Source organism: uncultured Dokdonia sp., from assembly GCF_947496725.1.
Taxonomy (GTDB): Bacteria; Bacteroidota; Bacteroidia; order Flavobacteriales; family Flavobacteriaceae; genus Dokdonia.
On sequence record NZ_CANMDS010000007.1, the window covers coordinates 1 to 57,671 of the forward strand.

At 37.9% G+C, this 57,671-nt stretch carries 52 protein-coding genes and 2 tRNA genes; 17 read left to right on the top strand and 37 right to left on the bottom strand.

Annotated features, from left to right (window positions below; genetic code table 11):
- Positions 1-513: 513 nt before the first annotated feature.
- Both Q0948_RS13730 and Q0948_RS13735 read right to left on the bottom strand, forming a co-directional pair.
- A complete protein-coding gene (locus tag Q0948_RS13730) occupies positions 514-942 on the bottom strand; it encodes a DUF4268 domain-containing protein (RefSeq protein ID WP_298354460.1) in 429 nt (142 codons plus the stop codon).
- 2 nt (positions 943-944) lie between these two features.
- Positions 945-1,613: a ZIP family metal transporter gene (locus Q0948_RS13735; RefSeq protein WP_298354457.1), complete on the bottom strand. Its 669-nt coding sequence runs from the start codon at positions 1,611-1,613 to the stop codon at positions 945-947.
- A gap of 82 nt (positions 1,614-1,695) precedes the next feature.
- On the opposite strand from Q0948_RS13735, the gene Q0948_RS13740 reads away from it, so the two are divergent.
- Positions 1,696-2,844: a THUMP domain-containing protein gene (locus tag Q0948_RS13740; protein ID WP_298354464.1), complete on the top strand. Its 1,149-nt coding sequence runs from the start codon at positions 1,696-1,698 to the stop codon at positions 2,842-2,844.
- Between the two features lie 32 nt (positions 2,845-2,876).
- Here Q0948_RS13740 and Q0948_RS13745 read toward each other — a convergent pair whose 3' ends face one another.
- The 4 genes from Q0948_RS13745 to Q0948_RS13760 form a co-directional block, all read right to left on the bottom strand.
- The gene (locus tag Q0948_RS13745; protein WP_298354452.1) at positions 2,877-3,602 is read right to left on the bottom strand and encodes a DUF6048 family protein; all 726 of its coding nucleotides are present in this window, start codon (positions 3,600-3,602) and stop codon (positions 2,877-2,879) included.
- Complete coding sequence (locus tag Q0948_RS13750) at positions 3,565-4,071, bottom strand: DUF6452 family protein (RefSeq protein ID WP_038600334.1); 507 nt, start codon at positions 4,069-4,071, stop codon at positions 3,565-3,567. Before Q0948_RS13750 ends, Q0948_RS13745 begins: the two co-directional genes overlap by 38 nt.
- Positions 4,071-5,486: a 23S rRNA (uracil(1939)-C(5))-methyltransferase RlmD gene (rlmD, locus tag Q0948_RS13755; protein ID WP_298354447.1), complete on the bottom strand. Its 1,416-nt coding sequence runs from the start codon at positions 5,484-5,486 to the stop codon at positions 4,071-4,073. Before rlmD ends, Q0948_RS13750 begins: the two co-directional genes overlap by 1 nt.
- Before the next feature lie 167 nt (positions 5,487-5,653).
- Entirely contained in the window at positions 5,654-6,820 is a 1,167-nt protein-coding gene (locus tag Q0948_RS13760; protein WP_298354444.1) for a mechanosensitive ion channel, read from the bottom strand.
- 211 nt (positions 6,821-7,031) lie between these two features.
- On the opposite strand from Q0948_RS13760, the gene rocD reads away from it, so the two are divergent.
- Positions 7,032-8,312 (top strand): ornithine--oxo-acid transaminase, encoded by a 1,281-nt coding sequence (gene rocD, locus Q0948_RS13765; RefSeq protein WP_298354442.1) that lies wholly within the window; start codon positions 7,032-7,034, stop codon positions 8,310-8,312.
- A gap of 87 nt (positions 8,313-8,399) precedes the next feature.
- Here rocD and Q0948_RS13770 read toward each other — a convergent pair whose 3' ends face one another.
- Together Q0948_RS13770 and Q0948_RS13775 are read right to left on the bottom strand one after the other, a co-directional pair.
- A complete protein-coding gene (locus Q0948_RS13770; RefSeq protein ID WP_298354439.1) occupies positions 8,400-8,738 on the bottom strand; it encodes a CCC motif membrane protein in 339 nt (112 codons plus the stop codon).
- Positions 8,739-8,753: 15 nt separating this feature from the next.
- Complete coding sequence (locus Q0948_RS13775) at positions 8,754-9,032, bottom strand: DUF2752 domain-containing protein (protein WP_298354436.1); 279 nt, start codon at positions 9,030-9,032, stop codon at positions 8,754-8,756.
- A gap of 201 nt (positions 9,033-9,233) precedes the next feature.
- On the opposite strand from Q0948_RS13775, the gene Q0948_RS13780 reads away from it, so the two are divergent.
- Positions 9,234-9,782 carry a Smr/MutS family protein gene (locus Q0948_RS13780; protein WP_298354433.1) on the top strand — a complete coding sequence of 183 codons (549 nt, stop codon included), beginning with the start codon at positions 9,234-9,236 and terminating at the stop codon, positions 9,780-9,782.
- Here the strand turns inward: Q0948_RS13780 and Q0948_RS13785 are convergent.
- Complete coding sequence (locus Q0948_RS13785) at positions 9,772-10,704, bottom strand: hypothetical protein (RefSeq protein ID WP_298354430.1); 933 nt, start codon at positions 10,702-10,704, stop codon at positions 9,772-9,774. The two genes, Q0948_RS13780 and Q0948_RS13785, sit on opposite strands and share 11 nt — an antisense overlap.
- A 210-nt stretch (positions 10,705-10,914) precedes the next feature.
- On the opposite strand from Q0948_RS13785, the gene Q0948_RS13790 reads away from it, so the two are divergent.
- A complete protein-coding gene (locus Q0948_RS13790; RefSeq protein WP_298354427.1) occupies positions 10,915-12,072 on the top strand; it encodes a cysteine desulfurase family protein in 1,158 nt (385 codons plus the stop codon).
- 1 nt (position 12,073) lies between these two features.
- Here Q0948_RS13790 and Q0948_RS13795 read toward each other — a convergent pair whose 3' ends face one another.
- The 11 genes from Q0948_RS13795 to proS form a co-directional block, all read right to left on the bottom strand.
- Positions 12,074-14,593 (bottom strand): carboxypeptidase-like regulatory domain-containing protein, encoded by a 2,520-nt coding sequence (locus tag Q0948_RS13795; protein ID WP_298354424.1) that lies wholly within the window; start codon positions 14,591-14,593, stop codon positions 12,074-12,076.
- A complete protein-coding gene (locus tag Q0948_RS13800) occupies positions 14,532-16,241 on the bottom strand; it encodes a M23 family metallopeptidase (RefSeq protein ID WP_298354421.1) in 1,710 nt (569 codons plus the stop codon). The genes Q0948_RS13795 and Q0948_RS13800 overlap by 62 nt, the downstream gene beginning before the upstream one ends.
- A 77-nt stretch (positions 16,242-16,318) precedes the next feature.
- Positions 16,319-17,212, bottom strand: coding sequence for a DUF4249 family protein (locus Q0948_RS13805; protein WP_298354418.1), 894 nt, complete (start codon positions 17,210-17,212; stop codon positions 16,319-16,321).
- Between the two features lie 6 nt (positions 17,213-17,218).
- Positions 17,219-19,597 (bottom strand): TonB-dependent receptor, encoded by a 2,379-nt coding sequence (locus Q0948_RS13810; RefSeq protein ID WP_298354416.1) that lies wholly within the window; start codon positions 19,595-19,597, stop codon positions 17,219-17,221.
- 123 nt (positions 19,598-19,720) lie between these two features.
- The gene (locus Q0948_RS13815; RefSeq protein ID WP_298354413.1) at positions 19,721-21,943 is read right to left on the bottom strand and encodes an NADP-dependent isocitrate dehydrogenase; all 2,223 of its coding nucleotides are present in this window, start codon (positions 21,941-21,943) and stop codon (positions 19,721-19,723) included.
- 210 nt (positions 21,944-22,153) lie between these two features.
- Positions 22,154-23,134, bottom strand: coding sequence for a hypothetical protein (locus Q0948_RS13820; protein ID WP_298354410.1), 981 nt, complete (start codon positions 23,132-23,134; stop codon positions 22,154-22,156).
- Positions 23,135-23,717: 583 nt separating this feature from the next.
- Entirely contained in the window at positions 23,718-24,068 is a 351-nt protein-coding gene (gene rplS / locus Q0948_RS13825; RefSeq protein ID WP_035328245.1) for a 50S ribosomal protein L19, read from the bottom strand.
- Between the two features lie 223 nt (positions 24,069-24,291).
- Entirely contained in the window at positions 24,292-24,543 is a 252-nt protein-coding gene (rpsT, locus tag Q0948_RS13830; RefSeq protein ID WP_013751623.1) for a 30S ribosomal protein S20, read from the bottom strand.
- Positions 24,544-24,574: 31 nt separating this feature from the next.
- Positions 24,575-24,646: transfer RNA gene (locus Q0948_RS13835), tRNA-Glu, on the bottom strand.
- A 57-nt stretch (positions 24,647-24,703) separates the two neighbouring features.
- Positions 24,704-24,775 (bottom strand) — tRNA-Glu (locus Q0948_RS13840).
- Between the two features lie 84 nt (positions 24,776-24,859).
- A complete protein-coding gene (proS, locus tag Q0948_RS13845; RefSeq protein WP_298354260.1) occupies positions 24,860-26,338 on the bottom strand; it encodes a proline--tRNA ligase in 1,479 nt (492 codons plus the stop codon).
- Positions 26,339-26,439: 101 nt separating this feature from the next.
- On the opposite strand from proS, the gene Q0948_RS13850 reads away from it, so the two are divergent.
- From Q0948_RS13850 to Q0948_RS13860, 3 genes are all read left to right on the top strand, one after another.
- Positions 26,440-27,561, top strand: coding sequence for a hypothetical protein (locus Q0948_RS13850; protein ID WP_298354257.1), 1,122 nt, complete (start codon positions 26,440-26,442; stop codon positions 27,559-27,561).
- Between the two features lie 35 nt (positions 27,562-27,596).
- Positions 27,597-29,120, top strand: a complete 1,524-nt coding sequence (locus Q0948_RS13855) for an outer membrane protein transport protein (protein WP_298354254.1) — start codon at positions 27,597-27,599, stop codon at positions 29,118-29,120.
- 66 nt (positions 29,121-29,186) lie between these two features.
- On the top strand, positions 29,187-29,726 hold the full coding sequence (locus Q0948_RS13860) for an NADPH-dependent FMN reductase (protein WP_298354250.1): 540 nt from the start codon (positions 29,187-29,189) through the stop codon (positions 29,724-29,726).
- Here the strand turns inward: Q0948_RS13860 and Q0948_RS13865 are convergent.
- Entirely contained in the window at positions 29,723-31,396 is a 1,674-nt protein-coding gene (locus Q0948_RS13865) for an alpha-amylase family glycosyl hydrolase (protein ID WP_298354247.1), read from the bottom strand. The two genes, Q0948_RS13860 and Q0948_RS13865, sit on opposite strands and share 4 nt — an antisense overlap.
- A gap of 103 nt (positions 31,397-31,499) precedes the next feature.
- Here Q0948_RS13865 and menA point away from each other — a divergent pair, with 103 nt between their 5' ends.
- Positions 31,500-32,402, top strand: coding sequence for a 1,4-dihydroxy-2-naphthoate octaprenyltransferase (menA, locus tag Q0948_RS13870; protein ID WP_298354244.1), 903 nt, complete (start codon positions 31,500-31,502; stop codon positions 32,400-32,402).
- Positions 32,403-32,524: 122 nt separating this feature from the next.
- Here menA and Q0948_RS13875 read toward each other — a convergent pair whose 3' ends face one another.
- From Q0948_RS13875 to Q0948_RS13890, 4 genes are all read right to left on the bottom strand, one after another.
- Entirely contained in the window at positions 32,525-32,797 is a 273-nt protein-coding gene (locus tag Q0948_RS13875) for an HU family DNA-binding protein (RefSeq protein WP_038600373.1), read from the bottom strand.
- 186 nt (positions 32,798-32,983) lie between these two features.
- Complete coding sequence (gene fmt / locus Q0948_RS13880; RefSeq protein ID WP_035328265.1) at positions 32,984-33,934, bottom strand: methionyl-tRNA formyltransferase; 951 nt, start codon at positions 33,932-33,934, stop codon at positions 32,984-32,986.
- Positions 33,931-35,820, bottom strand: a complete 1,890-nt coding sequence (locus Q0948_RS13885) for an ATP-dependent DNA helicase RecQ (RefSeq protein ID WP_298354239.1) — start codon at positions 35,818-35,820, stop codon at positions 33,931-33,933. Before Q0948_RS13885 ends, fmt begins: the two co-directional genes overlap by 4 nt.
- Positions 35,817-36,353 (bottom strand): ATP-binding protein, encoded by a 537-nt coding sequence (locus tag Q0948_RS13890; protein WP_035329110.1) that lies wholly within the window; start codon positions 36,351-36,353, stop codon positions 35,817-35,819. The genes Q0948_RS13885 and Q0948_RS13890 overlap by 4 nt, the downstream gene beginning before the upstream one ends.
- 80 nt (positions 36,354-36,433) lie before the next feature.
- On the opposite strand from Q0948_RS13890, the gene Q0948_RS13895 reads away from it, so the two are divergent.
- From Q0948_RS13895 to Q0948_RS13910, 4 genes are all read left to right on the top strand, one after another.
- Positions 36,434-36,724, top strand: a complete 291-nt coding sequence (locus Q0948_RS13895) for a DUF493 family protein (RefSeq protein ID WP_038600378.1) — start codon at positions 36,434-36,436, stop codon at positions 36,722-36,724.
- Between the two features lie 138 nt (positions 36,725-36,862).
- On the top strand, positions 36,863-37,513 hold the full coding sequence (locus tag Q0948_RS13900) for a DUF4290 domain-containing protein (RefSeq protein WP_035328269.1): 651 nt from the start codon (positions 36,863-36,865) through the stop codon (positions 37,511-37,513).
- Positions 37,514-37,534: 21 nt separating this feature from the next.
- Positions 37,535-38,848 carry a UDP-N-acetylglucosamine 1-carboxyvinyltransferase gene (gene murA, locus Q0948_RS13905; RefSeq protein WP_298354231.1) on the top strand — a complete coding sequence of 438 codons (1,314 nt, stop codon included), beginning with the start codon at positions 37,535-37,537 and terminating at the stop codon, positions 38,846-38,848.
- 105 nt (positions 38,849-38,953) lie between these two features.
- Positions 38,954-39,991, top strand: coding sequence for a glycerophosphodiester phosphodiesterase (locus Q0948_RS13910; RefSeq protein WP_298354228.1), 1,038 nt, complete (start codon positions 38,954-38,956; stop codon positions 39,989-39,991).
- Position 39,992: 1 nt separating this feature from the next.
- Here the strand turns inward: Q0948_RS13910 and gndA are convergent, their stop codons facing one another.
- Positions 39,993-41,402 (bottom strand): NADP-dependent phosphogluconate dehydrogenase, encoded by a 1,410-nt coding sequence (gndA, locus tag Q0948_RS13915; RefSeq protein WP_298354224.1) that lies wholly within the window; start codon positions 41,400-41,402, stop codon positions 39,993-39,995.
- Positions 41,403-41,590: 188 nt separating this feature from the next.
- Here gndA and zwf point away from each other — a divergent pair, with 188 nt between their 5' ends.
- The 3 genes from zwf to Q0948_RS13930 all read left to right on the top strand — a co-directional run bounded on the left by zwf (position 41,591) and on the right by Q0948_RS13930 (position 45,595).
- On the top strand, positions 41,591-43,105 hold the full coding sequence (gene zwf, locus Q0948_RS13920; protein ID WP_038600387.1) for a glucose-6-phosphate dehydrogenase: 1,515 nt from the start codon (positions 41,591-41,593) through the stop codon (positions 43,103-43,105).
- A gap of 13 nt (positions 43,106-43,118) precedes the next feature.
- Complete coding sequence (pgl, locus tag Q0948_RS13925; protein WP_298354219.1) at positions 43,119-43,826, top strand: 6-phosphogluconolactonase; 708 nt, start codon at positions 43,119-43,121, stop codon at positions 43,824-43,826.
- Between the two features lie 128 nt (positions 43,827-43,954).
- Positions 43,955-45,595: an ABC-F family ATP-binding cassette domain-containing protein gene (locus tag Q0948_RS13930; RefSeq protein WP_298354216.1), complete on the top strand. Its 1,641-nt coding sequence runs from the start codon at positions 43,955-43,957 to the stop codon at positions 45,593-45,595.
- Here the strand turns inward: Q0948_RS13930 and Q0948_RS13935 are convergent.
- The 10 genes from Q0948_RS13935 to Q0948_RS13980 form a co-directional block, all read right to left on the bottom strand.
- On the bottom strand, positions 45,592-45,972 hold the full coding sequence (locus Q0948_RS13935) for an ester cyclase (protein WP_298354213.1): 381 nt from the start codon (positions 45,970-45,972) through the stop codon (positions 45,592-45,594). The two genes, Q0948_RS13930 and Q0948_RS13935, sit on opposite strands and share 4 nt — an antisense overlap.
- 14 nt (positions 45,973-45,986) lie before the next feature.
- Positions 45,987-46,481, bottom strand: a complete 495-nt coding sequence (locus Q0948_RS13940) for a VOC family protein (protein WP_298354210.1) — start codon at positions 46,479-46,481, stop codon at positions 45,987-45,989.
- A 1-nt stretch (position 46,482) separates the two neighbouring features.
- Positions 46,483-47,916 carry an amidohydrolase gene (locus Q0948_RS13945; protein ID WP_298354207.1) on the bottom strand — a complete coding sequence of 478 codons (1,434 nt, stop codon included), beginning with the start codon at positions 47,914-47,916 and terminating at the stop codon, positions 46,483-46,485.
- A 96-nt stretch (positions 47,917-48,012) separates the two neighbouring features.
- Complete coding sequence (locus Q0948_RS13950; protein ID WP_298354204.1) at positions 48,013-48,489, bottom strand: hypothetical protein; 477 nt, start codon at positions 48,487-48,489, stop codon at positions 48,013-48,015.
- Positions 48,444-49,181, bottom strand: coding sequence for an SDR family oxidoreductase (locus tag Q0948_RS13955; RefSeq protein ID WP_298354201.1), 738 nt, complete (start codon positions 49,179-49,181; stop codon positions 48,444-48,446). Before Q0948_RS13955 ends, Q0948_RS13950 begins: the two co-directional genes overlap by 46 nt.
- Positions 49,174-49,581 (bottom strand): DoxX family protein, encoded by a 408-nt coding sequence (locus tag Q0948_RS13960; protein WP_298354198.1) that lies wholly within the window; start codon positions 49,579-49,581, stop codon positions 49,174-49,176. Before Q0948_RS13960 ends, Q0948_RS13955 begins: the two co-directional genes overlap by 8 nt.
- A gap of 148 nt (positions 49,582-49,729) precedes the next feature.
- Positions 49,730-51,040, bottom strand: a complete 1,311-nt coding sequence (locus tag Q0948_RS13965) for a deoxyribodipyrimidine photo-lyase (RefSeq protein ID WP_298354195.1) — start codon at positions 51,038-51,040, stop codon at positions 49,730-49,732.
- A 101-nt stretch (positions 51,041-51,141) separates the two neighbouring features.
- Positions 51,142-51,840, bottom strand: coding sequence for an SDR family oxidoreductase (locus Q0948_RS13970; RefSeq protein ID WP_035328292.1), 699 nt, complete (start codon positions 51,838-51,840; stop codon positions 51,142-51,144).
- Between the two features lie 19 nt (positions 51,841-51,859).
- Complete coding sequence (locus tag Q0948_RS13975) at positions 51,860-52,369, bottom strand: SRPBCC family protein (protein ID WP_298354189.1); 510 nt, start codon at positions 52,367-52,369, stop codon at positions 51,860-51,862.
- A 127-nt stretch (positions 52,370-52,496) separates the two neighbouring features.
- On the bottom strand, positions 52,497-53,180 hold the full coding sequence (locus Q0948_RS13980; RefSeq protein WP_363317848.1) for an MIP family channel protein: 684 nt from the start codon (positions 53,178-53,180) through the stop codon (positions 52,497-52,499).
- 111 nt (positions 53,181-53,291) lie between these two features.
- Between Q0948_RS13980 and Q0948_RS13985 the strand changes: the two genes are divergently transcribed.
- On the top strand, positions 53,292-54,137 hold the full coding sequence (locus tag Q0948_RS13985; protein WP_298354183.1) for a DUF2911 domain-containing protein: 846 nt from the start codon (positions 53,292-53,294) through the stop codon (positions 54,135-54,137).
- Between the two features lie 166 nt (positions 54,138-54,303).
- Positions 54,304-55,704 (top strand): dihydrolipoyl dehydrogenase, encoded by a 1,401-nt coding sequence (gene lpdA, locus Q0948_RS13990; protein ID WP_298354180.1) that lies wholly within the window; start codon positions 54,304-54,306, stop codon positions 55,702-55,704.
- 130 nt (positions 55,705-55,834) lie between these two features.
- Here lpdA and Q0948_RS13995 read toward each other — a convergent pair whose 3' ends face one another.
- Entirely contained in the window at positions 55,835-57,583 is a 1,749-nt protein-coding gene (locus Q0948_RS13995) for a DUF6119 family protein (protein ID WP_298354177.1), read from the bottom strand.
- Between the last annotated feature and the right edge of the window lie 88 nt (positions 57,584-57,671).

The window sequence follows — 57,671 nt, forward strand, 5'->3', positions numbered from 1 at the left end:
CGTGGGAGAGTAGGTCGCCGCCTTTTTAAGCTCCAATACAGAAATGTGTTGGAGCTTTTTTTATACAAGAAAGTCAAAGATAATCTCTTGTTTACATATATGTAGTTCTAGAATTACATAATAGAGGCACTATGATTAGCTCTCATCTGAGTAATGTAGGGCGGCCTTATTATCTATTCCTTCTTTACGGTTATAAAATACAGATATCTTTGTGCGGGTGTGATGGGCGTATATATTGGAGAGATCTAAATTTAATGCTGTATTAAATCGAGCATTATCTTTTATAGTTTATAAATCTCAAATTACTTGTTTACCATTCTTAAGTATCCTTTACTACATAGAGTTACAGGTCGCTTATAGAGCTATCCAAACGGTAAGAAATATTAGAATGTTTGTAACCAGGTGCTATGAAGGATAGGCGCTACTAAAGAATTACTTATTAAGAGATATAAATACACTCACTCTGAATTCTAATCTTAAAAGTATAGGGTATATATGCGACTGAAATTACAACTAGTCTTTTATAAAGTCTTGATATTCTAGATAGAATAGCTCCAGTTTTGACATATACTCATATAAAAAGTCAAAAACTTTTGGCCAGTCATTTTTATTATTGATTTTCACTCCTTCGAGTCTTATGTAAACTCTAGAGATGACCTTTCCACTATCAAGAAGATATTCATCATCAAAAATAAGATTAGGAGACACTTCTTCCAGTAGTAAAGATTTTAGACTTAGAAGTTTTTCGTAATAGTATGCCTTATCAATTTCGTCATTAGATTCAGAATCTATAGCCACCAAGGCATAGCCATTAGTAAAATCAAATTTTAAGGTTACGTCTTTTATTCCTGTGTTATAAAGTATCCATTTACGGGGATATCTTTTTGCAAAGAAAATCCAAAACTGCTTCCGTACTTTTTTAGCTTCTTCTTTAGAGTACATAACTATAAGAAATATGCGATAATTATACCTATTAAAATTACACCAAGCTTTGTTGCGTTAAACTGATGATTTTTTGAAGATTCAAAAAGTATGGTTGTTGACACGTGTAATAATACTCCTACTACTAATGCATTTACTTCGCTACTGTAAGTCTCCAGAAGTGATGACTGTGTCTTTAAGAAAGCTCCTAGCGGTGTCATACAAGCAAATATGATTAGAAAAATGCTTGTTTGTATGGTAGACATTTTTGAGTTTAATAAAAAAGCAGATAAAATAACTGCAATGGGAATTTTATGAACTATAACTCCATATAGTAAATCTTGATTTTCGGCAAGTGGGAAACCCTCTATAAGAGAGTGTAAGCAAAGACTTATAAATAATAATATAGGAAACGTTCCTTCATCTTTATGGTGAACGTGACCGTGCTCTGCCCCTTTAGATCCAAATTCTAAGATGATCTGAATAAGTAAGCCTAGCATTATAAAAATCCCAATGTTAGAATTATTACTACTGTATACTTCAGGCAAAAATTCAAATATGACTACTGAAAGTAAAAAAGCTCCACTAAAAGAAAGTAAAAGCTTAATCCCATTATTTACAGCTGGCTTAAAAATAAGTGCAAATGTGAGTCCTATTAAGACGGCTATGATGGGAAGAATAATTGCAAGCAAATGGAATGAAGTTTTGGGTCGTTAAGGCGGTAAAATTAACGTATTTTTGCGGCATATGAGTAAGAGTAGTGAAAACTTTAAGATGGTGGCCAAAACGTTTTTTGGCTTTGAAAAAATTCTAGCAGAAGAGCTTAGAAACTTAGGCGCTGGTAATGTAGAAATAGGGACGCGTAATGTCTCTTTTGAAGGTGATAAGGGGTTTATGTACAAAGCAAATTTGTGCTGTCGTACCGCTATTAAAATTTTAAAGCCCATTGCCGAGTTTAGGGTGATGAATGAGGATGATCTCTATAGACGTATGCAACGCATAAACTGGAGGAAATATCTAGATGTAAAGAAGACCTTTGCGATTAATGCAACTGTAAGCGGTAATACATTTACACACTCGCAGTATGTTGCCTTTAAAACTAAAGATGCTATTGTAGACAAATTTAGAAAAGAAGAAAACGTACGTCCTAGTGTTGATACTAAGCATCCAGACCTTAGGCTCAATGTTCATATACAAGACAACTGGTGTACATTGTCACTAGATAGTAGTGGTGCATCTTTACACCACCGTGGTTACAGAACTGCAACAAACATAGCACCTATTAACGAAGCACTCGCGGCTGGTTTAATTATAATGAGTGGCTGGCACGGTCAGTCAGATTTTCTTGATCCTATGTGCGGGTCTGGTACAATGTGTATAGAGGCTGCAATGATAGCCTGTAATGTGCCTGCAAACTTAAATAGAAAAGAATTTGCTTTCGAAAAATGGGGAGATTGGGATGTAGATCTGTATGAACTCATAGAGGCATCTGCTCTTAAACGTGTTAAAGATTTTAGATACACGATTACGGGTTATGATAAAGCACCATCTGCCGTAGAGAAGGCTCGTGAAAATGTAAAAAATGCGCAGCTTTCAGATTTTATCACTATAAGTGAGAAGAACTTTTTTGAAACTAAAAAACAAGGTAGTGACTTCTTACAAATGGTTTTTAACCCACCTTATGGTGAGCGTTTACCTATAGAGATGGAAGCGTTTTACAAAGAGATAGGTGATACACTTAAAGGTGGTTATCCTGGATCTCACGCCTGGATGATTACTTCTAATATGGAGTCGCTTAAGCACGTGGGGCTTAGACCTAGTAGAAAAATTAAGTGTTTTAACGGTAGTTTAGAAAGTCGTCTGGTTAAATATGAGATGTACGAGGGAAGCAAGAAGGCTAAGTACCTAGATGATAATGAATAGTTGTACGCTTTCGCGAAAGCGTAATTAATCCCCTACTTTTTAAAAATAGGGATAAGATATGATAGCGTATATCCATAACCCACACCTACCGTAGAGTCTTCGGTAACTTTACCGAAGCCCGGAATATAAAGATTTGCATATCCATCTGGATCTTTTGTTGTGATAGATCTCTTAATCTGAACATTAACACCTAGGTAGATATTACTAAAAAGTTCTACTTCTAGACCTAATTTAAGCTCTAGCCAAGTAGCATTGAGTCCAGAAAAATCTTGGGAGTCTAGTCTTGTGTCATCACCAAAAAGGGGATTTGTAGTGTATATGGTATAGCTGTCTAGCTCTTGACTAAAACTAGAAAAACCAGCACGTACACCTGCATAGATTAGGTTATTCATCCCAAACCAGTTCTCATAAGCATTGTAATTAAAACCGGCTTTTATGTAACTACCTTTTGTAGTATTCTCAATATTAGGTAGATCTGTTACTTTGGTTTCGTTACCTAACTCTGCGGCTAGATAGTAGTTTTTCTTTATTCTAAAATCGCCTACTACTTCAAAGCCTGTGTAGTTGTCATCAAGAAAAGATCGTACAGGTTTTGATAAATCTATACCTACTCTGAGGCCGTAGTAATCTGTAGGGACTTTTGTTACTGTGTCAATTGCTATAGCTTCTTCTCCTATATCTTGAGCACTAACACCAGCAGATATAACGGTAAAAAGTAGGCTAGTGAAAAATACTAATGTGTGCTTCAACTTGATCATTTACCGTTGGGTTTTCTATTATAATATTCTGTATCCAAGAGCCATCATCTTGAGGAACTAGTTCTGCTAGTAACTCGTCATATATCACTCTAAAGCCGCAAGCCTTGCTTACATACTCTTCATCGCGTATGTAGGTAAACACTAGGTCATCTACATTTATAGGCTCGTCATCTTCTTCTTGAGAGTTTATTATAAATGAGTAGGTTGTAACATCTTCTATAGTACGTAGAGGGATGGCAATACTGTCTATGCCTGCACTCACTGTAAAGCCTGTATCTTCTGGTATAGATCCTTCTGCTACGATAGCAAGATTATTAGGAGCTTTTGGATCTGAAGGGCTGTCTGCATCATAAAACTTTATAATAAGCAGTGGGGTAGTGGGTGTAGTCTCTGCACAAATGTCATCACGCTCGCAGGCGCTTTGCCCAAAGCATATAATGAGTAACAGTATATAAAAGAGTTTTTTCATTATGATCTTTTCTCTAAAAGTACAACATTCTCTACGTGATGAGTTTGAGGAAACATATCTACAGGTTGTACCTTAGTTACCTTATACACGTCATCTAGTAACGCAAGATCTCTTGCTTGTGTTGCACTATTACAGCTTACATATACAATTTTTTGAGGTGAGATATTTAAAATCTGGTCTACAACGTCTTTGTGCATACCATCCCTAGGTGGGTCTGTTATTATAATATCTGGCTCACCGTGTGTGGCAATAAACTCTGAGTTAAAAACCTTCTTCATATCTCCTACAAAGAACTCAGCATTTTCTATAAAATTGAGTTTTGCATTTTCCTTTGCAGCAGTGATAGCATCTGGTACAGCCTCTACACCTATCACTTTTTTAGCTTTTTTTGCAACAAACTGTGCGATAGTTCCTGTACCTGTATATAAGTCATATACAAGCTCATTACCTGTAAGGCCAGCAAAGTCTCTTGTGATTTTATATAACTCGTATGCTTGTTCTGAGTTAGTCTGATAAAAGGACTTAGCATTGATCTTAAACTTAAGGCCTTCCATCTCTTCAAAGATGTGATCACGCCCTGCATAACAAATTACCTCCTGATCATAAATGGTGTCATTGCCCTTACCATTAATTACATATAGTAAAGATGTAACCTCTGTAAAGGTGTCTTTTATGTAGTTGAGAAGTAGTTCTCTTTTCTGTACATCTTCCTTATAAAACTGTACGAGTACCATAAGCTCTCCAGTAGTAGAGGTGCGTATCATAAGCGTGCGTAAAAGACCTTCTTGATTTCTGGCATTGTAAAAAGCCATATCATTTGCGGTAGCAAATTCTTTTATACCATTACGTATAGCATTACTAGGGTCGCGCTGTAGGTGACATTTTTCAATATCAAGTATCTTATCCCACATACCCGCAATATGAAAACCAAGGGCGTTGCGATCTTCTATCACCTCGCCACTTTTTATTTGCTCTAGTGTGAGCCATTTTGAGTCAGAAAATCCAAACTCCATTTTATTTCTATAGAAGTACTGCTCTTTGCTTCCGGCAATAGGAGTCACTTCTGGTAATTCAATTTTTCCTAGTCGGGTTAGATTATTTACTACCTCTTGCTGTTTGTACTCAAGCTGGTATTTGTAATCCATATGCTGCCACTTGCAACCACCACAAAACTCAAAGTGCTGGCATTGTGGTTCTGTACGCTTTCGCGAAAGCGTAACCACCTCTGTTGCAGTACCCTCATAGTAGGCTTTACGTTTTTTTGTAGTCTGTACGTGTACCACATCTCCTGGTACAGCGTTGTTTATAAATAACACCTTACCATCTGGTGCGTGACCTATGGCTTTACCTTTTGCGCCGGCATCTGTTACGGCTATATTTTCAAAAATCTTACGATTAGTTTTACGTCTACCCATAGTGGCAAAAGTAGGATTTATATTAAAGCTATTTTCCGAAAATTATAAGAGATTATCAATAGTTTGTAAAGTATGACGCTTCTTGTGTTTTGTAATCACTAGAGCATAAAAAAAGGCTACTATGAAAATATAGTAGCCTAATTATTGAGGGAATTATTTATGAGGTGTTAGTCAACTTTATTGTTGAACTTATGTAAGATTTTTTTCATTTGCTCTCCTGCAGCTTCTCTACCTCCTAGACCAAAGCTCAGAACCACTGTAAGTGCTATAGTACCAAGTGTAAGACCAAAGGCAAGGTTAATAATCTCATCTGCAATGCCCATAGTGCTTAACCCTATTGCAAGGAAGATAGCGATGATAGCCATACGTACGATAGATGCTAAGAAAGCATTTTCTTTGGCTGCCATATTTTTATAAACGATGCTTGCAATCCAGTTACCTATTACTAGAATAACAAGTCCAAATAATATTTTACCACCATATACATTTATAGTTGCAAAGATTTCTGAAAGTTGTTTAAACTCTAACTTTTCTATAGCGGTAGTGATACCAAAAAGGAGGATAAAAAAGTAAACGATGTTACCTATAAGGTTTACCACATTTGTGTTACCCGTCATTTTATCAAGTTGCATTTTTTGAAGCGTAGCATTCATATTCATCCCGTTAAGAAGATCTTTTACAAGACCACTTAAGAAACGAGCACCTATTGTAAAGGCAAGAAGTATGATTGCTGCAACAGCTATTTTTGGTATAGCTGCCATAAAGCTAGATAGCATTGTAGTTGCCGGTATAGAGATAGAGTCCATCTCTAATATATTAAGTGCTACTATAAGTAATGGTATAAACACAAAAATGAAAACTACTTTTTTAAGTATGTTTACAACATCAATTTTAGTAGAGATTTTTAATTTAGGAAGTGCTTTACGTATGGTATCTCCAGACATTCCTACAAACTCTGCAACGATTGTTGCCAGCATATACCCAATGTATGTTACAAGACCAGCACCTACTATGCGAGGTATGAAGCCTAGAAAATCATCCAGCATATTTTTAAGTGGGTCTAGGGCAGAGGTAAGACCTAAACGACCTAGCACAAGTGTAAAAACAAATATCATTACTAGTAAGTAAACTAGTTTTGATATAAATTTTGATAAAGTGATGGTGTCACTTTTTAATTTCTCATCAAGACCACTCTTTTTAATGATCTTTGCAGTTAATTTTTTGAGTAGCTTTGCTATAAATATACCTACTATAAGAAGTAGTATAGCGACAAGTGCGTTGATTAAGTAATCACCACTACTTAAGTTTTTAAGTAAATCGTTGAGATAGTCCATTTTGATTAATTATTTTAGTTTAGTCAAATGTACTTCGATTACTTAGGGTGCTATTTTATTTCTAGAAGCATCAAGACATTAAAGATGAAATGCATATAAAACACGACATAATACACAGTTGTACTATGTTTTATGAGGTTGATTTCTCTCCTCTGACATAATTGTTAAGAATTAGGAATTGTAAATTATAGAATAAAAAAACTTACACATTATGGCCACTGTTGATCAACTTACATCACAACAGGCAATCGCTCTCGAAGACAAGTACGGAGCACACAACTACCACCCGCTTCCAGTTGTACTTTCAAAGGGAGAAGGCGTTTACGTCTGGGACGTAGAAGGAAAAAAATACTTTGATTTTTTATCTGCATACTCGGCAGTAAATCAAGGTCATTGTCATCCTAAAATTGTAGGAGCAATGACAAGTCAAGCACAAACACTTACACTTACGTCAAGAGCATTCTATAACGATATGCTAGGTAAGTTTGAGAAGTATGCTACAGAGACTTTTAACTATGACAAGCTCTTACCTATGAATACAGGTGCAGAGGCAGTAGAGACAGCTCTTAAACTTTGTAGAAAGTGGGCTTATGAGGTAAAAGGAATAGACGAGAACGAGGCAGAGATTATAGTATGTGAGAACAACTTTCACGGGAGAACCACAACCATCATCTCATTTTCTAACGACCCTGTGGCTCGTAAAAACTTTGGTCCTTACACAAAAGGATTTATTAAAATAGAGTATGATAATCTTAAAGCTCTAGAAGAAGCACTTAACAGCAGTTCTAATATAGCAGGTTTTCTAGTAGAGCCTATACAAGGAGAAGCAGGTGTATATGTACCTAGTGAGGGTTACCTAGCAGCGGCAAAAGAACTGTGTAAAAAACATAATGTACTCTTCATAGCAGACGAGGTGCAGACAGGTATAGCAAGAACAGGACGTTTACTTGCTACCTGTGGTAACTGCGATTGTGTAGATAAGCACTGTTCTGGTACACCAGAGGTAAAAGCAGATATCTTAATACTAGGTAAAGCCTTATCTGGAGGCGCATATCCAGTATCTGCAGTACTAGCAAATGATGATATTATGGGTGTAATAAAGCCTGGTAATCACGGTAGTACCTTTGGAGGAAATCCGGTTGCAGCGGCTATTGGTATTGCAGCACTTGAGGTTATTAAAGATGAAGAGCTTGCAGATAATGCACAAGAGCTAGGTGAACTCTTTAGAGCAGAGCTTGCAAAATTTATTGAGACAAGCTCTATTGTAAATGGTGTACGTGGTAAAGGATTACTTAACGCTATCCTTATTAACGATACAGAAGATAGCTCTACCGCTTGGGATATTTGTATCGCTTTACGTGATAATGGATTACTAGCAAAACCTACCCACGGTAATATCATACGTTTTGCACCACCGCTTGTAATGACTAAAGAGCAATTACTAGAATGTGTTGCGATTATTACAAAAACACTAAAGCAATTTGAGAAGTAATAACTCTTAATGATATAAAGTAAAAAAGCCGCCTCAGTTATGAAGCGGCTTTTTTCTTTACTTTAATTCATCTTTTACATAAATGAATTATTCTGTAGGAAGTCCCATTTGTTCCATCATCTCACGTTGACTCTCCATATAGGCATCCCATCCTCCCATAGAAACGATAGAATAAACAGACCATAAAAGCGAAATTACACCTAGTATAAGACCTACAATAGCAATAATTTTTGCCGTTTTAAATTGTCCTGCATTATCATAAATTTCAGGGTTCTCCATTAGTAACTTTTCGTCTTTCTTAAGTAAAAAGAAAGCAATACCAGAAAGTACTATTCCTCCTAATCCAGCAGAACAGCAGCAAGCAACAAATGATATAATCCCTAGTACAAGAGATATCGTTACATTAGGTAATTTTTGTTTTTCCATTTTTTGAGTGGTTAATTAGTTAGTTGTCATTTTAATAATGTAGCTCACAATAATTGTAGCGACTGTCAATATAGCTAAAATTATGATACCCTTATTAGCATATTTAAAACTTATAAAGTGATTGAGTACTAATAAAAGTAAGAGTGTAATTAAAGGATAGATAGCAGGGTACATATAAAATGCATCTACAAACTCACCTCTTAGTATTAAAGCAATAGAACGCTGTATGCCACACCCCATACACTCATATCCGAGGTATTTCTTATTAATACAGGGTAGCATATATTCTTCCATTCAGGTCACTCTAAGTGTGTAAACGCTTCAGTTATTATACAAGCGCTCTCAAATTTAATAACTATCAGAGGAGATAGCCCTTCTTATGCGATAAAAAATGTAATATTTTATGCATTATAAGAAAGCAGTATAAAGCCAGTATCTAGATTCATTTTATACACAATGCTTATTTTTACTTATTGAGATTAATACTTCTATGTTATGGTAAAAGGAACACGGGTACAAGCACTAGATGACGATTTTGAAGGTCTGGTAGTAGAGACGGTAGATGGAGAGATACTTGTAGAAGATAGTGATGGGTTTATTTTACGCTTTCGCGAAAGCGAACTCATACCCATTATAGATGATAGACTTAACCGTGATCTTGCTTATGTACCAGATAGTGTAATCTCTGAAAAAGAGCAGCCTAAAAGACGACAAACCCCAAAAGTCTCTTCAAAAGAGCGCAATGCTCCTATGTTTGAGGTAGATCTACATATTAATAAACTTGTAAAATCTAAGCGTGGTATGAGCAATTATGAGATACTCACCCTACAGCTTGATACAGCAAGAGGTCAACTAGATTTTGCCATACGAAAGCGCATTCCAAAAATGGTTTTCATACACGGAGTAGGAGAGGGCGTACTGCGAGAGGAGCTCTATACTTTACTACGTAGGTATGACGGCATTAAATTTTATGATGCAGATTTTCAAAAATATGGTGCAGGAGCAACCGAGGTCTACCTCTACCAAAACGCCACTACTCGTTAAAATCTGGCTTTTCTGTTATAACAACGTCTGGTGATGTATATACACCAAAATTTTGAGTAGACTCATCACGTTGCTCATCTTGGTTTGCAGGATTTATATATACAAGTAACCTTGTAAATATAGATATCTGGAAGTCTGTAATAACATACTCATTATCACGATACTCATCTACAGTAGTTTCTACCGCAATGGCGGGATTTAAGTAATCATCTTCAGTAGGACTATCTGGGTTTGAGTTATCATTTGCTGGGTTGAGATCCATATTTGCATCTTCGTTGCGTGTGAGCACTCCATCACCATCATCATCTGGGTCAAGGTAATCTGGTATCTCATCACCATCTGTATCTCTAGAGAGCATTGTATCTATAGCAGTCCCATCTTCATTGAGAACCACACCTTCTAGCTCGGTAGGTACGTTATCACCATCATCATCAGAGTCTAATATGTCTGGAATGCCATCCTCATCAGTATCCTTAAGATCTGCAGTACCCGCGACACCTTCTGGGTCTTCTATCTCAGAAGGTATGCCATCCTCATCAGTTTCGGTTCCTGATCTTGTAATGAGCACTTCTCCCTCTGTACTTATAAACTCTTCTGCCACAACCGGTGTTGCAGGTGGTATAAGGCTACAGAAGTAATCACTAGATACCGCTTCATTAAAACGTCTGTATGAAACTTGGTCATCACCAGAGAGTGTAATGTCATCAAGTTCATCTACTCCCCCAAAAATATCTTGAGAGGTTGTAAACTGTAGCGCTAGCGTCTCGTTAGTACTCGTGTTAATTTTATAAAACACATACTCGCTATCTGTACAAAGTTCTAGCTCAAGATCATCAAAATCTATCTCTGTGACTATAAGATCACCATCGTCACACGAGGTAGCGATAAAAGAAAGGATAACTAAGGCTAGAAGCTTTTTCATATAAATTATGTTTATGACAAAAATAGGGTAAAGAGATGTAATTACGCTTTCGCGAAAAAAGTTATTTAAACAGCATTAACACCCTGCACTTACTAGTTACAATATGCCCATTCGGTACAACTTTGCTCATCATATAGAAACGCTAAAGTGTAAGAGCTGTCGGGATATTTTAGTTATTTTTGTAGACTAATCCCCTAAGGAATAACGTTTATGTCTCAGGTTTATTTTGATAATGCTGCAACCACTCAAATACGTCAAGAAGTATTAGAACGTATGATGGAAGTTATGAGAGAGGTGCCTGGTAATCCATCTTCTACACACGCCGTAGGTCGCACAGCAAAAAGTCACGTAGAAAGTGCACGTAAAACTATTGCAAAGATTCTTAATGTTACTGCGGGAGAGATTATTTTTACATCTGGAGGTACAGAGGCAGATAATCTTGTCATAAATAGCGCCGCTCGAGACTTAGGAGTACAACGCATTATTACCTCACGTATAGAGCATCACGCAGTGCTACACGCAGCAGAAGAAGCAGCAAAAACCTATAACATTTTACTAGAGTACGTTCCCTTAAAAGAATGTGGTACTCCAGACGAAAAAAAGCTAGAAGAAATGCTCGCATCAAATGATGCAAAAACCCTCGTGAGCCTTATGCACGTTAATAATGAGGTGGGTAATATGATAGACATAAAAGCAATCGCGACTATGTGTAAATCATATGGAGCACTGGTACACTCAGATATGGTGCAAAGCATTGGCCATTATGCTATAGACCTTCAGGAGGTACCTGTAGATTTTGTAGCGGCTGCTGGTCATAAATTTCACGGGCCAAAAGGTGTAGGATTTGCATTTATAAGAAAAAATAGTGGTCTTAAGCCACTTATCTTTGGTGGTTCACAAGAGCGTGGTTTACGAGCTGGTACAGAGGGTGTACATAATATTGCAGGACTTGAGACAGCAATGCAATGTGCATATACTCATCTTGAAGAAGAGAGCAATTATGTGAAAGGGATAAAAACCTATTTCGCCGAAAGGCTTAAAAAAGAAATCCCTAGTGTAAAACTTAATGGGAATTGTAGCAATCCAGAGAAGAGTACATATACATTACTTAATGTATGCTTACCTATTGCTTCAGAAAAGGCATTATTGCTGCTTTTTCAATTAGATATGAAGGGTATTGCTTGCTCTAAAGGAAGCGCTTGCCAGAGTGGGAGTGATAAAGGATCACACGTACTTCAAGAAATCTTATCTGAAGATGATCTTAAAAAGCCTAGCGTGCGTTTTTCTTTCTCAAAGTATAATACAAAAGAGGAGGTAGACTACGTGATAAGTGTACTTAAAGAGTTTCTAGACGGTGTACCTGCGTAGTCTAGAACTTAGCAGATACTCGTACATTAAAAACTCTAGGAGATAAAAAGTTAGGAATTGCAAACTGCTGTTGTGTACTTGCGTCTCTTACAAAGGTGTTTGTAATAGAGTTCTGTCTATCAAATATGTTATAGATTTCAAAACCAGCTGTAAGATCCTTGAAGACGTGCAGCCAGTGACCCTTTGGGAACGGTTTTGATGCATCTGTAAATACATAATTTATACCTGCATCTGCTCTAAAATAATCTCTCAACCTAGGTAATTCTGAAAACACATAAGGATCTGCATAACTAGGTGATCCTCCTGGTAGACCTGTCTGGTATACCATATTAATGTAAAGTTTCAAACTAGGAATATTAGGCGCGTAGTCTTGAAATAGAAAAGCAACCTTTAATCGTTGATCTGTAGGTCTTGGTATATATCCTTGATTGTCTATATTTTCTTCTGTGCGCAGTACACCTAGACTTATCCAGCTTTGTGTACCTGGTACAAACTCACCATTAAGTCTGGTATCTATACCATAAGCTCTTGCCGTAGCATTATTTGTAGCTCTGTAACGTATGCGTACATTTTCTAAGGTATATGGATTTACATCTGTAAGACCTTTATAATATGCTTCTGTCACTAGTTTAAAAGGGCGTTCCCAAAGATTAAAACTCCAGTCGTGGCCAGCTACAAGATGAAAAGATTTTTGAGCTTTTACATCTGGTCGTACCTGTCCCAGTGAGTCTCTCAACTCTCTATATAAAGGAGGTTGGGCATAGAGACCTCCAGATAATCTAAAAATCATATCTGAGTTGCCACCAGGTTTTAAACTAAGTTGAGCTCTCGGGCTTATCACGGTTTGTGTTGTATTCTCAATGTTATCTCCGCTTACCGTCCACTGTTGTGCTCGTACTCCAGCATTTATCCAGAGCTCATTATTTCCTACCTCGGTACGTTTACTGTATTGTCCATAAGCAGAGAGTCTATTAATCTGCACATTATTACGGGCACGTATGTTTGTAAATGGCTCAAGAGGCGCATCAAATGCCGCATAGGGTTGCTCATTTGTAAAATCTCCTATAGGTGGTCTTATAGAAAACCCAGCAGAGTCTATAACCTCATATTCTTCTAGTCTATCACGTATATCTTCACGAGTATATTTTATACCCCAATCTATCTGGTCTGTATCTTTTAGATACGTTCCTTTATGCTCTACATTTATAAAAAGAGCATCTAGATCATTACGAGCGTGTGTAAGTTGTGAGCCTATACCTTGTGTAAACTCTACATCACCTAGGTCTTCATCACCTATGTTAGTATTAGGTCTTCCTAAACGATAGTCTGCAAAAATATCAAAATACTCTTGCTCTTGTGTGTGATATGCAGATCCTAAAACTTTGAGTGTGGTATGCTCATTAAGTTGATAAGTACCTTTTAAGGCTCCAAAGTAAGTCTCATACTTATCTTCTTCTTGACCTTCATAAAAGACAATAAGGGCTAGAGGATCTGCAAGACTACCAAAATTGGTTTGTCGTGTAAGTGGCTCATAGTCATATTTATTTATCGCAATGTTCCCTAAAAAGTCTAGTTGAAATTTATTTGTAAACTTATACGTAAGCAATGACTGAGCGTCAAAAAAACGTGGTTTAAAGTTAGTTTCTGTTTGTTTTGCATTTACAAGAAGGCTATTATCGCGATAACGTACACCTGCAAGTGCTGTAAATCTCCCGTCTTTAGAAATTCCTTCACCAGAGATACTACCGCCTAGAAGGCTTGCATCCACACTGGCCGCAAAATCTACAGGCCTTCTGTAGGTAATGTCAAGTACAGAAGAAAGTTTGTCTCCATATTTTGCCTGAAATCCTCCAGCACTAAAAGCTACATTTTGAACTAGATCACTGTTTACAAAACTCAATCCTTCTTGCTGTCCAGAGCGTACTAAAAATGGACGGTAAACTTCTATTTCATTAATGTATACAAGGTTCTCGTCAAAGTTACCACCGCGCACAGCATATTGTGTACTTAGCTCATTGTTATTACTCACTCCTGGTAATGACTTGAGAAGATTTTCTACTCCCGCATTTGCACCTGGTGTCTTGCGTATAGTCTCTGGAGCTATGGTAGTCACGCCTTCTACACGCTGCCTGGTAGTAGTGGTAATAATAACTGTACCTAATTGTTCAATGTCGGTTTTTAATACTGGGTTAAACTCAATATCGGCATTTGCTTTAAGGTTGAAGGTTTGTGTTATCTTTTTAAAACCTACATAAGTATAAGATATTGCGATGTCCTCATTTGCAGGAATCACTATTACATAAAAACCATTGTCATTTGTAACAGTACCATCTCCCATAAATGCAACAGAAGCTCCTGGTACAGGTGTGTTTTTATCATCTAGTATGATGCCTCTTATAGTTGCCGTTTGGGCAAGACCTAGAGTTGTAAAACATAAAAGTAGGATGAGTAGGAGGTAGTTATTTTTCAATGGATGGTTTTCTAAAGAATGTAGTTTCAAATGTAGTACTATTTCCCACATTATCAGTCACGATAAGTTTGAGTTCGTTCTTAGTATCTGTAACGGCATTATCGTTAAAATCGTGTGTAAGTGTTTTGGTTTTTGGCTCATACTCAAGTAAGATAAACTTACCGTTTACTGTAGCACGGTATCCCTTTATACCACTTGCCAGGTCTTTTATCTCAAATTTAAGGTAGCGATATTTGGACATCCATTTACCTTTTGTAAAATTGCTCGCCTTTACCACCGGCGGGTCTGTGTCTTTTGCAATTGTATATTCTCCTAGGGTACGTGTGTTAATTTGAAGTTTATTATCCTTAATACGGGTATTACTGTAATACACATCACCTTTGTAGTTTATTCTACCTAGATATAACTTATCGCGATCTGCCTCATTATAACCAGATAGGTCATATGAGATGCTTATATTTTTATGTACAGGCAGTACATCTTTGTGTAAAGTGAGTTTGTCACCCTCTACTTTGAGATTTAAAAAGTAGTCATCATAAAATGCTCCTTTAGGAATATATACCTCAAATTTTCCTTCATTAAAATTGTATCCTTGGTCACTATATACAAAGTCTTTACCCTCTGTATTTGTTCTTGGTGAGCTTAGGCTATCTTTTTTACCACTTATAGGTATGTTTATGATTACTTCGTTATGTGCAAAATCTTTTACTTTTATTTGATACTGGTAAGCAAGACTATCTTCTATAGTAAGTATACCGTTATCGACCTGCTGCGTGTATATACTAAGCGGATTGTTTCTTTCTATAAACAACTTCTGTACGCGCTTTCTTTTGTCTTTATACAACCCATAATCTATCATTCGGTTGAGGTATCTGGTTTCTGCAAAGGAGAACTTATCCATTTTTACCTCAAAATTAGTCTCACCATTTATAGAGGTCGTGATGGTATAGATACCATTCTTATTATTTGCTAGGTCTTGCTGGTCTATGGTACCTATCGCAAAACCTATAGCTCCTATGGCCTTTATATTTTCTGCTTGGTAACTCCCGTCTGCCTTTTGAGTGAGGCGCACATCTATAGCTTCGGTTCCTTTATTGATGGTTGATTGATCACCTATAGGGTATGCACGTAAGTGATTTATAGTAGGCTTTCTAGTGTCTTTTGCCGTAAGTCCAAATAAGAAAGGATTCATAGGTCTTGCATTACCATCTCTTATTTCAAAGTGAAGGTGAGGACCGCCACTACTACCTGTGTTTCCACTATATGCAAGTATTTCTCCCTTGCCTATGGTAAGCTCTCCTTTTTTAGGAAATAGCTCAATCTCATAAGACTGTTTTTTGTATTGTGCTCGTTTTATATAAGCTTCTACCTCTGGACAAAGTTTTTGTAAGTGTCCGTACACAGTTGTATATCCATTAGGGTGAGCCACATAAATAGCTTTCCCATAACCATAGTGAGATATTTTTATGCGTGTGATACTACCTTCGGCAGCTGCGTAAACGGGTAAGCCAGTTCTGCGCTGTGTTTTTAAATCAAGCCCACTATGAAAGTGGTTACTGCGTAACTCCCCAAAACTTCCAGCAAGTACAAGCTCGCCATCTAGCGGATTTACAAAGTAGTTTTCAGGAATTTCATTTTGAGAATATATTAATCCGGTTATCAGGACTAGTGCAAATGATAATAGCAATCGTTTAGACATAGGTACTAAAGTAAGTAATAGCTTTGTATAATTAAAAGTGATGGTGGTAATAAGTCCGCTTTCGCGAAAGCGTAATTCTATTCTTCTATAATCAAGCTCGCCGAAAACTGTTGCGACAATGAGAAATACCCCAGTATAAACGCATCTGGTCTATTTAAATTATCAAACTGATCTATATTATCTATGCCTGTAATATTAAGAATATTCCCTCTCACCGTTGCAGTAGGTGTCTGGAAGGGGCCGTTATCGCCCTGTTCACTTTGTTCTAAAAGTCCGTTCATATAATCATAAAACTGCTCATTTGCTCCCAGAATACTTATATCTACAGTATCACCGGGGTTAAGTGGTGTGTCTTCTGCATCATAAAAATATGAGAACTCAAATTGTTGTCCTGGGTAAAAACGATCTTCTGTAGGGAGGTATTCATTAAAATCTAAATCAATGAGATAGTAATTTTCTTGTTCTGGAATATCTGTAAATGCAATAATTACTTCCTTGTCGTCTTCATCAAAAAGTCCTCCATCACCTTGCTCGACCGTATCTATAGGAACAGACGGTGCAAATGTAGTTCTGGCAAAATAATCTTGCCCCTGGTGCGTGACAAAGAATAAATACTCAGACTCGCTAGTAAGCCAGCTGGTAACGATCTTATTATCTGTAACAGGAGAAACTGTTGTGGCAAATGGTCTGTATACACCCGGTTCACCCGGTACAGCCTCATAAGGTACAAAACCGGACTCATCACTTTTTTGAATAAACATATTCTCTACCTCTGCCGGTTGTATCTCACCAAAGAACGAAGAAGAAAGTGACACCTTTATATTTGCCTCTGTTAATTGTTGCGTAGTGTCAATACGTATAAGGGCATCTACTATAAGGCGAGGATCTTCATCATTAAGGTCTACATCTATTACATCTTCACACGATGTAAATACTAGTAGTAATGCTATAAGGAGTGTTATATATCTCATCTCTTACTAAAATTTAAAATTATAGGTAACCGCAGGAATGATTCCAAAAATGGCAGTTCTTACTGCCTCGTTATTACCAGTGTCTGCGTTTTGTCGAAAGTTTATAGAGGCGGCATTACGGCGGTTATAGGCATTATAAATACTAAAAACCCATTCTGATTGCCACGATCTGTTCTTGTTTTTTTCTGGCGTAAGTGTCGCGCTTAAGTCTAGTCTATGGTAACTAGGTAATCTTTGCTCATTACGGGGTCCATATGTAGGGATGACAATACCTTGAAATTCAAATTGCCCCACTGGGAAGTTAGTAGGCTGCCCTGTTTGAAATAAGAAATTACTTCCAAATTTCCATTTATCACTAAGCTCATAATTAAGATTCATAGAGATATCGTGAGTTTTATCATAAGGTGTGTTATACCATTGCCCGCGATTAATACCTAACTCATTTGCAGTTCGACCCGGGGTGCGCTGTTCAGACTTAGATAAAGTATATGCTAGAAAGCCTTTAAATTTTCCGTCATTTTTACGCAATAAAAATTCAAGTCCATAAGCTCTTGCTTCGCCTTGTAAGATAACTTGCTCTATGGCTTCGTTTGCAATGAGTTGAGCACCGTCTATATAGTCTATGCGACCATCTATGTCTTTATAAAAAGCCTCGGTCTCTATGGTATACTCACTGCTACCTATCTCAAGGTTTTTAAAATAACCTATAGCATATTGATCCAGTTGTTGTGGTGCAGTAAACTCACCACTAGGTGTCCAGATATCAAGCGGAGTAGGGGAGCTTGTGTTAGATAATAAATGCAAGTATTGTACTAGTCTAGTATAACTCGCCTTGATAGACGTATCGTCATTAAAAGCATAAGAAGCCGCAATGCGAGGTTCAAGCGCATTAAATGTTGCTAGCTTATCTCCTCTAGAAAAAGATGTATCTACACCTATAGGGTCTTCACTTTGGTATATAAGTAAGAAAGGATCAAAAGATACTGGCTGGTCATCTCTGTAAATGTTAACCTCGTCTTGTCCTAATCTCGTAAAATTACTAAAGCGTAAACCATACTCAACTGTAAGGTTTTGGGATAATTTATGCTCTACGTCTACATATGCAGCAAACTCATTTGCATATTTTTTTACAAGCTGCTCTTCTACAATACCAGAGTCTGGACCATTAGGTTGAATTTTACCAGGATTAAAAGTATAGTATAAGTTATTAATACCTGAGTAGATCTTCATCTTGTCGTTAAGGTAGTGGGTAAGATCATATTTGATATTTATATTATTAATACCAGAGTTCCACTCAAAGCCTACAAAATCTAGATCAAGCCCATAGTAGTAATCACTATAAATAAGAGAGGCGTTTGAAAATAGCTTGTCACTAAAAATGTGATTCCATCTTAAATTACCTACCGCATTACCATATACATTTTTAAAACTATCGCTTACGCTAAAAAGGTCTCGACCAAAATAACCAGATAGATACAAGCTATTATTATCGTTGATCTTATAATTAATTTTTGTATTAAGATCGTAGAAATAGGCTTTATTGTCTATATCAAATAATGGTAAAAATAAATGTGCATAAGATGCTCTACCGCCAAAAAGGAAAGCTGCTTTATCCTCTACAATAGGTCCTTCTACCAGCAGTCTACTTGCCACAGCGCCTATACCTCCAGTAACCTTTGTTTTCTTGCTATTACCTTCCTTTTGATAAATATCCAGAACAGAAGACACACGTCCACCATATCTAGCTGGTATGCCTCCTTTATATAGTTTCAAATCCTTAATAGCATCTGGGTTAAACACGGAAAAGAAACCAAAGAGGTGTGAGGAGTTAAAAATAGTAGCCTCGTCTAGAAGTATTAAGTTTTGATCTGCAGCGCCACCTCGTACATTAAATCCAGAGGCTCCCTCACCAGCACTCGTTACACCAGGCAGCAGGAGTATCGCTTTTATAACATCTGCTTCTCCTAGTACAACTGGGATGCTTTTTATAGACTCAGAAGTGAGTGCGTTTACACTCATTTGTGGTTTGCGTATTCTCACACGTTCTACCTTCTCTTCTATGACAATCTCATCTAGTTGTTCTAGTGATGTAGAGAGAGCTATATTGTTACGTATATCTTTATTGAGCTCTATAGTTTCTATAACATCTTTATAGCCTAAGTAGCTTACCTGTACCTTATAAATGCCTTCGGGTAGGGTGATAGAGTAAAAGCCATATGAGTTAGTCACAACACCATCATTAAGCTCAGGAAACAAGATGCTTACTCCTATCAAGGTTTCATTACTTGATACATCTGTAATGGTACCGCTCAGCGTGTATTTTTCTTGAGAGAGTAGGGGGTGTAACGACCCTAAAAATATCAGTACGTATAAAATATTTTTCATTGTAAAGATTTGAAGTAAAGCTAGTGACAAAATACCGATAAACTTGTTAAAAATAAAAAGCCTCTTCATAAATGAAGAGGCTTTTGTGGGTGATGATTACGCTTTCGCGAAAGCGTAAAAACCTTAATCTATAATCGCGTTAAATGTTGCGCTTGGTCGCATTGCTGCAAATGTTTTATCGCTACTCACACTGTAGTAACCCTCTATATCTTGAGGACTTCCTTGTGCTGCGTTAAGCTCATTTATAATAGTATGCTCATTTTCTTCCATTTTCTTTGCAATAGGAGCAAACTCTGCGGCTAGATCTGCATTTTTAGTTTGGCTAGCTAGTCCTTGTGCCCAGTATAATGCAAGGTAGAAGTGACTACCACGGTTATCTAACTCGTTTACTTTACGAGAAGGTGATTTTCTGTTTTCTAAAAACTTGATAGTCGCCTCGTCTAGTGTGTCTGCAAGTATTTGTGCTCTCTCATTACCCTTAGTAGTAGCCACGTGCTCTAGTGATACCGCTAGTGCAAGAAATTCTCCAAGAGAATCCCAACGTAGGTGACCTTCTTCTAGAAACTGCTGTATGTGCTTAGGCGCAGATCCTCCAGCACCTGTTTCAAAAAGTCCACCACCATTCATAAGTGGTACAATAGATAACATTTTTGCACTTGTCCCTACTTCAAGTATTGGGAAAAGATCTGTGTTGTAATCACGCAATACGTTACCAGTTACAGAGATAGTGTCTTGACCATTTTTAATACGCTCAAGTGAGAAACGTGTTGCTAGTACGGGAGACATAATCTGTATATCTAGTCCCTCTGTATCGTGATCTTTAAGATAAAGATTTACCTTTTTAATAAGCTCTGCATCGTGTGCACGCTCACTGTCTAGCCAGAATACAGCTGGAGATCCAGTTGCTCTAGCACGACTTACAGCAAGTTTTACCCAGTCACGTATAGGTGCGTCCTTTACTTGACACATTCTCCAGATATCACCTTCACTTACCGTGTGTTCTGTAAGAACGTTACCGGCATTGTCTACCGTACGTACTGTTCCTGCAGCAGGTATTTCAAAAGTCTTATCGTGAGATCCGTATTCTTCGGCTTTTTGAGCCATAAGACCTACGTTAGGTACTGTACCCATAGTAGTAGGGTCAAAGGCACCGTGCTTTTTACAAAACTCTATAGTTTCTTGAAAAACCCCTGCATAGCTACTATCTGGTATAACTGCCTTAGTATCTTGTTGCTTTCCTTGTGCATTCCACATTTGTCCAGAAGCGCGTATCATAGCTGGCATAGACGCATCTATAATCACATCACTAGGTACGTGTAGGTTTGTTATTCCTTTATCTGAGTTTACCATTGCTAGGTCTGGACGAGCATCATAACAAGCTTGTATAGCCGCCTTGATTTCTTCTCTCTCAGATGCTGGTAATTCCTCTATTTTGGCAAGTAAATCTCCAAAACCATTATTTACATCTACCCCTATTTTATCAAGAGTAGCACCATACTTTTCAAATACTGGGGCAAAAAAGACTTTTACTGCGTGACCAAATATTTTTGGATCAGAAACCTTCATCATTGTCGCCTTCATATGGAGAGAGAATAAAAGATCTTTCTCCTTTGCATCTGCAACTTGAGTTTCTAAAAAGTTTATAAGCGCTTGTTTCTCCATAAGAGAAGCATCTATAATCTCTTCTGCAAGAACCGGAGTCTCGGCTTTAAGTACTGTTACTTTACCAGCAGCATCTACGTGTTCTATACGTATGTTACCTGCCTCTTTTATTGTAACAGACTTTTCGTTGTTTCTAAAGTCTCCGTGAGACATAGTCGCTACGTGAGACTGTGAGTCTGCACTCCAAGCACCCATACTGTGCGGGTTATTGCGAGCATATTGCTTAACTGGCTTAGGTGCACGTCTGTCTGAGTTACCCTCACGTAGTACTGGGTTTACGGCACTACCTAGTACTTTTGCAAATCTTGCACGTATAGATTTTTCTTCATCTGTTGTAGGCTCTTCCGGAAAATCTGGAATTGCATATCCATCACTCTGTAATTCTTTTATAGCCGCTGTAAGCTGTGGTATAGAAGCAGAGATATTAGGAAGCTTTATAATGTTTGCTTCTGGTTTTTTTGCAAGTTCTCCTAGTGCTGCAAGCGCATCTTCTTGTCTTTGATCTTCTGTAAGATATTCAGAAAAGTTTGCTATGATACGACCAGCCAGAGAGATATCCACTAGCTCCATCTCAATATCAGAAGATTTTGTAAAGCGCTTTACAATAGGGAGGAATGAATGTGTTGCAAGCATAGGAGCTTCATCCGTAAGTGTATATTTAATGGTGGTTTTATCTGTCGCCATTCAGGAGTTTTTTTATTTAATAAATCAGTTGAAATTTACTTGCTGAGCAAGCCTAGCAAATATAGTAATTTGTAGGGCATTTTTCCACCTAAAATCACGTCTAACTTAAGTCACCTTTTCTGTTAATTTCAGCCTAATTATTTATGTTTATCTATCACAAAACTCGCTATGCTTCTTATTTGATATTTTGACAATATGTCTGTATTACAATTATTGTTTTGTAAGTCTAAAAGTGGAAGGAGTTACAGGCCAACCACAAAATCCGTCATTACCTTCAAATCCTTCAATAAAACGTAAATCAAATACCGTGTCGTCTATTTCGTCTATTGTGCCGTTTAAATCGTTAGATGGACCTAATAGCACTTGATGGTCAGCTTCTACACGTGATGAACAGACTATAGCTGAGCGTATGTATCGAGTCATTATAGCTTGGTCACAGGCTATAGTAAACTCAACTTCAGATAATATAAATGTACCATCAAACATTTGTTGCGTGTCTCTAAATATTTCAAAATGACGAACATTAGGTCGTGATCTTTCAAGTGTAAATTGATTTGGAGTTATAAAAGTAGGACCATCAAATCCATTTACTACACTGTTGTAGTCATAAACTCCTGTAAACTTATCATTATCGATGCCTTCTACAACGTATATATCATAGCTGAATGGAGAGTTTATTGAGCCTGGGTAACTTATAATAGGGCCTATGCTGTTCTCGTGATTAAAGGCCAGTCCATTGGTAAGATGCAGCGTCAAGTCTATAACAAATTTATCAGTACAAGATATTTCATTGATAGTAAGATTAGTGTTTTCAAGAAGCTCTTGGGTTGTTATTGTTAGTTCTGTGACTGGGTAACCTCGCTCACCTTGTGTAAAATCTGATGCGCTAAGTGTTTTAAAGAGCACTGAAGATGTGCTATTGTCTCCATTTTCAGATGTTCGATCTACAAATGATAGAAAGACGTCTACACGGTCAAGTAATTCTCCCTCGTTTCCATCTTGCATCTCAAGGACGTAAGAAATAGGTGTAGCAGGTGATTGTACATCATATACTGAGTTGTTAATTGCGCGGGTACGTAGCACAGCTCCGTTTCTTACGTTATCTAAGACATAATTAATTGCGTTGTCTGGTTCTTCACAAGATGTAAAAACCAATAGTGATACTATCACTGATAGGTATATTATTTTCATATTTGATTGATGTTTAGTTAGTTTTAAATATCGTGGGAAATGTTAAAATAATAGTACTATCCGATAAAAGTTTCCACAAGTTTTGAGCATTATAACGTTCATTTATATAAAAAACAAAAGCCATATCCCTGTACAAAGTACGTTGATATGGCTTTTTAGAAATTGCTTTACCGGTAAACCCTTGAAGTTTTATAACAGTGTTTTAATGACTGTAACCGTTCAATTTCTGCTGAAATAGTGTTGTTTGTCAATATAAAACAAACTATCTCAGGGGTGTCGCGTTACTTAAGATTATTTAATAAGTAGATGATTTACAATATCTACTCATCTAGCTTGTGCAGCGGGTCTTATTAGTAACCACAACTTAACTAAAATAATATGGTAATACTATTGTAGTTTTCTGGATGGTTAAAATCGTCTAGTGGATTAGAACTATATAAATGTAGTAATAGTTTTGATTCGTTAGTTTAAAATGTATTTATTTAATTTTCAACCTATTATTAACTTGAGTTCTTAACTTTTGTTCATAAAAAAAAGCCTCACTATAAAAGTGAAGCTTTTTGAATAAAATTGTCCAGTAAGACTATCCGCGTCTTTCTTTGATACGGGCTTTCTTACCTGTAAGACCTCTGAAGTAGAAGATACGTGCACGACGTACAATACCTCTTTTGTTTACTTCAATCTTCTGGATAGCTGGAAGGTTAAGCGGGAATACACGCTCTACACCTACAGTACCAGACATCTTACGAATTGTAAAAGTCTGAGTTCTTCCAGTACCTCTTAATTGTAATACAACTCCTCTAAAGAACTGTGTTCTACTTTTTTCACCTTCCTTAATTTCATAGTACACAGTGATAGTATCACCTGCAGCAAAGGTTGGGAAATCATTTTTTGGGATGAATTCGTCTTGTACGAATTTTACTAAATCTTCCATTTTATGGATATTAAAGTGATTTTACGTTAGGGCAACATTCACGAACATCGTCAGAGGTTAGCCTAAGCGGGTGCAATATTACTTGCGGTTTTAAATTTTTTAAAATGCCTTTTAATGTAATTTTTAACGCTTTCGCGAAAGCAATACTAAGCAGCATTTTAAATAACAAAAAGAACCCCTATATAAATATAGAAGTTCTCTGTATGTCTATAACGTATAACCCTTAAAGAGCTGCTACGTGCTTTGCAAGCTTAGATTTTAAGTTAGCAGCTTTATTATCGTGGATAATATTGCGTTTAGCTAACTTATCAATCATAGAAGCTACTGCTGGATATAAAGCCTGAGCATCTTTTTGCTCAGTCATATCGCGTAATCTCTTAATCGCGTTACGAGTCGTTCTGTGCTGGTAACGATTTCTAAGACGCTTTGCTTCGTTGCTTCTAATTCTCTTTAAAGCTGACTTGTGATTTGCCATTATTGTTTTTTCTAAATAATTATAAAAATTGTAGCCCGTAGGGGAATCGAACCCCTCTTACATGGATGAAAACCATGCGTCCTAGCCGATAGACGAACGGGCCAGAAATTCTAGATTCATATTTCTCAATATTACCTCTAGAATTGTAAATCAAAAATTGTAGCCCGTAGGGGAATCGAACCCCTCTTACATGGATGAAAACCATGCGTCCTAGCCGATAGACGAACGGGCCTAGAACAATCGCTTAAATTGCGGATGCAAAAATAAACATATTTCTAGATGATGCAAACCATTTTTAAACTTTTTTTAAACTTTTTTAGTAAGCCTTGGCAAACAGCACTCTACGAGACGAACTTTTTCCAGAAAATACACAAGTTCCTTCTTCAATAATTGCATCCATAGGAATACATCTGATAGTTGCTTTAGTAATTTCTTTGATTTTGTCTTCAGTTTCGGTGGTGCCATCCCAGTGTGCGCTTATAAATCCACCTTTAGTGTTTAACACATCCTTGAATTCTTCAAAGGTGTCTACAGGTGTTATATGGTCGTTTCTGTAATTCTTAGCCTTAGTGTAGAGATTTTCTTGTATCTCCTTTAAAAGTGTGATAACAGTTTCTACTACTGTTTCTTTTGCAATAAATTCCTTTGTTAATGTATCTCTTCTAGCTAGTTCTACTGTGCGCTTCTCAAGATCTTTTGGTCCTATGCCTATTCTTAAAGGCACTCCTTTTAGTTCATACTCATTAAATTTCCATCCTGGTTTATGAGTATCTCTATTGTCAAATTTTACAGATACACCGTGTAGTTTCAGATCTTGCACCAGTTCATTTGCTACTTGAGATATAGCGTCAAGTTGCTCTTGGTTCTTGTAAATAGGAACAATTACTACCTGAAAAGGTGCTAAGTTAGGAGGTAGTACTAAGCCTTGATCATCACTATGTGTCATAATTAGTGCTCCCATAAGTCGTGTTGACACCCCCCAAGAGGTTGCCCAAACGTGCTCTTGTTTTCCTTGGTTTGAGGTAAATTTAACATCGAATGCTTTTGCAAAATTCTGACCTAAGAAGTGAGAGGTTCCTGCTTGTAGTGCTTTACCGTCTTGCATAAGCGCCTCTATGCAATAGGTCTCATCTGCACCTGCAAAGCGTTCACTTTCTGTTTTAACTCCTTTTATAACGGGTACAGCAAGAAAGTTTTCTGCAAACTCTGCATACACATTATTCATAAGCTCAGCTTCTTGTAGTGCTTCTTCTTTTGTTGCGTGTGCCGTATGTCCCTCTTGCCATAAAAATTCTGCCGTTCTTAAGAAAAGGCGTGTGCGCATTTCCCATCTTACAACATTTGCCCATTGATTAATAAGTAATGGAAGGTCTCTATACGACTGTATCCAGCCTTTGTAAGTATTCCATATAATAGCTTCACTTGTAGGTCTTACTATTAATTCTTCTTCTAGTTTTGCATTAGGATCTACTATAAGCTTGCTTGAATCTTCTGGATCTGTCTTTAATCTGTAGTGAGTAACTACAGCACATTCCTTAGCAAAACCTTCGGCGTTTTTTTCTTCAGCCTCAAATAAGCTTTTTGGGACAAATAATGGAAAATATGCATTCTCGTGTCCTGTCTCCTTAAACATACGGTCAAGCTCTGCTTGCATTTTTTCCCAGATTGCATATCCGTAGGGTTTAATTACCATACAACCGCGTACTGCAGAATTTTCTGCAAGATCTGCTTGAACTACTAGCTCGTTATACCATTTTGAATAATCTTCACTCCTTTTTGTGAGTTTCTTGCCCATAAAAACCTATTTTGGCACAAATATTGTGACTTTGCTTATCGTAAAATTACCAAGCGAAATTAGGTATTTTTACACCAAGCAACAATTAAAACAGCACCGATATGAATTTTTCTACATCACTCAGAACCTCAATTAAGAGTTTATCATTATCTGCACTGGCAGCTACATTACTAGTTGCTTGTAGTGCATCACAAACAGTTTATGACGATGATGGTATTTATAGTAGTAACGAAAGTGCTAATTCAACTACCCAAGAAGCGACTACTTCAAATGGGTCTAACACACAAGTCTATAAAAACTATTTTGAAAAGGGTGCCCAAGAACTTGGAGAGATTCAAGAAGAAGGAGCCATATTTACAGATATAGAAGAATATTCTTCTGAAGATAGTAATGCTATCTATGTTGACGGAACAGATTTTGAATCTGCTACCGGTTATGGTGCTTGGGGTGACGAAGTTCAAGATGTGCAAGTAACGATTTATAACAATAGTCCTTTATGGGGATGGAATCGCTGGGGCGGCTTTGGCTGGAACGGTGGCTTTGGCTGGGGTAGAGGCTTTGGCTGGGGAGGAAACTTCTGGTCACCTTGGTATGGTGGTGGTTATTATAACCCTTTCTGGGGTGGAGGCTTTGCTTACAATAGCCCATTTTACTATGGTAATTTTAACCATTTTAATAATAACTTTTATTACGGAAACCGTAGATATAACGGTAATAGAGTAGCTTACAATACAGGTAGAAGATCGATAAACGGTTCTGGAAGAAGAATGGGAGCAACAGATGCTATCGCTGCATCAAGATCAAGATTAAGAACATCATCTAGAAGTAGAGCAACTTATAGTCGTAACAAAGGTACTGCAAGACCTACATCTAACCGTAACGGTACTTATAGAAATGGAGTGTCTAGAGGAACGCCAAATTCAGCTCAAAGACCATCTACAGGTTCTAGACCTAATACGTACTCAAGACCTTCTTCAAGAACAAGACCTACAACAAGACCTAGCAGTCGTCCTACTCGACCAAGCGGAACTCAGTCAAGACCTTCTTCAAGACCTAGTGGAAGTAAAGCAAGACCTTCTTCAAGGCCTTCTTCGAGACCTACGTCTAGACCTAGCTCTTCATCTAGAAGAAGTTCTTATAGTAGACCATCTTCTTCTTCATCTAGAAGCAGCGGATCAAGATCTAGCTCAAGTTCAAGCAGAAGCGGTGGACGCAGAGGATAATAACTGCTAACTACATTTTTAAAAAAAAACTACATATGAAAAAGTTATTATTAATGGTGGCCATTGCGGCCTCTGGAACAACTTTTGCCCAAAGTATAACAGAAGCACTTAATTATAGTACATCAAATACTACTGGTACGGCAAGATATAGAGCAATGGGAGGCGCCTTTGGAGCATTAGGAGGTGATCTAAGTGCTATAGGTGATAACCCAGCCTCGAGCGCGGTTTTTACTAAAGGAACTGTAGCGTTTTCGCTATCAAGCGATAATATAGATAATAGTACTACATTTTTGGGAAATGGAACTACATCATCAGATTCTGATCTTTCTGTCAATCAAGCTGGAGGTGTTTTTGTTATAGATGGAGCTGGAAACTCAAAATGGAATAAATTTACTCTTGGCTTTAATTACGATCGCATAGGTAATCTAGACAATCAATACAGAGCCATAGGTACCAACACAAACTCAATATCTTCATATTTTTCAGATTTTGCACAAGGAGTACCGCTTGATTTACTGGAGACACTAGATGGTGAGTCTGTGACTGATTTATATCAATTTCTCGGAGAGACTGAAGGTTTTGGAGCGCAACAGGCTTTATTAGGATTTCAATCATTTATTCTCGACCCTGTAACAAATGATGCAGGTAATACGGAGTACTTTGTAAATACAGTAGGAGAGTCTTATGAGCAAGAATATTTATTTGCTTCTGAGGGTTATAGTGGTAAAGCTTCTTTTAATATGGGGGCACAGTATAATGATAAATTATACTTAGGTCTTAACTTAAATTCTCACTTTTTAGATTATAATCAATCTACGGTGCTTTTTGAGTCTAATGATGCTGGGCCAGATCAAGGTTTTACAAATGTTACAGATGTAAGATTTGAAAACAATTTAAGAACAATAGGTAGTGGTTTTTCTTTCCAGCTAGGAGCAATCTCTAAAGTTACAGAAAACCTTCGTTTAGGTCTTACTTATGATTCACCTACCTGGACTACAATAGATGAAGAAACCACTCAGAGAATTACAACCACAGCTGTAGATGATGCAGGTGTATTTACCACAGTAGTTAACCCTAGAGTAACTAATGTGTATGAGAGCTATGAGATCAAGTCACCAGGTAAATATACGGGTAGTGCGGCATATCTATTTGGCAAGAAAGGCCTCATAAGTTTTGACTATTCTTATAAAGATTACACAACACTAAGTTTTAGACCAGATAATGATGCATTTTTTAATGCTCAAAATGCGGCTATAGATAATCTACTTCAGCCGGTTAATGCTTATAAACTAGGAGGAGAGATAAGAGCTCAGGAGTGGAGTTTTAGAGCGGGTTACAGATATGAAGACAGCCCTTTTAAAGATGAAACAACTATAAGTGAGTTAACAGGCTACTCGGCGGGAATAGGTTATAATTTTGGAAATATTAAAGTAGACGTTGCATATGATAACTTTACTCAAGACCGCACAAGTCCACTATATTCAACAGGTTTAGTTAATGATGTAACCGTAGAGCGTGATAATACCTCTATTATCGCTACGCTTTCATTGAGCTTGTAATAATAATTTTATTTATTCATCAATCAATAAAAGACTATCTTCGGGTGGTCTTTTTTTTATTTTAATATGAGCTCAATTATTGCATTATCAGGAAGTAACAGTACAAAATCTATAAACACGATGTTGCTAGATTATATAGTTACTACTATTCATTCTCACAAGGCGTCTAGACTATCATTATTATCCTATGACATACCTATGTATAATCTAGATTTAGAGCAGGAGAGGGGTATACCTGTGGATGTGCAGATTATAAAGAATAAAATAGCCGAAGCAGATGGTGTTATAATAGCCGTAAATGAACACAACGGAATGGTATCTGCCTTTTTAAAAAACATATTTGACTGGCTTTCACGTGCAGACCGTAATTTTCTAGCCGGTAAAAAACTTCTTGTGGTAAGTACCTCTCCAGGAGCTCGCGGTGCAGCATCTGCTTTAAATTATATAAAAGAGACGGCACCACGTTTTGGAGGTGAGGTCGTAGAGAGTTTTAGCTTCCCATCATTTCAAGATAACTTTGACGTAACCCAGTCTAGTATTACAAACTCAGATCTTGAGATGGGTATTAGCCAAGTTGTGGCTTCTTTTTTACAAGCACTAGATTAGTAATCTCTAGCAACTTCAAGTAGTACTATACTATAAGGCGTGTCTAGTGATACCTTTCCATTTATTGCGGTAACCTCTTTTCCTGAGTATGCGTCTCTAAGTTTTTCCGCTTTCGCGAAAGCGTTACCCACTTCAATTTCCTTTTTACCCACAGCTAGGTCTAAACCTACGACTACTGTATCTGTAAAGTCATCTTTTGTAAATGCTCTTTTAAAGACATAAGGAGCCTCGCTAAGCATCTCGTGAGTACCTGCACCCACAGATGGGTGATTCTTTCTAAAAACACCTAGTTTTTGCCAGTGAGAGAGTACATCGCCTGTAGTCTCTGTGTCTATTGTGTCCCAGTTCATAAAGCTTCTTAGGGTTGCATCACCTTGAGTACCTTCTATAGTGAGATCACGTGCCGTCTCATCACCATAATATACTTGTGAGATACCTGTCGTGAGGAGGAGTTTTGTGCCAGTTTCTATAGCTTTAGTGCGGTCTTTGTCAAATGGTTGCCCATCATCGTGAGAGGTTGCATAGTTTACAAAACTCTTGTCTTTAAATAGTGAGTCTTTTATGGTAGCATATTTATTAAATAAGGACTCATAGTTACCCTGCGCATCATACTTAAATTGAAAGTTGATGAGGTTATCAAATCCATTTTCGAAATAGTTTACCTTTTTATCGCCAAAATCATAAGCCAGTCCACCGTCTACAGAGTAGTTATACACTTCGCCAAACATAAAAAAGTCCGTGTCATCTAGTACTAGATCTGGGTTGTTGGTCTTAAAATCTGCAAATGCTTTATCTGCTTGAGCACGCAATACCACCCAAGACTCTTCATCTACGTGTTTTGTCGTGTCTACTCTAAAAGCATCTACACCATATTCTCGTATATAATCTGTAAGCCATTTTATGATATAGTTACGTGGTGTCTTTTTAAGATTATTTGAAACAAAGTAGGCATCTAGCTCTGCAATTTCTTCTTCATAGCGTCCTTCTTTTTTCCACTTTTCGATAAGCGAGGGAGGTAGTGTTACTTCTTTTGAGCTTTCTGTAAGGATATCTGGTAGATTTTCTACAAGGCTGCAAGCTGTTGTGTTCTCATAGGTGCTAAAAGCGCAGTTAGGATTTTCTCTAGCCCAGTCTGTACCCCAGAAAGGATCTTGCTCTGTTACCGGTCCTGTATGATTAAGAACCACATCCATAACGATACGTATATCATTAGTATGTGCCGTCTCTATGAGCTCTTTGAGGTCTTCTTTTGTCCCAAAGTTAGGGTCGAGAGCTGTCCAGTCTTTTGTCCAGTACCCGTGATAGCCATAAGTAACACCTGTACCTTCATCTACCGGGCCGTGTACTTGCTCAACCACAGGAGTAAACCAGATGGCATTAATTCCTAAATCTGTAAAGTAACCCTCTTTAATTTTTGTTGTGATTCCTTTTATGTCTCCTCCTTCAAAACCTCTTAAAGTGGCAGTTTCTTCTGTTCTATTAAAATTTACATCATTTGATGTGTCTCCGTTATAGAAACGATCTGTAAGTAGGAAGTACATATTTGAAGCTTCCCAAAAGAAAGGTGCTTTCTCCATTACTGGGGCTGTAGCAACAGTAGTTTTTTCCTTTTTACAAGATATAAGTAAAAGAATTACAGAGGCGCTTAGTAGTGCATATTTTAGTTTCATAACGATGGGTGTTTTAATAGTAGCTAATCTAGTAAATCCTTTTGAAAGTTGAGACGAGTAGATGCCTAAAGAAAATAGTACATTTACGCACTTAAAATATTTTATGCCTTCATTTAAAGTCTGGCTTAGTGCCGCTCGCCCTCGTACCTTACCACTCTCTATAGCTGGTATACTAGTAGGTGGTGGCCTAGCGTTACAAGAAAATGCTTATAATGGTCTCATCTTTGGCCTTGCTATACTAGCTACACTGGGGTTTCAAATCTTATCTAACTATGCAAATGATTATGGTGACGGTGTAAAAGGTACAGATAATGATGAGCGTGTGGGGCCTGCAAGGGCAATGCAAAGTGGCTTGCTCACCGCAACGCACCTCAAAAAAGCTATTATTATCACCTCGATTATCACTATTGTAATAGTACTAAGTCTTATCTATACAGCTTTTGGGAAGGATCAATTTATACTGTCTCTCGTATTCTTTTTATTAGGTATAGCCGCCATTATAGCTGCAATAAAGTACACCGTAGGTAGAAGTGCTTATGGTTATAAAGGATTAGGAGATGTATTTGTCTTTTTGTTTTTTGGGTTAGTAGGTGTGCTGGGCTCTTTCTTTTTATTTACACAATACATACAGTTCATACATATATTACCCGCTATAACAATAGGTGTACTTTCTGTAATGGTATTGCATCTCAATAATATGCGTGATCGTGTGTCTGATACTCGAGTGGGTAAAAATACCCTAGCCGTTATTTTGGGGCAGAAGGGAGCTGTGCGTTACCATAACATCTTGTTTCTAGCAGCGATTTGTTGCTGGGTTAGTTTTATAGTCTTGAGGGCAACAGATCTTTTAGACTATGTATCTATCATAGCTTTCTTACCGCTGGTTAAGCATATGCTTACGGTGAGAAATACAAAGGAGCACGCCTTGCTTGATCCAGAGTTAAAGAAAGTGGCGTTATCTACATTTTTACTTGCCGTGCTATTCTTTGTGGGGAGTTACTTTTGAATGTAGTTTTTACGCTTTCGCGAAAGCGTAACATAAACCATAATAGTTATAGTATTTATAAATAGGGCATAAAAAAAAGGAAGCATTACTGCTTCCTTTCTTTATATAACACTTAAAATCGACTAGTTTACAGAAGATGCAAGCTCAGATCCAGCTTTAAACTTTACTACATTTTTTGCAGCGATCTTGATAGTTTTTCCAGTTTGAGGATTTCTTCCTTCACGAGCATTACGCTTAGATACAGACCAAGATCCAAAACCTACTAGAGAAACACGTCCTCCTTTTTTAAGAGTACCTTCAACGTCTCCTAAGAAAGATTCTAATGCTTTTTTTGCTGCAGCTTTAGTGATGCCAGCGTGCTCTGCCATTCCGTCGATTAATTCTGATTTGTTCATAATATAATTTGTTAATTAATTAATTGTGGTTAAACTGTATGTTTAATTCCCTAACAAATTTATACGGATTATTCGCTTACGCAAGCTATAGCAAGGGAAATCGAGGTTTTTGTTAATAAGTATGCCCATTTGTTGATAAAGAGGGGTGTATTTTGTAATTCTCTTAACGTCAATGGTTATGGGGGTTTAGCGCATTTTGGCATTTTTATCAAACTTGTAACCATTAAGTAGGTCCTTTACCGCCATCTTTTTCTTTCCAGAAAGCTGGATTTCTGTGATACAAATGTATCCTTCTGGAGTTGCAATGGCGAGATGATCATCTACCTGCGTTACGGCTCCTGAGGGAATGAGCATCTCTTTATCCGCTTTCGCGAAAGCGCCATAAATTTTTACGCGTTGCTCCTTGCCACCATTTTCTAGTATGGTATAAGCAGCAGGGTAAGGGCTTAGTCCTCTTATGTGATTGTAGATTTCTTGAAGTGGGGCGTCCCAGTTTATTCTCGTATTCTCACTATGTAACTTGTAAGCAGTCTTTAATTCTTTTGATGAGTCTTGTATATGTGTCTTTACATCATCTCGCTCAATTGCCTTAACCGTTTTAATTACAAGTTCTTTACCAGCTATCATAAGACGGTCGTGCAGGTGACCTGCATTTTCCTTATCATCTATAGCTAGTGATTCTTGTAAGATAATTTCTCCAGTGTCTATTTTTTCATCTATAAAAAATGTAGTTACACCTGTTTCTGTCTCACCGTTTATAATTGCCCAGTTTATAGGCGCTGCACCACGATATTGAGGAAGTAATGATGCGTGTAGGTTAAATGTGCCATAAGCAGGCATCTTCCATACCGCTTCTGGTAACATTCTAAAGGCAACCACAATTTGAAGGTTTGCCTTAAGTGCTTCAAGTTCTTCTAGAAAAGATTCGCTCTTGAGATTAGTAGGTTGTAAGATGTTGAGGTTTCTCGCTTTTGCAAATGCCTTGACATCGCTCTCTCGTATTTTTTGTCCTCTACCTGCTGGTCTATCTGGTGCCGTAATTACACCTACTACGTTATATCCTTCGTCTAGTAAACCGTGTAAGATGGTCACTGCAAATTCTGGCGTGCCCATAAAAACTATGCGTAAATCTCTCATAATAGGGTGTATGTGTTATTAGGTAAAATGGCTATTTTTTTCTGTTCCAAAAGTAGTCGAATAGAATTGATTATTGTCTGTTGCGGGTATGCTAGTTGTGCAATTTCTCGCGAACTTTTTGCACCTCCTTTAAGTAAATCTATAATGGCATTATCTATAGATGTTCTGGTTTTTATAACTGTACGGTTTCTGCATACATCACAATTACCACAAGGCTCATCAAGCACTTCGTCAAAGTAATGCATAAGCTGTATAGCTCTACACGTAGTATCATTTGCTATATAGTCTTTAACGGCTTGTACTTGGTTTTTCTTGTAGTTTTCTTGGGTTTTTATAAACGGAGCAATCACATTAATAGTACGGTCATCTTCTCTAGGGACTAAAAAGGTGATTGCCGTGTCAAAGTTTTGATGCTCGTAATCTATTATATCATCTTGGTCTAGCGTGAGGAGCACTTGATGTACTTGCTCTAGAGTTTTACCAGCTTTATTTGCAATGATATTATAGTTGATATTAGTCACCTGTTCAAAAACTGCTCCATACGTACGTAATACAGCCTTTACAACATCGTCTAGTTGATTGTTTCGTAGTAAGTAATAGGTGAGTGCAAAGTCATTTACTTTAAAGTTAATAGTTGCTCTCTTTGTAAACTCTTGAGATAAACTTATGACGCTATTGCGATCTAATACCTGTAACGCATTATAGGTGAGAATGGTGTGTAATTTATAAGCGCCACAAAACTCACTAAAGTTAAAGCGGTGTAAGCTATCTTGTCCTTCTCCGTATGAGATTTGAAAATAGTTTACTAGATGTTTATAGGTTTTTTTTACCGTATGAGTGTCTGGTATTACTTTAAGAAACTGGTTTTCTAGACGTACCTCGTCGTTCTCATTATATAATAATACGGCTTGAGATTCTTGACCTGCCCTTCCTGCTCTTCCTGCTTCTTGAAAGTAGTTTTCTATACTGTCAGGAATTTCTAAGTGCACTACGGTATCTACATCTGCTTTGTCTATTCCCATACCAAAGGCACTTGTACCCACCATTACCTGTACTTTATTTGTACGCCAGGCTAAGTATTGTTTATGACGCTCCTCCCGAGACATACCTCCGTGATATGAGGTGGCTGTGATGCCTCGTCCCTTTAAAAAATGAGCTGTATTAAGTGTTGCCTTTCTATTACGTACATATACGATAGCGCTTTGCTGTGTGTTTGCTAGTATGGTTTCTAGCTCATAAAACTTATCTGTAGCAAGTCGTATTTTATATGTGAGGTTTTTTCTATGATATGAAGTTTTAAATAATTGTGGTTGTTTGAGATCTAGTAAAGTAGTTATATCCTCAAGTACCTTAGTTGTAGCAGTGGCGGTGAGAGCAATAATGGGGCAGTTAGGTTTTAAAGCTCTAAGTTTTGAAATATCTCTATATGCCGGCCTAAAATCGTGACCCCATTGCGAGATACAGTGAGCCTCATCTACCGCGATAAGGCTCACATTCATAAGCTTTATGCGTTCTTGTACTAGTTCTTGCTGTAATCGTTCTGGTGATAGATAAAGAAGCTTGTAATTGCCATAAATACAATTATCAAGTAAGGTGTCTAGTTCTCCATAGCTTATGCCGCTTGTAATAGACAGTGCTTTTATCCCTTTTTCTTGAAGCCCCATCACTTGATCTTTCATCAAGGCTATGAGTGGCGATACTACAATAGTAATTCCATCTAATAGAAGTGAGGGCAGCTGGTAACATAATGATTTACCACCGCCAGTAGGTAATAAAGCAATGCTATCCTCACCAGCAAGAACGTTTTTTATAATCTCTGCTTGTTGCGGTCTAAAATTACTATGACCCCAGTATGTGGTGAGTATATCTTTTGCTTTATCTATCAAGAAGTAAGTGTGTTAAGTATAAATTGCGCTCTCTCTTCTACAGGACCAGTAGGTACAGGTATAGGTGAGTAGCCATACTGTTTATATGTCTGTACAAGATGTTCTTCTATTTCCTTTGCTTGGTCAAAGGTTTCATAACGTTCTTGATCAATCACGTGTATTTTTTCCCAAGTAGGTAATATAAAAACAAGGTCATAAGTGTGTGCCTTACAAGCCTCAATAAAATCTTCTGGATATTCTTGATTTACAAAGTCCATATATGCCACCGTGTCAGGTATGCCGCGATCTATAAAAACAAAATCATTTTTAAAACCATCTACATCCTTAAATTGCTTGATACGTGCATCTCTTAATAGGGTAGAAAAGAGTAATGGCTTCTCTAAAAAAAGCTGGTCAATGCCCTCCTTTTGGGCATTGCTTATCACTTGTCGTGATATTTCTTCTAGGCAGGCATAGCCTAGATTTTCTAAGTGATTAAGTAATGTTGTTTTTCCTGTAGAAGGGCCACCTATGAGGAGTATTCTTTTTGGCATAAAAATGGTAATCTTTAAAGCAAAATTAAGCAAACTACAGGGAATGTGATTTCAGTATCTTTGCAATAGAAAATAAGAAGATGGATTCAGGAAAGAAAACAGAAGAATTTTACACAAAATTAAAAGCACAGCTAGCAGACACTTCAATGTGGCCAGCACCATATTTGTATAAATTTATAGTACCAGCAAGCGCCGAAAAGGAAGCACAAATCGTTAAGATTTTTGATCATCTAGGTGCCGTCATAAAGAAAAATGCATCACGCACAGGTAAGTACACTAGCGTTTCTATAAACGTGCGTATGAAAAACCCAGACGCGGTTATAGCAAAGTATAAAGAAGTGGCAGAGGTAGAGGGTGTCATCTCTTTATAGGGTGTGATTACGCTTTCGCGAAAGCGTACTTATAACAAATAACTGTTATCAATTTATTAAACCTGTAAGCATTTATACAAATTTTAGTATTTTGCAGGTGTCTTTACATAAAAGATAACTTCACTTAATTTTTTACAATTGATAGATCAATTAGAGTACAACACGGAGAGAGTCCATCTCATCATACCCGAGTACGGGCGCCATATTCAAAAAATGGTAAATGATGCGACGGCAATGGAAGACGCCGAAGAGCGTAACAAAACTGCAAAAGCAATTATTGCGGTGATGGGTAATTTACAACCGCACTTGCGTGATGTACCAGATTTTCAACATAAATTATGGGATCAGTTATTTATAATGTCTGATTTTAAACTAGATGTAGAGTCTCCATATGGAAAACCATCTAGAGAAGAGCTTGCAGAGCGTCCAGAACCTCTAGAGTACCCACAAAATCATCCCAAATATCGTTTTTATGGTAATAACATAAAGCGTATGATAGATGTAGCGGTCTCTTGGGAAAAAGGAGAGATGCGTGAAGGGCTTGCAATGACTATTGCAAATCATATGAAAAAGTGTTTCTTAAACTGGAACAAAGACACCGTAGAGGATGATGTAATCTTTGATCACCTTTTTGAACTTAGTAACGGTGAGATTAATCTTAAAGAGCGTGACGAGCAGTTACGTGATTCTGATAGATTAATACGTGCTAATAAAAAGGCTAAAGCTGCAGACAACCCAGTAAAGAAAAGAAATTATTCAAAAAACAATAACCGTAAGAAGCGTTATTAAAAAATATACCTCAATCTACCTATGGCAACATTTCAGATAGAAGGCGGTCACCAGCTTAAAGGTGATATTCAACCACAAGGAGCAAAAAACGAAGCATTACAAATACTATGTGGCGTACTGCTTACTCCTGAAAAAGTAACCATCAGTAACGTACCAGACATTATAGATGTAAACAAGCTCATTATGATCTTGCAAAATCTAGGTGTAAAGGTTGAGAAGTTAGAAAAAGGTGTTTTTACCTTTCAGGCAGATGAGCTAGATCTTGATTATCTAGAAAGCGAGAAATTTAAGAAAGAAGGAAGCGGTCTACGTGGTTCTATAATGATTGTAGGGCCATTACTAGCACGTTTTGGCAAAGGATATATTCCTCGTCCAGGTGGTGATAAAATAGGTCGCCGTCGTCTAGATACGCACTTTGAAGGGTTTATAAAATTAGGAGCAAAATTTCGCTACAACCGTGAGGAACGTTTTTATGGAGTAGAAGCTCCAGAAGGACTCACAGGTGCCTATATGTTACTAGATGAAGCTTCGGTTACTGGTACTGCAAACATTGTAATGGCAGCTGTACTTGCAAAAGGAACAACTACAATTTATAATGCCGCTTGTGAACCGTACTTACAGCAACTCTGTAAGATGATGGTGCGTATGGGAGCAGATATAAAAGGTATAGGTTCTAATATGTTAATCATAGAAGGAGTAGAAAAACTAGGTGGTTGCAATCACCGTGTTTTACCAGATATGATTGAGATAGGCTCGTGGATAGGTCTTGCTGCGATGACTAAAAGTGAGATAACAATCAAAAACGTGAGCTGGGATGATCTAGGTGTGATTCCTAACACCTTTAGAAAACTAGGTATCACGTTAGAGCGCAAAGGAGATGATATTTATATCCCTGCTCATACAGATGGGTATGAGGTTGAGTCATATATAGATGGATCATTTATGACCATTGCAGATGCGCCTTGGCCAGGGTTTACACCAGACTTACTAAGTATCATACTTGTTGTGGCTACACAGGCAAAAGGTGAACTTATGGTGCACCAAAAGATGTTTGAAAGCCGTCTTTTCTTTACAGATAAGCTTATAGATATGGGAGCAAAAGTGATACTTTGTGATCCACACCGTGCAACCGTAATAGGACACAATTTCCAGTCTACACTTAAAGCAACAACAATGACATCGCCAGATATACGCGCTGGTATCTCATTACTTATAGCAGCCTTAAGTGCAAAAGGAACATCTACCATTCATAATATTGAGCAAATAGATCGTGGGTATGAAAATATAGATGAGCGTCTTAGAGCCATAGGAGCTAAGATTACAAGAATAGATTAATCTGATTATTATAGATATAACAAAGGCGCAAATTAAATTTGCGCCTTTTTTTGTTAATGTCATTTCTAAAACGATCTGTATATTACAGTAAAAGTTGAAAATCCCGTGACAAAAAACAAACCCATAATCATAGCGCATAGAGGAGCACAGTCTATCTATCCAGAGCATACAATGCAAGGATATAAAAAGGCAGTACAACTAGGTGCAGATTATATTGAGCCAGACCTTGTGATGACTAAAGATGGTGTGCTCATAGCCCGTCACGAGCCATTTATATCTACTACAACAAATGTCTCAACACTACCACAGTATGCAAATCGTAAGACCACAAAGCTCCTTGATGGCGTTGCTGTTACAGACTGGTTTGTGTCTGATTTCACCCTTAGAGAGTTAAAAACATTACGAGCTAGACAGTCGTGGGCAAACAGAACGCACGAGTACGATGACCTTTTTGAGATACCTACCTTTGAGGAGATTCTCGCTTTCGCGAAAGCGCACAAAACCACAGCAGGAAACCCCGTAGGAGTTTACCCAGAACTGAAACATCCTACCTATCATAAGGAGCTTGGCTTACCTATGGAAGATCATTTTTTAAAAATGATTAATGAGGCAGATTATAACAGCAAAGAGTCCTCTATCTATGTACAATGTTTTGAGGTTGCAACCTTGCAATACTTGCGTTCAAAAAGTGATATAAAACTCATACAACTACTAGGCGCAGCTGGTATTACAAATGATGGTAATCTACTATTTACAAAAGAAGATGGAAGCTACGACCCAGAAGGTCAACCATATGATTTTATAAAAAATAAAGATAAGCGCTCATACCAGTTTTTTACAACAAAAGAAGGTATGGAGTTTATGGCAAGCTATGCAGATGCTGTAGGCCCTTGGAAACCTTTTATTATCTCTGTAACCTCAGAGGGTGTATTAACCCCAGTAACAAACTTTGTTGCGCTTGCTCATAGCTACAATCTTGAAGTGCATCCTTACACCTTTAGAAATGAAGATACCAAGTGGGTTACAAATACTAATCATATAGACGAGTATCTACGCTTTTTTGAAGCAGGTGTAGATGGTGTCTTTAGCGACTACACAAATGAGGCAGTCGCTGCTAGAAGTAAATTTTTAAAAAGTCACTAGTTTATTTCTCCCACTCTGTGTGAAAAATACCCTCACGATCTAGTCGCTCATACGTGTGTGATCCAAAATAATCTCGCTGCGCCTGTATCACATTAAGTGGTAGTCGTGTTGAGGTGTATGCGTCAAAATACGTGAGTGAGTTAGATAAACCTGGTAGGGGTATCCCATTTACAGCACCAAAGGCTACAAGCTCTCTTGCCGCATCTACCGTATCTTGAATTTTTGGAATAAATGAAGGCGACAGTAATAGGTTAGGTAGCTCACTATCTTCTGTAAAGGCGTCAGTAATATCTGCCAGTAGCTTTGCTCTTATGATACATCCTGCACGCCATATCTTTGCAATAACCGCGATGTCTAAGTCATAACCATACTCCTTAGATGCATCTGCGAGTTGGTGTAATCCTTGTGCGTAAGTGATGATATAAGAGAAGTAAAGTGCTTTTTCTGTAAGGTCAGTAAGTTTTTCTTTTGCCATCGTAGCAACCTCTGGGCGGTCATAAAGCGAGTCTGCCACGGTGCGTTCATCCTTAAGTGCAGAGATCTCACGCATACTTACGGCAATATCTATAGAGGGTACTGGTATACCTAGATCCATTGCGTTTTGCGATGTCCATTTTCCAGTTCCTTTTTGCTTTGCTTTATCTAGTATTTGGTCTACTAGGTCACCATCTGTGAGGGTGTCTTTTTCGGCAAAAATTTCTGAGGTTATTTCAACCAGAAAAGATTGTAGTCTTCCCTCATTCCAAGACTTATATGTCTCGTGTAGTTCTTGATTACTTAGTTTTCCAGCTTTTTTAAGCACGTCATACATTTCAGACGTGAGTTGCATAAGTCCGTACTCAATACCGTTATGTACCATTTTCACATAGTTTCCGGCAGATTTTGGTCCTAGGTATGCCACACAAGGTTCACCATTATATTTGGCAGATACTGCTTCAAAAATAGGTTGTACGGCAGCATAGCCAGGTTTTGATCCTCCAGGCATTATGCTTGGGCCTTTGCGAGCTCCTTTTGCACCACCAGAAACACCAGCGCCAAAAAAGTGTATTCCCTTTTCGGCAAGGTAGGCTTCTCTTCGGTCTGTGTCTGTAAAGAAGGAGTTTCCTCCATCTATAATGATATCACCTTTATCTAAGTGCGGTAAGAGGCTTTCTATCACGATGTCTACTACTTTTCCGGCAGGGACGAGTAACATAATTTTACGTGGTGATGAGAGCGCTTTCGCGAAAGCGGAAACCTCTACAGTCGCATTTACTTTATCTACATTGCCGCCTTCATCTATGAGTGCTTGTACCTTTTCTGTATCAAGATCATTACCCATTGCTGTAAAACCATTATCTGCAACGTTAAGTATAAAGTTACGTCCCATAACGCCTAGTCCTACTAAGCCAAAATCATAAGTATTTTCCATAATTGATCTTTCTTTTACTACAAAACAACACCGCCTTGTAGCCGAAATTTTGTCTGTTACAATACACCACGCATCGCACATCAAAAATAGTGGAAAAATATTGGTTTTTTGTGGGTAAGTGGTGTCAAAGTCCGTTGGGAATGGTGTAAAGTTTCAATACTTTTGACCTTAAATAAAACTAGCTCATTATGCGCAAGACAGAGAATCAATTATTAGTCATTTTTGGCGCATCGGGAGACCTCACTGCCCGTAAATTAGTTCCTGCATTATATAAGCTTTATAAAGACAAGCATTTACCAGAGCACTTTGCTGTGCTAGGGGTGGCACGCAGCTTTATGACAGATGAGGAGTTTAGAAAACGTGTAGCATTAGAGAGTAAGTATCTTGATGATAGTGAGGAGTTTATAGCTGCATTTTCAGAAAAGCTGTTTTATGAGGACCTACATAAAAAGTACGATGTAGATTATAGGGAGCTTAACGAGCGTATTCAAGATCTTAATACGACGTATCAATGTGATAATAACATCATATTTTATCTATCTACACCGCCTAGTTTATTTGAGGCTATTGCAAAAAATCTAACAGCAAAGGGTCTTAATGATGAGCGTCTAGGGTGGAAACGCCTTATTGTAGAGAAGCCATTTGGTTACAGTCTTGAGACTGCAAAGTCACTTAATGAGGGATTACACAGATATTTTAAAGAATCACAGATTTATAGAATAGATCATTACCTAGGTAAAGAGACCGTTCAAAATATACTCGTCACACGATTTGCAAACAGTATTTTTGAACCTTTATGGAATCGTGATTACATACACCACGTAGAGATTACAAATGCAGAGAGTGGAGGCGTAGAGTCTAGAGGTGGTTATTATGACAAGTCTGGAGCACTTAGAGATATGTTTCAGAGTCACTTACTGCAGCTTGTTGCACTTATAGTTATGGAGCCACCACTAAGTGCAAATCCTGAGGAGATACGTAATGAAAAGATGAAAGCCCTTAAGTCTCTACGATTAATGACTGACCCAAAGGTGCTGGAAGAAAATACCATACGCGGTCAATATCTAGCCTCAGAGATAGAAGGAGAGAAAGTAAAAGGATACAGAGAAGAGGTAGATGTAGATCCAGATAGTACTACAGAGACCTATGCCGCTGTCAAGTTTTATGTAGATAACTGGAGATGGGCAGATGTGCCATTTTATGTGCGTACGGCAAAGCGTATGCCTACTAAGGTTACAGAAGTGGTGATACACTTTAAGTCTCCACACCATCAGATTTTTAAAAATTCTGATATGAATAAGGATAATAAACTCATTATACGCATACAGCCAGATGAGGGAATCTTAGTAAAATTTGGTGTAAAAGTACCAGGTCAAGGATTTGCAGTAGAGCGTGGTAATCTAGACTTTTATTATGAAAGCCTAGGTGACGAGTCACATATTATGGAAGCTTATGAGCGCCTATTATTAGACGCAATGCAAGGTGATGCTACCTTGTATGCCCGTGCAGATGAGGTAGAGGCAGCCTGGAGATTTACAGACCCTATCTTAGATCACTGGAAAAAAGGTGATGCAAAGATTTATGGATACTCTGCTGGTGTGTGGGGACCACAACACGCAGATGAGCTTATAGAAGGAAAGAGTATGTGGCGTAACCCTTGTGAGAACCTCGCAGACGATGCTGGATATTGCGTTATAGAATAACTAAAGAAACAAGATGAAACTACATATATCAAAAACTAAAAACGACGTTGCTCAAGATTTTGCAAAATTTCTAATAGACCTTGCAAGTGATAAAAAATTTATTACAGTAGCGCTTTCTGGAGGAAGTACCCCCAAAATAGTTTTTGATTACCTCGCGGCTAATTATAAGGAAACAGACTGGTCAAAATTCCACTTTTACTGGGGTGATGAGCGCTGCGTGCTTCCTACAGATGAGCAGAGTAATTATAAAATGACGGTAGATCACTTGTTTTCTAAAATCCAACTACCAGAGGCAAACATACACCGCATACTAGGTGAAAATATTCCAGAGGCAGAGGCGGTGCGTTACTCAAAAGAGCTAGAACAAACTCTAGCTTCTGAAAATGAGGTGCCACAATTTGACCTCGTGATTTTAGGAATGGGAGACGATGGGCATACGGCATCTATATTTCCGCACGAGATAGGTCTTTGGGATTCAGAAAACTGGTGTGAGGTAGCCACACACCCAGAATCTGGGCAGCAGCGTGTAAGTATTACAGGAGATATTATAAACAATGCAAAGACTGTAGCATTTCTTGTCACGGGAGCTTCAAAACAAGAAAAGGTTAAGGTCATTATTAATAAAGAAGATAACTTTCTTGATTACCCTGCAAGCCTAGTCTCACCTCAATCTGGGGAGCTGCACTGGTTTATGGATGAAGAGGCGACCTTGCAGTTGTAAATTGTCGGCCTTATTTATCTTATTTCTTTTAGAAGTCTTCTTGGGATAAGTATGCTTTCGCGAAAGCGTAATAAAAATCTACATCATACCTCTTGATTTAATTACTTTTGCACACTTAAATTTATACAATGATAGCAGTAGATAATCTTGCAGTAGAGTTTAGCGGAGATACGCTTTTTAGTAACGTTTCTTTCACCATAAATGAAAATGACAAAATTGCCCTTATGGGTAAAAATGGTGCGGGTAAGTCTACTATGATGAAGATTATTGCTGGTGTACAGAAAGCGACACGTGGTAACGTGCGTACGCCTAAGGATGCTGTCATTGCATACCTACCGCAACACCTCCTTACAGATGATGATTGTACAGTTATGGAGGAGGCTTCAAAGGCGTTTTCTACCGTGCTAGATATGAAGGCAGAGATGGATCGTCTCAATAAAGAGCTAGAGACACGCACAGATTATGAGTCTCAAGAGTATATGGATATCATTACTAAGGTGACAGATATCGGTGAGAAATTTTATGCCATTGAGGAGGTAAATATAGAAGAAGAGGTAGAGAAGGCGCTAAGAGGTTTAGGCTTTAAAAGGTCAGATTTTAATAGGCCTACCAGTGAGTTTTCTGGAGGGTGGCGTATGCGTATTGAGCTCGCCAAAATTTTACTTAAAAAGCCCGATCTTATACTACTAGATGAGCCTACTAACCACGTAGATATTGAGTCGGTAATTTGGCTAGAAGATTTCTTACTTAACAAGGCAAAAGCCGTTATTGTGATCTCTCACGATAAGGCGTTTATAGATAATATTACAAACCGTACCATAGAGGTTACGATGGGACGCATTTATGATTATAAAGCAAACTATTCTCACTATCTTGAGTTGCGTGCAGACCGTCGCTCGCATCAAATAAAAGCGTACCAAGAGCAACAAAAATTTATTGCAGATAACCAGGCCTTTATAGACAGGTTTAAAGGAACTTACAGTAAGACAAATCAAGTCTCATCTAGAGAACGTATGCTCGAGAAGCTTGAGATTATAGAGATAGATGAGGTAGACAACTCTGCGCTAGCACTTAAATTTCCGCCGGCACCACGCTCTGGAGACTTTCCTGTAAAGGTAAAAGAGCTCACAAAAAAATATGATGATCATACCGTTTTTAGCAACGCAAGTATGGATATCGCTCGAGGTGAAAAGGTGAGTTTTGTAGGTAGAAATGGCGAGGGAAAATCTACAATGATTAAAGCCATTCTGGGCGAGATAGAAGTAGAAGGAGACTGCGAACTAGGTCATAACGTAAAAGTGGGGTATTTTGCTCAAAATCAAGCAGCGCTACTAGATCCAGAGCTCACTATCTTCCAAACGGTAGATGAGGTTGCAAAAGGAGATATGCGCACACAGATAAAAAATATCCTTGGGCGTTTTATGTTTTCAGGTGATGCGATAGATAAAAAGGTAAGTGTACTCTCAGGAGGAGAAAAGACCCGTCTTGCGATGGTAAAACTATTACTAGAGCCTGTAAATCTCTTAATACTAGATGAGCCTACAAATCACTTAGATATAAAATCAAAAGATGTGCTTAAGGAGGCGTTACAAACTTATGATGGTACCCTCATACTTGTCTCTCACGATAGAGATTTCTTGCAAGGCTTATCAAAAAAAGTATTTGAGTTTAAAGAAAAGCGCGTGATAGAGCATTTTGAAACAATAGATGCTTTCTTAAAGCGTAATCGCATAGAAAACCTAAAAGAGATAGATCTTATGAAGTCTTAATACATCGTATTAGGATTTGCACTTTTTTCTGGCACCTGTTGTATAGAGTCCCAGTGTTCTACAATTTTTAGATTGTTGTCAAATCTAAAAAAGTCCATCGTGATGTATTGATCATTACCCGGCCATACTTGATGTGTGTGTAAGGCAACGAGGTCATCTTCGGTAATGGCACGTACAAAGTTAATTGACTTTTCGGGATACTCAGACTGCATTCTTTCAAAGTAATCTATAAACCCTTGTGTGCCATTTGCCACATCTGGATTGTGCTGTATATACTCATCTCCTACATAGAGCTCAACAGCCTTTTTAGGATTGCCCTCATAAGCCATTTTGTAAAAGTTAATAGCATTTTCTTTCATCTGTGCGCGTGTGTCCATAGCTTTTGCTTTAGTTAAAATTGGTTACCATCATTTACTTCTACCCAGTAACCGTCTGGGTCTTGTATATATAATTGTCTCACCTTATCCGGGCGTGTTGATATTGCGTTTTTAGTACCTGGCCAGTCATAATAATCTAGATTGTAGTTTATAATGCTTTCGCGAAAGCGGTCAAAATCCCGCACAGCTAGCGCCAGGTGTACTCCTTTTGGAATACGTTTATCTAGGCTATCTACCTCGATAATGTGTAACTCTTGTGTGCTGCCTAGTCTAAACCAGCGTATGTGGGGTTGCTCTGTGCCATCTTCTATTTCTTGTAAGCCAAATATCTTTTGGTAGAAATCAACACTTCTCTCTAGATCATTTACATTTATTGCATAGTGATCTATAGCCACTTCTATTTGTTGTGTTGTAGCCTCACTTGTGTCTATTGGTGCTTGCTCCTTACAACTCTGGATGAAAAAAGCAGTAGCAACAAGTGCTACTGCTTTGATATGTATATTTTTCATATTATTTACCTTGATCTACTGGTGGTGGTCCTGGAGGTACAATAGCTTCATAAACGGCATCGCCTTTGCGCTCTTTATACTCTGCTTTTACCTCTTCTACAAGTTTTGGGTTTTCAAAAAGATCTAGCATTGTCATACCCATTGCCTTACTGGCATAAGTCATCCCTTTATGCCCAATAGACATACCACCACAGGCTACAACTGCCCACGAGTGCCACGGTGTATCCTTAGGAGCTGTAGTTACACCTAGATTTATGTTTGCCACATTCCAGCTTACATCTCCTACATCTGTGCTTCCGCCACCTGGGTTTTCTCTAGTTTCTTCAAGTGGCTTGATAGCACTATCCATACCTACTTGTGGTTTTCCTGTTACTTCTTGTATCTTTTTACCAAAGGCGATTTCTTCTGGAGTGTATGTGATAGGGCCTAGCAGCTCTAAGTTTTTTTGCATTGCTGCACCACCGGTTCTGTTTACGAGCACTTCATAAATACCAGAAATGAGAGATACTTTGTAATCTACATTTGCGAGTATTGCTGCGCCTTCTGCCATTTCTTGTACGCGCTTGTATACTGGCATCATTCCTTTGCGTTCTGTGTCACGCACGCGCATCCATAATCTCGAGTAATCTGGGACCACGTTTACTACTTGTCCACCATCTTGTATATGGTAATGCATACGTACCGTAGGTTTTACGTGCTCACGGTAGTAGTTTATACCTGTTGTATAAAGTTCTAATGCATCAGAGGCAGAGCGACCATTCCAAGGGTCTGCGCTGGCGTGTGCTGCTTGACCAAAAAATTCTATTTTAAAATCTACAAGGGCAAGTGAGCTTTGTACATCTGCCTTAATTTCGGCAGCTGGGTGCCACGATACATTTACATCTACACCGTCCCAAACGCCGTCACGTACCATCCATATTTTTCCAAAGAATTTTTCTTCAGATGGGGTACCCATAAATTTTACAGTTCCTTTTATTTTTCCTGCTTCTATTTGCTCTTTAATAGCAATTGCTGCCCCTAGGCTTGCCGCACCAAACATATTGTGACCACAACCGTGACCAGCCTGCCCTTCATTAAGCGGATTCTTAGTAGGCTCTGTTCTTTGAGAGAGTCCTGGTAATGCGTCAAACTCGCCTAGTACACTTATCACTGGGCTACCAGATCCATAGGTAGCAACAAAGGCAGTAGGCATCCCAGCCACGCCGCGCTCTACGGTAAATCCTTGTTTTTCCGCATAGTCTGCTAGAATTTTAGCCGATTGTGTTTCTTCAAAGGCAGTTTCTGCCAGTGCCCAGATCTCGTCTGAGATGCGTATGAGTTCTTTTTCGTGTTTTTCGACAGAGGCAATTACGGCCTTCTTGTTTACAGACATCTTTTGAGCAGAGAGGCTCAACGTCATAAGTCCTAATGCGTAGAGGAGTACTTTTTTCTTCATAAAATGGTTGATTTATAGTAGCTTCTAAGATAGTAAAAAAGGATAAGACAAATTTCTTACCCATTATAGCTACTATATACATCTATTATACCTCCTCTAAAAGTGTACAGAGAGTATAATGTACCAGACAGTCACTGCCCACAACCAGCACATTATGATGTATAGAATGGTACGTAAGAGGGGAGAAGCGATGATTTTTTTTATAAAGTGAGCTGCCAGTCCTGCCCAGATGAAGCCTAACGACCAGAACATACCAGCACTTATAACCGCTGGCCAGACCCAGTCTCCCGTCCAGCTAGAAAAACTTGGGTACGATGTAAATAGAAAAGATACGGTGTAATATAGTGCAGCCCCTAGCGCTCCCATACTCAAGAGTCCTAGTGCGCAGGTGACTATTGCGGCAATTATAGAAAAACGGGTGGTAAATGATAAGGACTTCCAGTATTTGAGCACAAGTTGATGTCTATGTGTGAATGCTAAAAGTAAGGTAATATACGCTTTCGCGAAAGCGTAATTTTTAATCCCTGCTAGACAATACCTCCGTTTGCATTTATCACTTGGCCAGTGATCCATTGTGAGTTATCGCTTACCATAAGCTGTACTACCTTTGCGATATCCTCTGGCTGAGCAAGTCTGTTAAAGGGTGATTTACCTTCAAGCTCTTTTATAAACTCTTGAGATTTACCTTTTAAAAATAGGTCTGTCTCTGTAGGGCCAGGAGCTATACAATTTACCGTTATGCCTCTGCCTATCTCTTGGCTAACTACACGAGACATTTGCTCGATAGCCGCTTTTGTAGAAGAATAGATTGCATATGATGGTAACATCATCTTAGTGGTGCTGGAGGAAAAATTTATAATCTTCCCGCCATCTTGTAAGTGATTAAAAGCCTCCTGCATTGTATTAAATATTCCTCGTACGTTTACATCATATTGTGATGTGTAGTCATCTTGAGTAACTTCATTAAACGGCTTATTTTTCATAATGCCTGCACAGTTTATGAGCACATCAAGTTTGCCATAAACAGTAAGAACCTCCTTAAACATAGCTTTTACCTGCTCTATATCACTTACATCTGCTTTTATTTTTATGGCGTTGCCACCTTCGTTTTTTATAGCATCTAGTGTCTGTTGTGCATCTTCATCACTAGAGGCATAGTTTATCACTACTTGTGCTCCTTGTTGAGCAAGTAGTTGTGCAGTTGCACTACCTATCCCTTTTGAAGAACCAGTAATTAAGATGACTTTATTAGTAAGATTATTCATTATCAAGTGCTTTTAAAGTGTGCGTGTTAAGTAATTGATATATAGCTATCGCAAGTAATACAATTGCTATATACACGAGCATCATTTTTGGCTCTGGGCGTATCAAAAATTCGGTAAGTAGGCCACCTACCATTGTACCACTTAGTAGCAAATAGCCTGCTATATGAGTAGTCTCTGCTCTTTTAGCCACCGTAAGTGAGAGTGCAAGAAGTATTGCTGTAATTAACTCTACTACACCAGTTGTATATCTCGCAAGATCATTTGGTATTCCTATAACTTCCTCAAAATTAGAAAAACCTTTTACACTTTGCTCTAGTCCAATGAGTTTAGGTATTGCGAAATACCCAATGGCTATAATCGCTATAACGGTGAGTACCGTCGCTGTTCTTTTTGTTTTCATTCTTTTTTTTTTTCTCAAATATGCCAAGTATGAGTTGGCTTTCAAACTGTATTTGAGATTCTTTATGAAAACATTAGCGAGCGGTGTTAAACTCTATTTATTTTGTAAGGTTTAGAATATATAGGTATTACGCTTTCGCGAAAGCGTTCTAAGCAACCGCCTCTTTATACGTTTTAAGACAGCGCTCTCTAGCCTCTTTATGGTCTACCATTTTATCTGGATACGAAAGCTCTTGTAACTCAGGCACCCATTTATTGATATATTCCTTTTGCTTGTCAAATTTATCAACCTGTGTCATAGGGTTAAAAATTCTAAAGTAAGGTGCAGCATCTACTCCAGAACCTGCTGCCCACTGCCAGTTACCCACGTTTGAGCTCATATCATGATCGAGTAGCTTTTCGGCAAAGTAGGTTTCTCCCCAGCGCCAGTCTATAAGTAGGTGCTTGCACAAAAAGCTTGCTGTGAGCATACGCACACGGTTGTGCATATAACCTGTTGCATTGAGCTCGCGCATACCAGCATCTACTAGGGCATAGCCCGTCTGGCCGTTTTTCCATTTTTCAAACTCTTCTTCATTATTACGCCAGTCTATACGGTCATATTTTGATCTAAAGGCTTTGTCTTTAGTATGCGGGAAGTGATATAAAATTTGCATAAAAAACTCACGCCATATGAGTTCGCTCCAGAAAACCTCGTTAGTCTGAGCTATTGCTTTTTTTACCATTTTACGTACCGAAACTGTACCAAAACGTAAGTGCGGCCCCAATCGCGATGTCCCATCTTGTGCGGGAAAATTGCGTGTATCCTCATAGTTTTCTATAAGGGTAGGGGTTACGTCATAATCTGGCACCTCAATGCTAGATTTTTTAAAACCCATATCTGCCAGCGTGACATTAGGCAGTCTACTATGGTCTATAAGATTGTCAAGATACTGCGAGGTGTAATGTATGATGAGGTCTTTATCTTCATCAAAAGTCGCTTTCCACTTATTTTTAAAAGGTGTATAAACCACATAAGGATCGCCATCTCCTTTTACAATCTCATCTTTTTCAAAAATCACTTGATCTTTAAAGGTGGTAAATGAGATATCATTTTCTTCAAGTAGTGATGCAATCTTTTTATCACGCTCTAGTGCATACGGCTCATAATCTCTATTTGTAATTACTGCCTGCACATCATAATCTGCTATGAGCTCTTTAAAAACTTGCTCTGGAGTGCTGTAAAACATTGCCAGCGAGCTGTCGTGCTCTGCTTGCAGGGTGTCACGCATTTTTTGTAATTCATTATAAATAAAAGTAACGCGGGCGTCGTCTTCTGGGAGTTTATCAAGAATTTCTTTGTCAAAGATAAAAATAGGTAAGACCGGGTAGTCTCCCTTTAGTGCTTCTAGAAAACCTACATTATCATCCAGTCGTAAATCACGACGAAACCAAAATATTGTTACTTTTTTTGTGCTCATAGATTACAAATTTAAGGCTTTAAGAAATGGGGGTTTCTTAAAGCCTTGATTGGGTTTTTATACGCTTTCGCGAAAGCGTTTTAAACCTCTTTATTAAATACTTAGTTTACATTAAGTGTACTCATACCACCATCTACACCTATCACTTGACCAGTAATCCAAGTGCTGTCGTCACCTAGTAAGAAGGCTGCTGCATTTGCAATATCTTCTGAGGTACCTACACGTTTAAGCGGGTGGCGCTCGTTCATCATTTCTTTTTTCTTGTCGTTGCTTAAGAGACGCTTTGCAAGTGGTGTGTCTGTAAGTGATGGTGCTATTACATTTACACGTAGCTTAGGCGCATACTCCGCTGCGAGTGCTTTGGCAAATCCTTCTATAGCTCCCTTTGCAGCGGCAACACTTGTGTGAAAAGGCATTCCCACCTTTACAGCAACTGTACTAAAGAAAACAAGACTTGCTTGCTCAGATTTTTTAAGGTGCTCCATCACCTGGTGAACTACGTTTACCATACTCAAAAAATTAAGCTCCATATCTTTACGGAAGGTATCTACCGTGAGCATTTTAAAAGGCTTTAAGTTTATAGTACCCGGGCAAAATACAAAACCATCTAGGTGGTCTGGCAACTGGCTTAGGTCTAGCTCATCCTTTTCTGTGTCATACTCGATGTAGTTTACATCTAGATTACCTAGATTCTCATTAGTACGGGAAGCTACATATACCGTGTGGTCTTGGTATAGCTTGCTTGCGATTTCAAAACCTATTCCGTGGCTTCCTCCTATTAATAGTATGTTTTTGCTCATAGTGTTATTTTTATGCGTGTTAGGCTAGTATATCTTGTTTAAGTGTAGTTGCTGTTTGTTCTGGGTTTTTATAAACACCAAATTTGTCTTCGAGTGCTTTCTTTCTGTATTCAAAAATCTCTTCTAGTTTTGGTTTTACCAGATAAGGGTGTGCAAGTCTTCCTAAAAAGCCTGCAGGTACTTTATAGTCTACAATATCCTCCATCTCTACGCCGCCTGGTATCTCTTTTATAAAATGCTTGTGATGCCATAGGGCATAAGGGCCGTACTTTTGCTCATCTACAAAATAGGCACCTTCCTTTACACTTATGATTTCTGTAACCCACTGCATCTTAATATTTGCAATAGGGGTGACGGTGTATTGTATAAGTTGGCCAGCATACACCGGTCTATCTGCACCAGAGATGATATTAAAATTCATATAATCTGGAGTGATGGTACCTAGGTTACGTGCGTTTGATAAAAACTGCCAAGCCTCATCTACACTTATAGGTAGATTTTGCTTAGAATGTATTTGGTAGATTTTCATAGCTTATTTTCTGATTATAAAAATACAATCAAAATGTTTATCAAAACAAGCTATTTAGTTAAACAAAAATTAAATAATCGTGAGTTGTGCAAAGATTTGGGTTGAAGATGTGTGGGGTGGGTATGTATTAAGCATCACAACACTGCTCGTCTTTTACGAGCTTGCAACTTGCTACGGCTAGTATTGCACCTATAAATGGAGCGGTAACATATAGCCACATAGGTTCCCATTGCCCAGAAAATATGGCAGGACCTATAGATCGCGCAGGATTCATAGACGCATTAGTCATAGGTCCCGCAAACATTGCTTCTAGCAATACGACACCACCTATGGCAATACCCGCGATGATACCTATTTCTTTTGCACCTGTAGATACGTTTATGATGACCAGCATTAAGAAAAAGGTGAGGATTATCTCTAGTACAAAAGCCTTGTAATGCTCAAAGGAGGGAACGGTGCTTCCTAAAAATTCACTCTCAGGAAACAAGAACCACAACATCGCACCGGCAAGTGTAGCTCCTACTACTTGTGCAATGATATACTTAGGCACCTCTCTCCACGCAAATTTCTTTGCATAAGCAAAAGCTACTGTCACCGCAGGGTTAAAGTGCGCACCAGATATATCACCAAAGGCATAGATCATAGCCATCACAATAAGCCCCCAGGTAATTGCAACACCGGGGTGGGTAACGGCGCCGCCTGTAATCTCGTTTACTGTCATAGCGCCACAACCACAAAAAACCATTGTAAATGTTCCTATTATTTCGGCTATGTAGCGCTTCATATGTGCTGTTTTGCGGTAAAGATACAGAGCGTTATATTAAGGTTTTGTTAACATATGACGCATTTTAACATCTTATTTTTGTGTGAGGAAATTTTCGCGAAAGCGTAAAAAAATCCATAACCAATAAAATCAAGCATTATGAAAAAATTACTTTTTGTAGCCTTCTTAGGTCTTATGACAGCAGGAGCTACAGCACAAATTAAAACACCAGCACCTAGCCCAGCAGCAAAGGTGATGCAAACGGTAGGTCTTACAGATGTTACTCTTGAGTACTCTAGACCTGCAATGAGAGGACGCACTATTATGGGTGACCTTGTACCTTACGGTGCAATGTGGCGCACAGGTGCAAATGCAAATACAACCGTTGAGTTTTCTACACCAGTAACAGTTGCAGGTACAGAGCTTAAGGCAGGAAAATATGCAGTATACACAAAGCCTACAGCATCTACTTGGGAAGTATACTTCTACACAGATACAAATAACTGGGGTACACCTCAAAAGTGGGACGATAGCAAGGTTGCTGCAAAGGCAACGGCAAAGGCACAAATGAGCAATATGCCAGCAGAGTCTTTTACTATGGGAATCAACCACCTGTCTAACGATGGTGCACACCTTACAATGCAATGGGATAAAACGTATGTAGCTGTACCATTTACAGTACCGGCAAACGAGACAGTACTTGCGAGTATAGATAAGATGATGGCAGGACCAGGTATGGGTGATTACTATGCTGCAGCAGTATATCTTTCTAGCACTGGACAGTCACTAGATAAAGCAAAGTCGTATATGGACAAAGCGATGTCTATGAACAAAGATCCTAAGTTCTGGCAACTACGCCAGCAGTCATTATTACTTGCAAAGGTAGGAGACAAAAAAGGAGCTATAAAAGCAGCACAAGCGTCACTTAAAGGAGCAAAAGAAGCAAAAAATCAAGACTACGTAAAGATGAACACAGACTCACTAAAAGAGTGGGGAGCGATGTAATCATTGTTTAGTTCGCTTTCGCGAAAAAGTAAGAGCCCTCACACGAGGGCTTTTTTTATGTCTAGTGGTCACAAACTCCCTAGCAGATGCGTGTAAAAAAGAGCCATTCATTGCGCTTTTAACTTCACAGCTCTTTGTATCTTTGTGTAACTTTTAAAAACAAATTATGAGTTCATACGATGTAGCCGTTATAGGCTCTGGTCCTGGTGGATATGTTGCAGCAATACGTTGTGCACAACTAGGAATGAAAACAGCAATAATAGAAAAATATAGTACACTAGGAGGAACTTGTCTTAACGTAGGGTGTATCCCGTCTAAGGCGCTTCTAGATTCATCACACCACTATGAAGATGCCATCAAGCATTTTGAAGAGCACGGTATCGAGGTAGGTGATGTAAAATTTAACCTAGAGAAAATGATTGCCCGCAAGCAAAGCGTAGTAGACGTTACTACAAAGGGTATTGAGTTCTTAATGGGTAAAAATGAGATAGACGTTTACCAGGGTGTGGGATCTTTTAAAGATGCTACACACATAGATATCGCAGGAGAGAAAAACCTAACTATAGAGGCAAAAAATACCATTATAGCAACAGGATCTAAGCCTAGCACATTACCTTTTATAAACATAGATAAAGAACGTATCATCACTTCTACAGAAGCATTAAAACTTCCAGAAGTACCTAAGCACCTTGTTGTGATAGGTGGTGGTGTGATAGGTCTTGAGCTTGGTCAAGTATACAAGCGTCTAGGTGCAGAGGTAACTGTAGTAGAGTATATGGATCGCATTATCCCTACGATGGATGGCGCTCAGAGTAAAGAATTACTTAAAGTCTTCAAGAAGCAAAAAGTAAAATTTGCTCTATCTCACGGAGTTACTGCTGTAGAGCGTGACGGAGATGAGATTACCATAAAAGCGACAAATAATAAAAAAGGTGTAGATGTAGAGTTTAAGGCAGACTACGTACTTGTAGCTGTGGGACGTCGTGCCTACACAGACGGTCTTAATCTTGATGCTGTAGGTATCAAGACAGACGAGCGTGGTAAAGTAGAAGTAAACGAGCACTTGCAGACTAATGTGTCAAACATTTATGCTATAGGTGATGTGATAAAAGGTGCAATGCTCGCTCACAAAGCCGAAGAAGAAGGAACACTCGTTGCCGAAATTCTTGCAGGTCAAAAACCACATATAGATTACAACCTTATACCAGGTGTAGTATACACTTGGCCAGAAGTTGCCTCTGTAGGTAAAACCGAAGAGCAACTTAAAGAAGCTGGTGTAGCCTACAAGTCTGGACAGTTCCCTATGCGTGCATTAGGACGTAGCCGCGCGAGTGGTGATACAGACGGATTTGTAAAAATACTTGCAGATAAGGAAACAGATGAGGTACTAGGTGTACATATGGTAGGCGCTCGTGTAGCAGACCTTATAGCCGAAGGAGTAACCGCAATGGAGTTTAGAGCAAGTGCAGAAGATATTGCACGTATGAGCCACGCACACCCTACGTATGCAGAGGCTGTAAAAGAAGCTGCCCTCGCTGCAACCGAAGATAGACCTATACACATCTAGTCACTACTAGAATGATATACCATAAAAAAACCTGCTAGTGATAGCAGGTTTTTTTATGGTTTGTGGGTTATTACGCTTTCGCGAAAGGATATTAAAATACACTCAAATTATAAAGCAGTTAATTTGAAACTCAATTTTTGAAACAAGCATCGTTTTTTATAATTTCAAAAGATAAATCATAATAATTTGTTCGCATTTCTTGGTAACATTGAATTAGTGATAGTTTAGCAATATTTGATTTGTATTTAGAAACTGTAGATTGCAGTGGTCTATTCTTTATATGGCTAGTTACACACATTACATATTTAATACTATTACTATTTTTAAAAATATTTAAAAATTCCTCTTCATATAAACCATTATTTTTAGACTTAGATTGTAGTCCTTTATAGACAGCCCTTAAGTATTTATTATCTTCATCTTTAAGATCATTTTTTAATCTTCTAGCTGAGGAAATTATTTGACTGTATAGTTCTCTCATTGAAGTGCTAAAACCATATTTTACGTGGCATAAGTAGACTGTGCCGTTATCTATATGAATTATATCAGCAAGTTCTATTGATTCTGGATTTATGGCATCTAAAACAAGGTAGTCTTTCTTGATATAGCGATCGTTGTATGTGCCTTCGTTCTCTCTTTTTCCGTTAGATTTACTTTTCCATTCTTCATTTAATACTTTATTTTTTAGATCATATTCATTCAATATATCTGAACATCTCTGATTCATTTCTTGAATAAAAATATTCCTTAGTTGATACCATTTAGAGTCTAAATAGATATAAGTTCCTAGGCCTTGAATGTGAAGTTCTGTATTTAAATGGTAAATTAAAGCTGTCTTTAAAATAGCTTTCTTCGCATCGTTTTTGTAAGAATAAATATGGATATTATAAATGTAGTTACTGAAAGATTCTAGATTTTGGTCAAAATTCTGTTCATTAAGATACTTTAAGATTATCGGTAAAATTTCGCTTTTTTCACTTGTTGTTTCAATAGTTTTAAAATTACTCTTTCCTTTTTTTAATTTGACTTTATATTCATCAGCGCTATAAAAATCTTCTATCTTATTAGGATAGCAAACATCAAAATTTGAAATTTTTTTACTAGTAATATTTACCCTTTGATTAAATAATTCATTAATTAAGGCGGGTTTAAGAGAATTTTTGATTCTATCTTTATTATTTATTTCTTTATATGAACTAAAAAAATCATTTGCCTTTTTTGTTTCTATGTACTCTATAATTTCGATTAAAAGACCTAATTCTTGAAATGTCAATTTTTTATTAATGTTTAATCCACTAGATATATTTAAAATTATATTTTTAGATCTATTTGATAAGAATTGATTAAAATATAGTTCAGCAGTTTCAACTGCAATTTTAATTTTTAATTCAGTAGGGATTTTACCAAACTTAATATAATCCATTAAGCGATAATTGTCTTTAAACTGTTCTGACATACCAGCACGTAGACCAGTAACTCCTCTAGTTTTTATAGTAATTATTTGATCTATAACTGGATCCATTATTCTAGAATATGTGTTTAATCCATAAGAAGTATCTAAAAATGGTAAAACATATTTGTAAAACGTTCCTCCGATTATTGAGTAAATACCTGATTTAGTATTAACTAGTATTAATATTGAGGGTATCTTATACTCAAGAGAAATTCCTTCAGTGTATTCTTTCGGAATAAATTTAGACCATTCTGATTCTTTGTCAGACGATTGAATGACAATGAGTTTTGCGTCATAATCAAGTAATTTAATGTCTTTAATTATTGATTCCTTCTTGTTTAGAGCAAGGTGAGATACTATTCCTTCAATTACCGATTCCAGATTATGCTCTTTTTCAATCTTATATAATGTTGTGTTTTGTTTCAAATAATATAGGTTTTAAGGATTTTGTTATTAAGCTGGATGAAATTTTTAACCTAAAGTTTATTAGATTTATGTTATTGTCTTTTAATTG

Bases quoted from the DNA above. Each gene is read 5' to 3' on its own strand.
- Q0948_RS13730 (WP_298354460.1), bottom strand. From the start codon at position 942: ATGTACTCTAAAGAAGAAGCTAAAAAAGTACGGAAGCAGTTTTGGATT.
- Q0948_RS13740 (WP_298354464.1), top strand. From the start codon at position 1,696: ATGGTGGCCAAAACGTTTTTTGGCTTTGAAAAAATTCTAGCAGAAGAG.
- Q0948_RS13745 (WP_298354452.1), bottom strand. From the start codon at position 3,602: ATGATCAAGTTGAAGCACACATTAGTATTTTTCACTAGCCTACTTTTT.
- Q0948_RS13750 (WP_038600334.1), bottom strand. From the start codon at position 4,071: ATGAAAAAACTCTTTTATATACTGTTACTCATTATATGCTTTGGGCAA.
- rlmD (WP_298354447.1), bottom strand. From the start codon at position 5,486: ATGGGTAGACGTAAAACTAATCGTAAGATTTTTGAAAATATAGCCGTA.
- Q0948_RS13760 (WP_298354444.1), bottom strand. From the start codon at position 6,820: ATGGACTATCTCAACGATTTACTTAAAAACTTAAGTAGTGGTGATTAC.
- rocD (WP_298354442.1), top strand. From the start codon at position 7,032: ATGGCCACTGTTGATCAACTTACATCACAACAGGCAATCGCTCTCGAA.
- Q0948_RS13770 (WP_298354439.1), bottom strand. From the start codon at position 8,738: ATGGAAAAACAAAAATTACCTAATGTAACGATATCTCTTGTACTAGGG.
- Q0948_RS13775 (WP_298354436.1), bottom strand. From the start codon at position 9,032: ATGGAAGAATATATGCTACCCTGTATTAATAAGAAATACCTCGGATAT.
- Q0948_RS13780 (WP_298354433.1), top strand. From the start codon at position 9,234: ATGGTAAAAGGAACACGGGTACAAGCACTAGATGACGATTTTGAAGGT.
- Q0948_RS13785 (WP_298354430.1), bottom strand. From the start codon at position 10,704: ATGAAAAAGCTTCTAGCCTTAGTTATCCTTTCTTTTATCGCTACCTCG.
- Q0948_RS13790 (WP_298354427.1), top strand. From the start codon at position 10,915: ATGTCTCAGGTTTATTTTGATAATGCTGCAACCACTCAAATACGTCAA.
- Q0948_RS13795 (WP_298354424.1), bottom strand. From the start codon at position 14,593: ATGTGGGAAATAGTACTACATTTGAAACTACATTCTTTAGAAAACCAT.
- Q0948_RS13800 (WP_298354421.1), bottom strand. From the start codon at position 16,241: ATGTCTAAACGATTGCTATTATCATTTGCACTAGTCCTGATAACCGGA.
- Q0948_RS13805 (WP_298354418.1), bottom strand. From the start codon at position 17,212: ATGAGATATATAACACTCCTTATAGCATTACTACTAGTATTTACATCG.
- Q0948_RS13810 (WP_298354416.1), bottom strand. From the start codon at position 19,597: ATGAAAAATATTTTATACGTACTGATATTTTTAGGGTCGTTACACCCC.
- Q0948_RS13815 (WP_298354413.1), bottom strand. From the start codon at position 21,943: ATGGCGACAGATAAAACCACCATTAAATATACACTTACGGATGAAGCT.
- Q0948_RS13820 (WP_298354410.1), bottom strand. From the start codon at position 23,134: ATGAAAATAATATACCTATCAGTGATAGTATCACTATTGGTTTTTACA.
- rplS (WP_035328245.1), bottom strand. From the start codon at position 24,068: ATGGAAGATTTAGTAAAATTCGTACAAGACGAATTCATCCCAAAAAAT.
- rpsT (WP_013751623.1), bottom strand. From the start codon at position 24,543: ATGGCAAATCACAAGTCAGCTTTAAAGAGAATTAGAAGCAACGAAGCA.
- proS (WP_298354260.1), bottom strand. From the start codon at position 26,338: ATGGGCAAGAAACTCACAAAAAGGAGTGAAGATTATTCAAAATGGTAT.
- Q0948_RS13850 (WP_298354257.1), top strand. From the start codon at position 26,440: ATGAATTTTTCTACATCACTCAGAACCTCAATTAAGAGTTTATCATTA.
- Q0948_RS13855 (WP_298354254.1), top strand. From the start codon at position 27,597: ATGAAAAAGTTATTATTAATGGTGGCCATTGCGGCCTCTGGAACAACT.
- Q0948_RS13860 (WP_298354250.1), top strand. From the start codon at position 29,187: ATGAGCTCAATTATTGCATTATCAGGAAGTAACAGTACAAAATCTATA.
- Q0948_RS13865 (WP_298354247.1), bottom strand. From the start codon at position 31,396: ATGAAACTAAAATATGCACTACTAAGCGCCTCTGTAATTCTTTTACTT.
- menA (WP_298354244.1), top strand. From the start codon at position 31,500: ATGCCTTCATTTAAAGTCTGGCTTAGTGCCGCTCGCCCTCGTACCTTA.
- Q0948_RS13875 (WP_038600373.1), bottom strand. From the start codon at position 32,797: ATGAACAAATCAGAATTAATCGACGGAATGGCAGAGCACGCTGGCATC.
- fmt (WP_035328265.1), bottom strand. From the start codon at position 33,934: ATGAGAGATTTACGCATAGTTTTTATGGGCACGCCAGAATTTGCAGTG.
- Q0948_RS13890 (WP_035329110.1), bottom strand. From the start codon at position 36,353: ATGCCAAAAAGAATACTCCTCATAGGTGGCCCTTCTACAGGAAAAACA.
- Q0948_RS13895 (WP_038600378.1), top strand. From the start codon at position 36,434: ATGGATTCAGGAAAGAAAACAGAAGAATTTTACACAAAATTAAAAGCA.
- murA (WP_298354231.1), top strand. From the start codon at position 37,535: ATGGCAACATTTCAGATAGAAGGCGGTCACCAGCTTAAAGGTGATATT.
- gndA (WP_298354224.1), bottom strand. From the start codon at position 41,402: ATGGAAAATACTTATGATTTTGGCTTAGTAGGACTAGGCGTTATGGGA.
- zwf (WP_038600387.1), top strand. From the start codon at position 41,591: ATGCGCAAGACAGAGAATCAATTATTAGTCATTTTTGGCGCATCGGGA.
- pgl (WP_298354219.1), top strand. From the start codon at position 43,119: ATGAAACTACATATATCAAAAACTAAAAACGACGTTGCTCAAGATTTT.
- Q0948_RS13930 (WP_298354216.1), top strand. From the start codon at position 43,955: ATGATAGCAGTAGATAATCTTGCAGTAGAGTTTAGCGGAGATACGCTT.
- Q0948_RS13935 (WP_298354213.1), bottom strand. From the start codon at position 45,972: ATGGACACACGCGCACAGATGAAAGAAAATGCTATTAACTTTTACAAA.
- Q0948_RS13940 (WP_298354210.1), bottom strand. From the start codon at position 46,481: ATGAAAAATATACATATCAAAGCAGTAGCACTTGTTGCTACTGCTTTT.
- Q0948_RS13945 (WP_298354207.1), bottom strand. From the start codon at position 47,916: ATGAAGAAAAAAGTACTCCTCTACGCATTAGGACTTATGACGTTGAGC.
- Q0948_RS13950 (WP_298354204.1), bottom strand. From the start codon at position 48,489: ATGGATCACTGGCCAAGTGATAAATGCAAACGGAGGTATTGTCTAGCA.
- Q0948_RS13955 (WP_298354201.1), bottom strand. From the start codon at position 49,181: ATGAATAATCTTACTAATAAAGTCATCTTAATTACTGGTTCTTCAAAA.
- Q0948_RS13960 (WP_298354198.1), bottom strand. From the start codon at position 49,581: ATGAAAACAAAAAGAACAGCGACGGTACTCACCGTTATAGCGATTATA.
- Q0948_RS13965 (WP_298354195.1), bottom strand. From the start codon at position 51,040: ATGAGCACAAAAAAAGTAACAATATTTTGGTTTCGTCGTGATTTACGA.
- Q0948_RS13970 (WP_035328292.1), bottom strand. From the start codon at position 51,840: ATGAGCAAAAACATACTATTAATAGGAGGAAGCCACGGAATAGGTTTT.
- Q0948_RS13975 (WP_298354189.1), bottom strand. From the start codon at position 52,369: ATGAAAATCTACCAAATACATTCTAAGCAAAATCTACCTATAAGTGTA.
- Q0948_RS13985 (WP_298354183.1), top strand. From the start codon at position 53,292: ATGAAAAAATTACTTTTTGTAGCCTTCTTAGGTCTTATGACAGCAGGA.
- lpdA (WP_298354180.1), top strand. From the start codon at position 54,304: ATGAGTTCATACGATGTAGCCGTTATAGGCTCTGGTCCTGGTGGATAT.